Origin of the sequence: Streptomyces sp. G-G2, assembly GCF_030063135.1 — a bacterium.
In the GTDB taxonomy this organism is placed as follows: domain Bacteria; phylum Actinomycetota; class Actinomycetes; order Streptomycetales; family Streptomycetaceae; genus Streptomyces.
This window is the reverse complement of record NZ_JASISO010000030.1, coordinates 1-56,449: the sequence shown is the minus strand read 5'-3', so window position 1 is coordinate 56,449 and position 56,449 is coordinate 1. Positions and strand designations below refer to the sequence as shown.

49 protein-coding genes, 1 pseudogene and 1 riboswitch are annotated in these 56,449 nt (G+C 72.8%); of the genes and pseudogenes, 21 read left to right on the top strand and 29 right to left on the bottom strand.

What is annotated here, in order from left to right:
- Window positions 1–108: 108 nt before the first annotated feature.
- The 3 genes from QMF80_RS23290 to QMF80_RS23280 all read left to right on the top strand — a co-directional run bounded on the left by QMF80_RS23290 (window position 109) and on the right by QMF80_RS23280 (window position 1,951).
- Window positions 109–966, top strand: coding sequence for a class-II aminoacyl-tRNA synthetase family protein (locus QMF80_RS23290; protein WP_283456279.1), 858 nt, complete (start codon window positions 109–111; stop codon window positions 964–966).
- A gap of 105 nt (window positions 967–1,071) precedes the next feature.
- Window positions 1,072–1,302 (top strand): acyl carrier protein, encoded by a 231-nt coding sequence (locus QMF80_RS23285; RefSeq protein WP_283456277.1) that lies wholly within the window; start codon window positions 1,072–1,074, stop codon window positions 1,300–1,302.
- A 10-nt stretch (window positions 1,303–1,312) separates the two neighbouring features.
- Complete coding sequence (locus QMF80_RS23280) at window positions 1,313–1,951, top strand: 4'-phosphopantetheinyl transferase family protein (RefSeq protein WP_283456275.1); 639 nt, start codon at window positions 1,313–1,315, stop codon at window positions 1,949–1,951.
- 265 nt (window positions 1,952–2,216) lie between these two features.
- On the opposite strand, the gene QMF80_RS23275 is transcribed toward QMF80_RS23280, so the two are convergent.
- From QMF80_RS23275 to QMF80_RS23235, 9 genes are all read right to left on the bottom strand, one after another.
- Window positions 2,217–3,008: an inositol monophosphatase family protein gene (locus QMF80_RS23275; RefSeq protein WP_283456364.1), complete on the bottom strand. Its 792-nt coding sequence runs from the start codon at window positions 3,006–3,008 to the stop codon at window positions 2,217–2,219.
- A 57-nt stretch (window positions 3,009–3,065) separates the two neighbouring features.
- The gene (locus tag QMF80_RS23270) at window positions 3,066–3,785 is read right to left on the bottom strand and encodes a thioesterase II family protein (protein WP_283456272.1); all 720 of its coding nucleotides are present in this window, start codon (window positions 3,783–3,785) and stop codon (window positions 3,066–3,068) included.
- A 30-nt stretch (window positions 3,786–3,815) separates the two neighbouring features.
- Entirely contained in the window at window positions 3,816–4,268 is a 453-nt protein-coding gene (locus QMF80_RS23265) for a hypothetical protein (RefSeq protein ID WP_283456270.1), read from the bottom strand.
- Window positions 4,265–4,387 (bottom strand): hypothetical protein, encoded by a 123-nt coding sequence (locus QMF80_RS23260; protein WP_283456269.1) that lies wholly within the window; start codon window positions 4,385–4,387, stop codon window positions 4,265–4,267. The genes QMF80_RS23265 and QMF80_RS23260 overlap by 4 nt, the downstream gene beginning before the upstream one ends.
- Window positions 4,388–4,541: 154 nt before the next feature.
- The gene (locus tag QMF80_RS23255; RefSeq protein WP_283456267.1) at window positions 4,542–4,898 is read right to left on the bottom strand and encodes a hypothetical protein; all 357 of its coding nucleotides are present in this window, start codon (window positions 4,896–4,898) and stop codon (window positions 4,542–4,544) included.
- Complete coding sequence (locus QMF80_RS23250) at window positions 4,886–5,245, bottom strand: hypothetical protein (protein ID WP_283456265.1); 360 nt, start codon at window positions 5,243–5,245, stop codon at window positions 4,886–4,888. The genes QMF80_RS23255 and QMF80_RS23250 overlap by 13 nt, the downstream gene beginning before the upstream one ends.
- On the bottom strand, window positions 5,238–6,518 hold the full coding sequence (locus QMF80_RS23245) for a benzoate/H(+) symporter BenE family transporter (RefSeq protein ID WP_283456263.1): 1,281 nt from the start codon (window positions 6,516–6,518) through the stop codon (window positions 5,238–5,240). Before QMF80_RS23245 ends, QMF80_RS23250 begins: the two co-directional genes overlap by 8 nt.
- A gap of 13 nt (window positions 6,519–6,531) precedes the next feature.
- The gene (locus QMF80_RS23240; protein WP_283456261.1) at window positions 6,532–7,218 is read right to left on the bottom strand and encodes an O-methyltransferase; all 687 of its coding nucleotides are present in this window, start codon (window positions 7,216–7,218) and stop codon (window positions 6,532–6,534) included.
- Between the two features lie 294 nt (window positions 7,219–7,512).
- A complete protein-coding gene (locus QMF80_RS23235; protein ID WP_283456259.1) occupies window positions 7,513–7,695 on the bottom strand; it encodes a hypothetical protein in 183 nt (60 codons plus the stop codon).
- A gap of 187 nt (window positions 7,696–7,882) precedes the next feature.
- On the opposite strand from QMF80_RS23235, the gene QMF80_RS23230 reads away from it, so the two are divergent.
- Window positions 7,883–9,478 (top strand): ABC transporter ATP-binding protein, encoded by a 1,596-nt coding sequence (locus QMF80_RS23230; protein WP_283456257.1) that lies wholly within the window; start codon window positions 7,883–7,885, stop codon window positions 9,476–9,478.
- Window positions 9,479–9,506: 28 nt separating this feature from the next.
- On the opposite strand, the gene QMF80_RS23225 is transcribed toward QMF80_RS23230, so the two are convergent.
- A complete protein-coding gene (locus QMF80_RS23225) occupies window positions 9,507–10,583 on the bottom strand; it encodes a phosphatidylinositol-specific phospholipase C domain-containing protein (protein ID WP_283456363.1) in 1,077 nt (358 codons plus the stop codon).
- A gap of 303 nt (window positions 10,584–10,886) precedes the next feature.
- A complete protein-coding gene (locus tag QMF80_RS23220; RefSeq protein WP_283456254.1) occupies window positions 10,887–11,816 on the bottom strand; it encodes an oxidoreductase in 930 nt (309 codons plus the stop codon).
- A 200-nt stretch (window positions 11,817–12,016) separates the two neighbouring features.
- Between QMF80_RS23220 and cbiE the strand changes: the two genes are divergently transcribed.
- The 3 genes from cbiE to QMF80_RS23205 are packed head-to-tail and all read left to right on the top strand — an operon-like array spanning window position 12,017 to window position 14,875.
- Window positions 12,017–13,276: a precorrin-6y C5,15-methyltransferase (decarboxylating) subunit CbiE gene (gene cbiE, locus QMF80_RS23215; protein WP_283456252.1), complete on the top strand. Its 1,260-nt coding sequence runs from the start codon at window positions 12,017–12,019 to the stop codon at window positions 13,274–13,276.
- Window positions 13,273–14,022: a precorrin-4 C(11)-methyltransferase gene (gene cobM / locus QMF80_RS23210; protein WP_283456250.1), complete on the top strand. Its 750-nt coding sequence runs from the start codon at window positions 13,273–13,275 to the stop codon at window positions 14,020–14,022. Before cbiE ends, cobM begins: the two co-directional genes overlap by 4 nt.
- The gene (locus QMF80_RS23205) at window positions 14,012–14,875 is read left to right on the top strand and encodes a cobalt-precorrin-6A reductase (RefSeq protein WP_283456248.1); all 864 of its coding nucleotides are present in this window, start codon (window positions 14,012–14,014) and stop codon (window positions 14,873–14,875) included. Before cobM ends, QMF80_RS23205 begins: the two co-directional genes overlap by 11 nt.
- Before the next feature lie 3 nt (window positions 14,876–14,878).
- Here QMF80_RS23205 and QMF80_RS23200 read toward each other — a convergent pair whose 3' ends face one another.
- The 3 genes from QMF80_RS23200 to cobG are packed head-to-tail and all read right to left on the bottom strand — an operon-like array spanning window position 14,879 to window position 18,559.
- Window positions 14,879–16,447 (bottom strand): precorrin-2 C(20)-methyltransferase, encoded by a 1,569-nt coding sequence (locus tag QMF80_RS23200; RefSeq protein ID WP_283456246.1) that lies wholly within the window; start codon window positions 16,445–16,447, stop codon window positions 14,879–14,881.
- Window positions 16,444–17,091 (bottom strand): precorrin-8X methylmutase, encoded by a 648-nt coding sequence (locus QMF80_RS23195; protein ID WP_283456244.1) that lies wholly within the window; start codon window positions 17,089–17,091, stop codon window positions 16,444–16,446. The genes QMF80_RS23200 and QMF80_RS23195 overlap by 4 nt, the downstream gene beginning before the upstream one ends.
- Before the next feature lie 7 nt (window positions 17,092–17,098).
- Window positions 17,099–18,559 carry a precorrin-3B synthase gene (gene cobG, locus QMF80_RS23190; RefSeq protein WP_283456242.1) on the bottom strand — a complete coding sequence of 487 codons (1,461 nt, stop codon included), beginning with the start codon at window positions 18,557–18,559 and terminating at the stop codon, window positions 17,099–17,101.
- A 241-nt stretch (window positions 18,560–18,800) separates the two neighbouring features.
- A riboswitch (cobalamin riboswitch) is annotated at window positions 18,801–18,906 on the top strand.
- A gap of 53 nt (window positions 18,907–18,959) precedes the next feature.
- Here cobG and cobN point away from each other — a divergent pair.
- Both cobN and QMF80_RS23180 read left to right on the top strand, forming a co-directional pair.
- Window positions 18,960–22,589 carry a cobaltochelatase subunit CobN gene (cobN, locus tag QMF80_RS23185; protein ID WP_283456240.1) on the top strand — a complete coding sequence of 1,210 codons (3,630 nt, stop codon included), beginning with the start codon at window positions 18,960–18,962 and terminating at the stop codon, window positions 22,587–22,589.
- Window positions 22,590–22,617: 28 nt separating this feature from the next.
- Window positions 22,618–23,091: a hemerythrin domain-containing protein gene (locus tag QMF80_RS23180; protein WP_283456238.1), complete on the top strand. Its 474-nt coding sequence runs from the start codon at window positions 22,618–22,620 to the stop codon at window positions 23,089–23,091.
- A gap of 403 nt (window positions 23,092–23,494) precedes the next feature.
- On the opposite strand, the gene QMF80_RS23175 is transcribed toward QMF80_RS23180, so the two are convergent.
- Window positions 23,495–24,238 (bottom strand): polymorphic toxin-type HINT domain-containing protein, encoded by a 744-nt coding sequence (locus QMF80_RS23175; RefSeq protein ID WP_283456237.1) that lies wholly within the window; start codon window positions 24,236–24,238, stop codon window positions 23,495–23,497.
- 16 nt (window positions 24,239–24,254) lie between these two features.
- Between QMF80_RS23175 and QMF80_RS23170 the strand changes: the two genes are divergently transcribed.
- The 3 genes and pseudogenes from QMF80_RS23170 to QMF80_RS23160 all read left to right on the top strand — a co-directional run bounded on the left by QMF80_RS23170 (window position 24,255) and on the right by QMF80_RS23160 (window position 27,184).
- Complete coding sequence (locus QMF80_RS23170; protein ID WP_283456235.1) at window positions 24,255–24,461, top strand: hypothetical protein; 207 nt, start codon at window positions 24,255–24,257, stop codon at window positions 24,459–24,461.
- 91 nt (window positions 24,462–24,552) lie between these two features.
- Window positions 24,553–24,870 (top strand): annotated as a pseudogene (locus QMF80_RS23165) (LysR substrate-binding domain-containing protein); the annotation flags it as partial.
- 271 nt (window positions 24,871–25,141) lie between these two features.
- Window positions 25,142–27,184 (top strand): ABC transporter ATP-binding protein, encoded by a 2,043-nt coding sequence (locus QMF80_RS23160; RefSeq protein WP_283456233.1) that lies wholly within the window; start codon window positions 25,142–25,144, stop codon window positions 27,182–27,184.
- 99 nt (window positions 27,185–27,283) lie between these two features.
- Here the strand turns inward: QMF80_RS23160 and QMF80_RS23155 are convergent, their stop codons facing one another.
- Window positions 27,284–28,972, bottom strand: coding sequence for a trypsin-like serine peptidase (locus QMF80_RS23155; protein WP_283456230.1), 1,689 nt, complete (start codon window positions 28,970–28,972; stop codon window positions 27,284–27,286).
- Between QMF80_RS23155 and QMF80_RS23150 the strand changes: the two genes are divergently transcribed.
- Entirely contained in the window at window positions 28,971–29,351 is a 381-nt protein-coding gene (locus tag QMF80_RS23150) for a hypothetical protein (RefSeq protein WP_283456228.1), read from the top strand. The genes QMF80_RS23155 and QMF80_RS23150 overlap by 2 nt on opposite strands.
- A 60-nt stretch (window positions 29,352–29,411) precedes the next feature.
- Here QMF80_RS23150 and QMF80_RS23145 read toward each other — a convergent pair whose 3' ends face one another.
- On the bottom strand, window positions 29,412–30,389 hold the full coding sequence (locus QMF80_RS23145; RefSeq protein ID WP_283456226.1) for a hypothetical protein: 978 nt from the start codon (window positions 30,387–30,389) through the stop codon (window positions 29,412–29,414).
- Window positions 30,390–30,623: 234 nt separating this feature from the next.
- Between QMF80_RS23145 and QMF80_RS23140 the strand changes: the two genes are divergently transcribed.
- Window positions 30,624–32,906, top strand: coding sequence for a terpene synthase family protein (locus QMF80_RS23140; protein WP_283456224.1), 2,283 nt, complete (start codon window positions 30,624–30,626; stop codon window positions 32,904–32,906).
- 125 nt (window positions 32,907–33,031) lie between these two features.
- Here QMF80_RS23140 and QMF80_RS23135 read toward each other — a convergent pair whose 3' ends face one another.
- The 6 genes from QMF80_RS23135 to QMF80_RS23110 form a co-directional block, all read right to left on the bottom strand.
- A complete protein-coding gene (locus tag QMF80_RS23135; protein ID WP_283456222.1) occupies window positions 33,032–34,258 on the bottom strand; it encodes a glycoside hydrolase family 6 protein in 1,227 nt (408 codons plus the stop codon).
- A gap of 242 nt (window positions 34,259–34,500) precedes the next feature.
- Complete coding sequence (locus QMF80_RS23130) at window positions 34,501–35,652, bottom strand: XdhC family protein (protein WP_283456220.1); 1,152 nt, start codon at window positions 35,650–35,652, stop codon at window positions 34,501–34,503.
- Between the two features lie 78 nt (window positions 35,653–35,730).
- Window positions 35,731–37,194 carry an NCS2 family permease gene (locus QMF80_RS23125; RefSeq protein ID WP_283456218.1) on the bottom strand — a complete coding sequence of 488 codons (1,464 nt, stop codon included), beginning with the start codon at window positions 37,192–37,194 and terminating at the stop codon, window positions 35,731–35,733.
- A gap of 350 nt (window positions 37,195–37,544) precedes the next feature.
- Entirely contained in the window at window positions 37,545–39,947 is a 2,403-nt protein-coding gene (gene pucD, locus QMF80_RS23120; protein ID WP_283456216.1) for a xanthine dehydrogenase subunit D, read from the bottom strand.
- Window positions 39,948–39,949: 2 nt separating this feature from the next.
- Entirely contained in the window at window positions 39,950–40,558 is a 609-nt protein-coding gene (locus QMF80_RS23115; RefSeq protein WP_283456214.1) for a (2Fe-2S)-binding protein, read from the bottom strand.
- Between the two features lie 2 nt (window positions 40,559–40,560).
- A complete protein-coding gene (locus tag QMF80_RS23110; protein WP_283456212.1) occupies window positions 40,561–41,457 on the bottom strand; it encodes an FAD binding domain-containing protein in 897 nt (298 codons plus the stop codon).
- A 253-nt stretch (window positions 41,458–41,710) separates the two neighbouring features.
- Here QMF80_RS23110 and QMF80_RS23105 point away from each other — a divergent pair, with 253 nt between their 5' ends.
- Both QMF80_RS23105 and QMF80_RS23100 read left to right on the top strand, forming a co-directional pair.
- Entirely contained in the window at window positions 41,711–43,387 is a 1,677-nt protein-coding gene (locus QMF80_RS23105; RefSeq protein ID WP_283456210.1) for a PucR family transcriptional regulator, read from the top strand.
- 167 nt (window positions 43,388–43,554) lie between these two features.
- Window positions 43,555–44,322, top strand: a complete 768-nt coding sequence (locus QMF80_RS23100) for a hypothetical protein (protein WP_502962901.1) — start codon at window positions 43,555–43,557, stop codon at window positions 44,320–44,322.
- A gap of 151 nt (window positions 44,323–44,473) precedes the next feature.
- Here QMF80_RS23100 and QMF80_RS23095 read toward each other — a convergent pair whose 3' ends face one another.
- Complete coding sequence (locus tag QMF80_RS23095; protein ID WP_502962902.1) at window positions 44,474–45,187, bottom strand: GntR family transcriptional regulator; 714 nt, start codon at window positions 45,185–45,187, stop codon at window positions 44,474–44,476.
- Window positions 45,188–45,266: 79 nt separating this feature from the next.
- Here QMF80_RS23095 and QMF80_RS23090 point away from each other — a divergent pair, with 79 nt between their 5' ends.
- Window positions 45,267–46,106, top strand: a complete 840-nt coding sequence (locus tag QMF80_RS23090; RefSeq protein ID WP_283456208.1) for a (2Fe-2S)-binding protein — start codon at window positions 45,267–45,269, stop codon at window positions 46,104–46,106.
- A gap of 190 nt (window positions 46,107–46,296) precedes the next feature.
- Entirely contained in the window at window positions 46,297–47,382 is a 1,086-nt protein-coding gene (locus tag QMF80_RS23085; RefSeq protein WP_283456206.1) for a DUF2637 domain-containing protein, read from the top strand.
- A gap of 42 nt (window positions 47,383–47,424) precedes the next feature.
- Here QMF80_RS23085 and QMF80_RS23080 read toward each other — a convergent pair whose 3' ends face one another.
- From QMF80_RS23080 to QMF80_RS23065, 4 genes are all read right to left on the bottom strand, one after another.
- Complete coding sequence (locus QMF80_RS23080; protein WP_283456360.1) at window positions 47,425–47,868, bottom strand: ATP-binding protein; 444 nt, start codon at window positions 47,866–47,868, stop codon at window positions 47,425–47,427.
- 185 nt (window positions 47,869–48,053) lie between these two features.
- Entirely contained in the window at window positions 48,054–49,796 is a 1,743-nt protein-coding gene (locus QMF80_RS23075; RefSeq protein WP_283456204.1) for a pyruvate dehydrogenase, read from the bottom strand.
- A 66-nt stretch (window positions 49,797–49,862) separates the two neighbouring features.
- Complete coding sequence (locus tag QMF80_RS23070; RefSeq protein WP_283456202.1) at window positions 49,863–51,287, bottom strand: protein phosphatase 2C domain-containing protein; 1,425 nt, start codon at window positions 51,285–51,287, stop codon at window positions 49,863–49,865.
- A 105-nt stretch (window positions 51,288–51,392) separates the two neighbouring features.
- A complete protein-coding gene (locus tag QMF80_RS23065) occupies window positions 51,393–52,625 on the bottom strand; it encodes a hypothetical protein (protein WP_283456200.1) in 1,233 nt (410 codons plus the stop codon).
- A 142-nt stretch (window positions 52,626–52,767) separates the two neighbouring features.
- Between QMF80_RS23065 and QMF80_RS23060 the strand changes: the two genes are divergently transcribed.
- Both QMF80_RS23060 and QMF80_RS23055 read left to right on the top strand, forming a co-directional pair.
- A complete protein-coding gene (locus tag QMF80_RS23060; protein ID WP_283456359.1) occupies window positions 52,768–53,745 on the top strand; it encodes a helix-turn-helix domain-containing protein in 978 nt (325 codons plus the stop codon).
- 24 nt (window positions 53,746–53,769) lie between these two features.
- On the top strand, window positions 53,770–54,252 hold the full coding sequence (locus QMF80_RS23055; RefSeq protein ID WP_283456198.1) for a DUF456 domain-containing protein: 483 nt from the start codon (window positions 53,770–53,772) through the stop codon (window positions 54,250–54,252).
- A gap of 162 nt (window positions 54,253–54,414) precedes the next feature.
- Here QMF80_RS23055 and rsgA read toward each other — a convergent pair whose 3' ends face one another.
- The gene (rsgA, locus tag QMF80_RS23050; RefSeq protein ID WP_283456197.1) at window positions 54,415–55,521 is read right to left on the bottom strand and encodes a ribosome small subunit-dependent GTPase A; all 1,107 of its coding nucleotides are present in this window, start codon (window positions 55,519–55,521) and stop codon (window positions 54,415–54,417) included.
- Window positions 55,522–55,822: 301 nt separating this feature from the next.
- Between rsgA and QMF80_RS23045 the strand changes: the two genes are divergently transcribed.
- Window positions 55,823–56,218, top strand: coding sequence for a VOC family protein (locus tag QMF80_RS23045; protein WP_283456195.1), 396 nt, complete (start codon window positions 55,823–55,825; stop codon window positions 56,216–56,218).
- Window positions 56,219–56,449 lie beyond the last annotated feature (231 nt).

The following is a 56,449-nucleotide window of genomic DNA, read 5'->3' as shown; positions in this document are numbered from 1 at the left end:
CCCGTGGAAGCGCGCAGGCATCACCGCGACGACGCCGCGGTGAATTCGTCCCGCCCCCATCCGGCCGACACCTCTACTGTTCGCCCACGCCCAGAGGGAGCTGTTTCCATGAGCACACCCAGCACCGCGGTCCTGCCGGACGGCGGCCTGAAGAGCCCAGGTGCGGGCCTGATCACGCTGGACCCGGTCCGGACCGCCCTCCTGCACGGACTGGGCGAGCTGCTCACGGGGCTGGCCGTACGGCTCTCCGCACCCGAGGTCGTCGGACCGCCGCTGCTGTCCGCGGAGGGCTTGGCGCGGCTCGACTTCTTCCGGAACTTCCCCCACCTCGGTGTCGCCGCCGGCCGTTTCGCCCCGGACGCGCTCGACGGGCTCGCCGCCGGTGAGGCGCCGGGAGACCTGCCGCTGCGGCCGACCGGCTATCTACTGCCGTCCGCCACTTGTTACGGGCTGCTGCTCTCCCTGGAGGGCAGGGACGTCGGCGAGGAAGGCCTCCGCCTCTCCGCCGTCGGCCGTTGCTTCCGCAATGAGACCCACTACGACGGGCTGCGCCGCCTGTGGGGCTTCCACATGCGAGAGGTCCTCTACCTCGGCACCAAGCAGGGCTCCCTCGAACACCTCGACCGGGGAGCCGAGTTCATCCTGGAGGCCGCCGCGCGCCTCGGGCTGGAACTGAACAGGGTCGTGGCCGACGACCCGTTCTACGACAAGGGCGGTTCCCGGGCCCGGCTGATGGCCCTGGACCCGGTCAAGCACGAGTTCTGCGCCCCCGACGGCACGGCCATCGCCTCCGTCAACCGGCACCGCAACTTCTTCGGCGAGCGGCTGGACATCCGCGCGGGCTCGGCGGGTCCGGCGTACAGCGCCTGCGTCGCCTTCGGCCTCGAGCGCTGGGTCCACGCGATGATCCTCGCCCACGGCACCCCCGAACAGGCCCTGGACCGGCTCCGCGACGCGCGTCTCTGAGGGCGGACCCCCGGCGCCCCGCCCTCAGTTCACTCAACCACTCGCACGTCACTCGCGTGTCACTCGCACGTCACCCTCACCAGCAATAAGGAGCGACCCCTCCCCATGGAACGCATCGCCACGTGGCTGCACGAGAAGAACCCCGGCCTCGACGGCCCCATCGCCACCGACGAGGACCTCATCGAGGCGCGGCTCATCGACTCGATGGACTTCCTTGAGTTCATCGACCTCCTGGAGGAGCTGTCCGGCAGCACCATCGACCTCCAGGAAGTCACCATCGACGACTTCCGCACCCTCGGCCGGGTCCAGGAGCGTTTCCTGAGCGCCGTCCACTGAGCGTGCGCCGATGACCGACAGCCCGGTGCCTGGCCGGGACACGGCCATCGCGGTGGTGGCGACCACCCAGGAGGTCCTGGCCCACCCCGAGCTGCACGAGGGCCTGCTCGCGCCCTGGGAGCAGCGACGGCTGGCCGGGATACGGTTGCCCGGCCGCCGCGACGACGTGGTGGCGGCGCGGCTGCTCCTCCGGCTGTGCGTCGCCCGCCACACGGGTCTGACCCTGCCCGGTTCGGCCCCGGCGCAGCTCTGCCCCGGGTGCGGGCAGGCCGGCCACGGGCGCCCGTACCTACCCGGCCACCCCGGACTCGGGCTCAGCCTGAGTCACGCGGACGGTCTGGTCGCGGCGGCCGTCGGCCCGGGCGCCATCGGCATCGATGTCGAGCCCGCGACGCGCCGCCCGGGCCCCCTGCGGGTGCTGCGCCGTCTGCTGCCCGAAGCGGACCTCCGCGAGGCCACCGCCCTGGCTGATCCCGGCCCGGCACTGCTCCGGCTGTGGGTCCGCGGAGAAGCCGTGCTGAAAGCCGGCCAGGACGGCCTCGGCCTCCTTGAGTGGTCGGACCCCGAGCGCGCGGCCGTCGCGGCCGTGGCCAGCGCGGCCCCCACGCGACGGGCAGGGTACGGAAGAGACGGCCTGAGGAGTCTTTGAGCCGTGGCGTCGGGCGCCCGAAGGGCCTGTCCGCGGCGTCTGGCGCCGCGCCTCGTACGGCGTCAATCGGGTTCCGGTCATCGCCCAGCTCGTCCATGCCGACGAGGACACCGTGCCCCGACGTGATCCACCGGTTCAACGGGATCCTCCTGGCCTGCCTCGACTCTCAAGGGGCGGGAGGCTGCCCCACCGGCGCCAGCTGCTGGGCCGAGCAGGGCGGCCCGGACCGGGTTCCGGCGACCTACCGCCGGTCACAGCACTGGCTTCAGCCGTGGATCATCGACATCAGCAGCCCATGGGTCTCGGCGTCAGCGGCCACCACAAGCCCGCGGCCCGCCCGCCCGAGAGGAGCGCCGTCGATCCCGGTGACGACGCAGCCGGAGGCCCGGCACACCGCGATGCCGGCGGCGAAATGCACGCTCCCCGACAGGTCACCGCCATCGGTGACGTACGCGGCGCGCTTGCCGGCCGCGACCCAGGCCAACGCCAGCGTCGTGGACACGACCCGCGGCCGGAACCGTTCGACGAACTCGGGGTGGGCCAGCAGGGCCACGGCCCGGATTCCGGGCGCGCTCGGGAACGGCGGATCCAGGTTGACGTCCACCAGCTGGGTGGCGGGCGTGGGCGCCAGCCGCTCATCGACCCCGTCGTGCCGCACCCAGGCGGTCTCACCGTCGGTGAAGAAGACCTCGCTGCTGAACGGGTCGGCCACCGCCGCCGCTCCGTTGCGCAGCGCCACGTTGACGGCCACCAGCATGTTGCCGACGGCGTAGTTCAGCGTGCCGCACAAGGGATCCACCAACCACTGACGCACAGCGTCGGCCGCACCCCGCTGCCCGCCTTCCTCTCCGAGAACCGCGTCATCGGGCCGAGCGGCACGGATGACGCCGAGGATCGCCTTCTCGGCCTCCACATCGGCCGTGGTTGCGAAGTCCCCGGCGCCCTTGTCGATGCGGCTGAGCCGCCGGCCGTACATGGTGCGGACCACGTCCGCGCCGGCACGTGCCCCAGCTATCGCGACCTCAGCATCGTCCGGACCCGCGTCTGAGTTGATCACGCCGTGCAGGATATCGGGGCGAAGCCACCCACCCGGCGAACCCATGTGGTCACGGCACTAGAGGCCGGAGACCGCCAGGCGGGAGACGCGTTCCGCGTGGGCCGTCAGGTAGAAGTGGGCGCCTTCGAAGACCTCCGAGCTGAAGGGGCCCTTCGTGGCGGTGGCCCAGAGGGCCGCCCGGTCAGGGGTGATGCGGGGGTCCGCGTCGCCCGAGAGGGCGAGGACCTCCGCGCGCAGGAGCGGTGCGTCGGGGACGCGTTGGTAGTCGTCGATCAGGCGGTAGTCGTTGCGGATGATCGGGAGCAGGATCTCGCACAGGTCGGGGTCGTCCCAGACCTGCGCGTTGGGGCCGCCGAGGGCCTTGACCGAGGCGATCAGTTCGCTGTCGGTGATCTCGCTCGCGCCGACCGGCGGCGCGTCCAGGGCGCGGCCCGAGGCGCACAGCCGGGCGACGTGGGTGGCGCCCTCCGCCTCCAGCCGCAGGAGGGTCTCGTACGCGACCATCGCGCCCATGCTGTGCCCGAACAGGGCGGTGCGCACGGGGGGTTCGGCCAGGAGTTCCTTGCTCACCCCGTCCGCCAGCGGGGCCATCGTCGGGACCAGGGGTTCGGTGAAGCGGCTCTCGCGGCCCGGGTACTGGACGGCCAGTACCTCGACCGACGGGTCCAGGTGCCGGGACCAGCCCCGGAAGAAACTCGCGCCGCCGCCCGCGTGGGGGAAGCAGACCAGGCGCAGGGCGGGCGCGGCCGGGGAGTTGTAGCGGACCAGGTAGGGCATGGGGGCTCGATTCGTCAGCCGAGGATGGCCTCACCCAGCGGGGTGAGGGTGTGTACCGCTGATGTTGTAGACCAGGACGGGCGGGCCCTGCCGGCCCATGTGGGAGTCGATCAGGAAGGGCTGCGGGGCGAAGAGCGAGGGCGCGAGGGTGAGGCCGCGCCCGGCAAGGTCCGCCGTACGCGCCACCTGGAAGTTGGTGATGCGCGGCACGGGCGAGGTCCATCGGATGCTGTGGTGGAGGCTGTTGAGGACGTTCTCCATCCCGCCCGCCAGCATCACCCGTCCGCACACGTCGCGCTCCGGCTTGAGGGAGCGCGGGGTCCGGTCCCAGAAGGGTTCGACGGCGGTGGCGTGGAAGAAGTCCCCGTCGTGTGGCACGGGTACGGAGAGGGGGTCCAGCAGGGAGAGCGCGGGTTCCCTCTCCGTGTGCGGTGCGCTGATCCGGCGCAGCTCTGCCGGGTCGCGCGGCGCCATTCGGCTCATCCGTCGCGCCGCTGTTCCGGGAGGCGCCCCCACGCCAGATGGGTCTCGAAGGCGACACCGAGCGTACCGATGGCGCGAATGCGGGCCAAGTCCTGGACGTTGAGGCGCAGTTCCAGCACAGCGATCCTCCCCCGGATCGGTCTCCATGATCATAAACAAAACGGACGAGTCGGCGCCACTCCCCGGCCACCGCCCCGGCCTGGCCCGGCCCGGCCTGCCACACCCGCCACACCCGCTGCGCCCGCCACGCCCCGCCCCGCTACCCGCCTGCGCTCAGCGCCAGTCCATCGACACCGGCGGCCCGCTGGACCCCTGCACCAGGTTCGAGCGCATCCAGCGCAGCTCACCGCTCAGCCGGACGCCCTTCGCCTCGGCCGCCGGCTGCCGCAGCAGTTCGACGCGGGCCGGCGCGGCGCCCAGGCAGTGGTGCGGGCCGCTACCGAAGCCGGGGTGGCGGTTGGGGGTGCGCCCGGGCTGGGACGAGGCGTTGGCGGTGGGCGCGGCGAAGGCGATCGCGCCGAGCGCGATCCCGGGCGTGTAGCTGCCGGGCAGCAGCGCGATGCCCGCGGTGAGGACGGCGAACACCCACAGCAGCGCGAAGATGGTCCGGGAGCCGATCAGGACACGCATGAGCAGGGGCGCGGCGAGGGCGCCCAGCAGGCCGCCATGACGCCGATGAGACCGGTGTTCATGCCGTTGTTCTGCGCGGAGGCGATGACCATGAAGTAGATGGCGCCGAAGAAGAGGTCGGTGGCCGCGGCGTAGCCGGGGGCGAGCCGCAGGCACGGGTGGCGGCCGATCCAGCGGCCCCCGTCCGGGCCGCCGGAGCGAAGTCCAGCCCACCCCAGCCAACTCCAGCCCACCTGAGCGAAATCCAGCCTGCTCGCGCACCGCCAGCCACCGGGCAGGCTGACACCGGCTCGCGCACCGCCACCCGCCAGCCGCCAGGCGACCTCGGTACGGCCGCCGTCAGGCACCAGGCGGGCTGGGTTTCGGCGGAGCCGGAAGGCGCTCGGCGGGGGCCCGCGGAAGCGAGGGCGGCGGTGGCTCACGGCGAAGGCCCCGGGTCACCGCGAGGGTCAGGGCTCCGGCCAGGAGCCCCCAGAAGGCCGAGCCGATCCCCAGCAGGCTCACACCGGACGCCGTGGCCAGGAAGGTCACCACCGCCGCCTCGCGGAACCGCTCGTCGGACAGCGCGGAGCTGAGCGAGTTCGCGATGGTGCCGAGCAGCCCCAGCCCGGCGATGCCCAGGATCAGCGCCGTCGGCAGCGCGGTCAGCAGCGAACTGACGGTACCGCCGAACACCCCCACGCACAGGTAGAACAGCCCGGCCCAGACCCCGGCGAGGTAGCGTCGCTCCGGGTCCTCGTGCGCCTCGGGCCCGGTGCAGATCGCGGCGGTGATGGCGGCCAGGTTGAGGCCGAAGCAGCCGAAGGGCGCGAGCAGCAGATTGGTCGCCCCGGTCCAGGTGATCAGCGGCGACACCGGCACCCGCCCGTACCCGTCGCCGCGCAGCACCGCGACCCCCGGCAGGTTCTGCGAGGCCATCGTGACCACGAACAGCGGCAGCGCCACACTGACGAGCACCCGCCAGGAGAAGGCGGGCGCCGTGAACACCGGTTCCGCGAGGGCGAAGTGGATGAGCCCGGGCCGCAGCGAGCCCTGCCCGGCGGCGACCGCCACGCCCACGACGAGGGCCAGGATGATCGCGTACCGGGGCAGCAGCCTGCGGCCCACCAGGTAGGTCGCGAAGAGGGCGAACACCACGGCGAAGTGCCCGTCCATGCTGCGGAAGAGCCCCGTGCCGAACTGTACGAGCACCCCGGCCAGCAGTCCCGCCGCGAGCGGCACCGGGATCCGCCCCATGATCCGCTCGAACCAGCCGGTGACCCCGCTGAGCACGATCAGCAGCGCCGAGACGAGGAAGGCGCCGACGGCCTGCGCCATGGTGACCCCGTGGAGCCCGGACACCAGCAGGGCCGCGCCCGGCGTGGACCAGGCGGTGATCACCGGCGCGCGGTGGCGCAGCGAGAGCCCGATGCAGGTCACCCCCATGCCGACACCGAGGGCCAGCATCCAGGAGGTGAGTTCCCCCGGGCCCGCGCCCGCCGCCCGCGCGGCCGTGAACACGATCGCGGCGGAGCTGGTGACGCCCACCAGGACCGCGATCAGTCCCGCCGTGACGGCGGACGCGGGGGCCGCCGTACGTATCTTCGCGCCGAGGCCGTTCACCGGGCCGAAGCCGTTCATCGCACCGCCGCCGTCAGCGCTTGCGGGCGATGGTCAGGCCGTCTGCGATCGGGAGGAGGACCGACTCGACACGGTCGTCGGCCCGGACGTGCGCGTTGAACTCCCGGATCGCCAGTCCGCCGCCCGTGGCGTCCGCCCGTACCGCGTCGCCGCCGAACAGCACGTTGTCGGCGAGGATCAGGCCGCCCGGGCGCACGCGCGGGACCAGCTCGTCCCAGTAGGCGCGGTAGCCGCCCTTGTCCGCGTCGAGGAAGACCAGGTCGATCTCCGGCTCCGGCGGCAGCGCGGCGAGGGTCTCCAGGGCGGGGGCGATGCGCAGGTCGATGCGGTCCGCAACCCCGGCCTCCGCCCAGGCCGCCCGGGCGATCGAGGTCCACTCCTCGGAGATGTCGCAGGCCAGCACCCGTCCGCCGGGCTCCAGGCCCTGGGCGAGCGCGAGGGTGGAGTACCCGGTGAAGGTGCCGACCTCGACGATGCGGCGGGCGGCGGTGAGCCGGGCCAGCAGGGTGAGCAGGACGCCCTGCTCGTGCGGGACCTGCATCTGGGAGGGGCCGCCGAGGGCGCGGGTGCGGGCGATCAGGCGTTCCTGGACCGGGGTGGCCGGTTCGGCTTGGGCGACGATGTAGGCGTAGACCTCGGGGGTCACGTGGACGGTCTTGACGTCGTCGTCCTCGTGTCGTGCGACGGCGGGGTCGGTCATGGGGAGTGTGGGCCCTTCGTGGTCGTACGGGACGGGACGGGACAGCGTCAACGGCACGGGCGCGGGCGAGCAGGCGCGTAGGCGTGGGTGTGCGCGTGCCAGCCAAGATCGCACACCGGCCACCGCCCGGCCACGGGTTATCCGCCGCCACCGGTCAACGACCGTCCAGACGAGGGGAAACGCGGGCGCAGGCGGATGGGCGCGTCACGATGCAGCGGCGACAGTCGCGCGGCACGCCCTTGTCCGAGAGGGTGAACACATCCGCGAATGGCCGCCGTTCGGGTCCCAGCTCCATCACCACGACGCAGTCGCCGTCGGCGACGACACGGGGCTCTCGTGGGTCCCGGGGCCGACGTCCTCGTGCCGGGTGCGCTGGGCCCCGGCGTACGGGGTCCCGGCGTACGGGGTCCCGGCGTACGGGGTCCCGGCGTACGGGGTCCCGGCGTACGGGGTCCCGGCCTGCCGGGTCAGCCCCACGGGTCGGTGTCCTTGGTGGCGGTCGGCGAGGGGGTGACGGCCCAGGGCGAGGGTGCGGGCCCGGGACCGGACGGTTCAGGTGGTGCGGTCGCGGCGGTGCTGCCGGTCGGGGCGTCGGTTACGATCCCATCCGACCCCAACCCCGCACTCCACGGCCTTAGTTGGCCCGCACCAACGAGGAATCGCCGTGATCAGCTTCGAAAGCGTCAGTGTCCGGTACGACGACGCCCCCCGCTCGGTGCTGCGGAACGTGAACCTGACGGTCGAGCAGGGCGAGTTCTGCCTGGTCCTCGGGCACACGGGGGCCGGCAAGTCCACGCTGCTGGGCGCGGTGAGCGGCCTGGTCCCGCACTTCACGGGCGGCACGCTCTACGGGCGGGTGACGGTCGGCGGCCGGGACACCGCCGAGCACCCGCCGCGCGAACTCGTCGGCACAGTGGGCGTGGTGGGCCAGGATCCGCTCGACGGCTTCGTCACCGACACCGTCGAGGAGGAGCTGGCGTACGCGGTCGAGCAGCTCGGCCTGGAGCCCGGCGTGACCCGCGGGCGGGTGGCCCGGACGCTGGAGCTGCTGGACCTCACGGAACTGCGCCACCGGCAGTTGCACGAACTGTCCGGCGGGCAGCAGCAGCGGGTGGCCATCGGTTCGGTGCTGACGGCCCACCCCCGGGTGCTCGTGCTGGACGAGCCGACCTCCGCGCTGGACCCGACGGCGGCCGAGGAGGTGCTGGCGGCCGTGACCGGGCTGGTGCGCGAGCTGGGGCTGACGGTACTGCTCGCGGAACACCGTCTGGAGCGGGTCGCGGGATACGCGGACCGGGTGCTCCAGCTGCCCGGGGACGGGACCGTGGTCGCGGGGCACCCGGCCGAGGTGTTCCGTACGTCGCTGCTCGCGCCGCCCGTGGTGGAGCTGGGCCGGCTGGCGGGCTGGGCCGCGCTGCCGCTGTCGGTGCGGGGCGCCCGGGAGGCGGCCGCGCCGCTGCGGGCCCGGCTGGCCGGATGCGTGCCCGAGCCGGCGCGGCCCCCGGTTGCGGCGGACCGGCCCGAGGCCCTGCGGACGCGGGCACTGACCGTGATCCACCAGGGGGTCCCCGCCGTGCGGGAGGTGGACCTGACCTTCCGCGCGGGGCAGGTCACCGTGCTGATGGGCCCCAACGGCTGCGGCAAGTCAGCCCTGCTGCGGGCCCTCCAGGAGTGGGCTCCGCACGGGGCGGGACCGCACCTGTCGGGCACGGTGGAGACGGGCGGAGCGGGGGTCCAGATGGTCCCGCCGACGCCCACCGACCTGCTGAGCCTGGAGACCGTACGCCGCGAACTCGACCGCGCCGACGAGGAGTCGGCCGGGGAGGGCGCCCGGCCCGCGCGGGAGGTTCTGGACCGGCTGGTGCCCGGGATCGACGACGCCATGCACCCCCGGGACCTGTCGGAGGGGCAGAAGCTGGCGCTCGTACTCGCCCTGCGGCTGACGGCCGCCCCAGGGGTGCTGCTGCTCGACGAGCCGACCCGGGGCCTGGACTACCGGGCGAAGTCGCGGCTGATCCGCCTCGTGGACGAACTGGCGGCGCGGGGGCGCTCGGTGGTGATCGCCACGCACGACGTGGAGTTCGCGGCGCGGGCCGCCGACCGGGTGGTGCTGATGTCGGCGGGCGGGATCGTCGCCGACGGCCCGCCCGCCGATGTCATAGCGGGTTCCCCCGCGTTCGCCCCGCAGATCGCGCACGTCCTCGCTCCCGTGCCGTGTCTGACGCTCACTCAGGCCGCGGCGATGATGGCGAGGTTGTGAGCGGGGAGCCGGCCGAGGACCCGCGCGGTCAGCCGCGCGGGAGGACGCTCGCGAGGACCGCGGGCAGCGGGTGCCAGTCGGCGGAGACCACGGATGCGTGGTAGCGCCCGGCCAGCAGGGCCACCCGTTCGCGGGCCTGGGCTTCGGTGGGGCTGGTGCCGTCGATGGCGGGCGCGACGCTCTGGGCGTCGGTGGCGATCAGCAGGTAGTGGTTGCGGTCGTACCAGCCGGTGTCGACGTCCGGGGCGGTGTAGGCGTTCGCGTCGCCGCCGAAGACGACGAACCAGGGCCGCAGCGAGGCGTCGGCGTAGCGGGCCCGCGGGTCGCCGGCCTCGGCGCGGTGCACGGCCGGGAAGGCGGCGGCCTGGCCCAGCCCGCCCGCGGCGGCGAGGGCGCGCAGGTGGGTGGCGTACTCGCGGTCGGTCCACAGGCTGTCCGCGGGGTTGCCCTCCTCCACGGTGCCGGGGATCAGCTCGATCAGGAACCTCCCGGCGAGGGCGGAGCGGCTCGGCCAGGCCCCGGCGCGCGCGGCGCTGTCCAGGTCCGGGTGGCCCGAGGCGAGGTCGCCGGGGCGGTAGAGGGCGTCACCGAGGCGGGCGGTGAGCAGCGCGTCCAGGTCCGCCGGGCCGCGGCCCAGATGGGCGGCGAAGCCGTCCTTCAGCTCCATCTTGATGATCACCGGGCGGTGGCCGGGGTGCGCGTCGTGCCAGCTGCGCAGGTCGGCGAGGCAGCCCGCGAGGTTCTGGTTCCGGGACTTGGTGCGCAGCTGGGCGGGGGCGGTGGCGTTCTCGCAGTTGTTGTCGCTGCCGAGCGGATTGCTGTGGGAGACCCGCCAGGAACTGCCGAAGAAGTTGCTCCACACGTCGAGTTCGAGCATCGCGGCCCCGGAGTCGAGCGCGTCGGCGAAGTAGGGGTACTTGGCCTTCTCGTAGGCGTTGTGCACGCCGACCCCGGTGGACCCGGCGAAGGGCAGGCCCTCCCCCGGGGCCGCGGTGCGCGCCGGGGCGGCCCCGGCCGGGGCCGCCCCGCAGAGGGCGACGGCCAGGGCGAGGGCGACGGCTGTGGCCGTCCGTTCGCGGAATCCCCTACTCTTCTGCCCCTCCAGCTCCAACCGACGCCCGTGCGGCGGCAAGTGGCGAGGAGCGTAGGGCAGTTGGATGACGCACGGGAAGACCGCAGGGGGCGGGCCGGGGCGGGACGGTGGAGCCGCCATACGTGGCGCCCGAGCCGACCTGCTGGTGAAAGGACGGTTCCGGGTCGGTCCGGGCACCCTGGCTGGGGAAGGTGGACGGGTCCGGTCCGGAGCGCGCCCAGAGGGCGGTACGGGAGCCGTCGGGCCGAAGCCGGGCGACTTGTGCCGCGTCACCGTGACGTGACCGGGCGGCCAGCAAGCCGCCCCCAGGAACGGTCAGCGCGCGAGGGCTTCGTACGCGACGGAGGTGAACTTCTCCGAGGCGGCCCAGAGCGCTTCGCCGGACATGTCGTCCAGGGTCCACTTCGCCCGCCACGACGGGGCGGGAGCACCGCGCCAGCCGAACTTCGGGCCGATGAAGTCGTCCGGGCGGACGCCGGGCGCGGTGGCGGCGTACAGGGTGGGGAGCGCCCCCGACGCGGCGGGTTGCGCGAGGGCGGCGTTCCCCAGCGCCATCATCCGTTCGGTGAGCCTGCGGCCCTCCTGCTTCGCGGCGGCGGTCTGCAGGTTGGTGTCCGCGTAGCCGGGGTGGGCGGCGGCCGTGACGATGTCGGAGCCGGCGGCGGCGAGGCGCCGCGACAGCTCGTGGACGAAGAGCAGGTTGGCGGTCTTGGAGCGGCCGTAGGCAATCCAACGCCGGTACCCGCGCGCACTGTTGAGGTCGGCGAGGTCGATGTCTCCGAGCACGTGGAACCCGCTGGACAAGCTGATGATCCGGGCGCCGGGGGTGCGCGTGAGCTGCGGCAGGAGCAGCCCGGTGAGAGCGAAGTGGCCGAGGTGGTTCACCCCGAACTGGGTCTCGAAGCCATCGGCGGTCCGCCCGTACGGCAGGGCCATCACCCCGGCGTTGTTGACGAGCAGGTCCAGGCTGGCGTGCTCGCGGCCGTAGGCGGTGGCGAACTCCCTTACGGACCCGAGGTCCGCGAGGTCCAGTGGCCTGAACACGGCCTGCACGTCCGGTACTTCCCGCCGCAGCCGGTCCTCGGCCTCCCGGCCCCGGGCCTCGCTGCGGCAGGCCAGCACGACCCGCGCCCCGCGCCGGGCCAGCTCGCGCGCGGCGACGTAGCCGATGCCGCTGTTGGCTCCGGTCACCACGGCCGTGCGGCCGCTCTGGTCGGGAATGTCCGTCGTGGTCCAGCCCGGCATGTCCGCTCCCTCGTCCGCTCCCGCACGCCGTGGCCGCCACCCCGACTTACCAGCGGTAACCACCTCGCGTCCCAGCCTATCCCCGGAAGGAGCCCGCGCTGCGGCACGGGGGCCGTCCGCCGATATCACCCCTGGTCCGGAGGGGTCGGGCGGGGGCCAGTAGAGTGCGGTTCCACCCCCTTCCCCCGAGGTACCGCGCCATGAGCCCCACACCACCCCCCACGGCCACCGCCGGGCCGCCCGTCACGGTCGTCGGCATCGGCGCGGACGGCTGGCCCGGGCTCACCGGCGCCGCCCGCGCGGCGCTGAGCGCCGCCGACGTGCTCATCGGCGGCCCGCGCCAGTTGGTCCTGCTGCCCCTGGCGGAGTGCGCGGGCGAGCGGGTGTCCTGGCCGAGCCCGCTGCGCCCGGCCGTGCCCCGGCTGCTGGAGACGTACGCCGGACAGCGGATCGTGGTGCTGGCGAGCGGTGACCCCATGTTCTACGGAATCGGCCGCGCGCTGTCCGAGGAACTCGGTCCCGGCGCGCTGCTGGTCCACCCGCACCCCTCGTCCGTGTCCTACGCGTGTGCCCGCGCGGGCTGGCCCGTGGAGGACACCGAGGTGGTCACGGTCGTGGGCCGCCCGGTGGCCCGGCTCGCCGCCGCCCTGCACCAGGGGCGCCGGGTGCTGGTGCTCAGCGCGGGCGCGGGCAGCCCGGGCGAGATCGCCGCTCTGCTCCGCGAGCGGGGCTTCGGGCCCAGCCGGATGCGGGTCATGGAGCAGCTCGGATCCGCTGACGAACGTACGTACGAGGGCACGGCGGACGGCTGGGAGCACGCTCCCGGCGACCCCCTGAACGTGGTGGCCGTGGAGTGCCGCCGGGCCGAGGGCGCACGGCGCCTGGGCGCGGCCCCCGGACTGCCCGACTCCGCCTACGAGCACGACGGGCAGCTCACCAAGCGCCACGTGCGGGCCGCAACCCTGTGCGCGCTGGCCCCCGCGCCGGGCGAGCTTCTGTGGGACATCGGCGGCGGCTCCGGTTCCATCGGCATCGAATGGATGCGCACCCACCCGTCGTGCCGTGCGGTCACGGTCGAGCGGGATCCGGAGCGGGCGGCGCGGATCGCCCGTAACGCGAACGCCCTGGGCGTACCGGGCCTGCGCGTCGTCACGGGCGCGGCGCCGACGTCCCTCGTAGGACTGCCCGCACCCGACGCGGTGTTCATCGGCGGCGGGCTGACCGCGCCGGGGCTGCTGGACGCGGCGTGGGCGGCCCTGCCGGTCGGCGGGCGGCTGGTCGCGAACACGGTCACGCTGGAGTCGGAGGCACTGCTCGCGCAGTGGTACCGGCGGCACGGCGGCGACCTGGTCAAACTCGCTGTCGCACACGCGGTGGCGGTCGGGGGTTTCACGGGCTGGCGCCAGGCGATGGCGGTCACCCAGTGGTCGGTGACGAAGGAAGCAGAGGACCGGACATGACCGTGTACTTCATCGGAGCGGGCCCCGGGGCCGCCGACCTGATCACGGTGCGCGGCGCCCGGCGGCTCGCCGCCAGCCCGGTGTGCCTGTACGCGGGCAGCCTGGTCCCGCGCGAGCTGCTGGCCGAATGTCCGGCGGACGCACGCCTGGTGGACACCTCGCAGCTCAACCTGGACGAGATCCTGGGCGAGTTCACCGCCGCGCACGCGGCCGGGCTGGACGTGGCGCGGCTGCATTCCGGCGACCCGTCCGTCTTCAGCGCGGTCGCGGAGCAGATGCGGCGCCTGGACGCGGCCGGGATTCCGTACGAAGTCGTCCCGGGCGTACCGGCGTTCGCGGCGGCGGCGGCGGCGCTGAAGCGGGAGCTGACGGTCCCGACGGTCGGCCAGACGGTCATCCTGACCCGGATCGCCCAGCAGGCCACCCCGATGCCGGAGGGCGAGGACCTGGCCACCCTGGGCCACAGCGGCGCGCTCCTGGTCCTGCACCTGGCGACGCGGTACGTCGACCGGGTGGTCGCGGAACTCCTCCCGCACTACGGCGCGGAGTGCCCGGTGGCGGTGGTGGCGATGGCCAGCCGCCCTGACGAGCTGATCCTGCGCGGCACCCTGGCCGACATCGCGGACGCGGTGAAGTCGGCGGGCCTGGTCCGCACGTCGGTCATCATCGTGGGCCGCACCCTGGCCGCGTCCCAGTTCCCCGACAGCCACCTCTACTCCCCCGCCCGCGACCGCCATGCCTGCTGAGGCCACACCTCCAGCCCGTCCGGCGCTTGAGGACCCGCCGGAGGCAACAACGGCCCCCGCAACCCGCACCGGCACAGGCACAGCCGCACCGCCCCCCACCCCCCGCCACGTCCTCATCCTCGGCGGCACCACCGAGGCCCGCCGGCTCGCCGAGATCCTCGTGGCCCACGCCCCGGACCTCCGGGTGACCAACTCCCTCGCCGGCCGGGTGACGCGCCCCACCCTTCCTCCCGGCGCCAGCCGGATCGGCGGGTTCGGCGGCCCCGAAGGCCTCACCGCATGGCTGCGCGAGCACGACGTGGACGCGGTGGTCGACGCCACCCACCCCTTCGCGGAGCGGATCAGCTTCAACGCGGCCCGGGCCGCCGCCACGACCGGCATCCCCCTGCTGGCCCTGCGCCGCCCCACCTGGGACCCGGCCGCCGGCGACGACTGGCACCACGTGCCCACCCTGGCCGCGGCCGCCGGCGCCCTGGCCGCCCTGGGCCGCCGCGCCTTCCTGACCACGGGCCGCACCGGACTCGCCGCCTTCGCCCACCTCGACGCGACCTGGTTCCTGGTCCGCTCCGTGGACGCCCCCGTGGCTCCGATGCCCCGGCACTCCGAAATCCTGCTGGCCCGGGGCCCGTTCACGCTGCCCGAGGAGCGAGCCCTGATCCGCGAGCACCGTATCGACGTACTCGTGACCAAGGCGAGCGGCGGCTCCGCGACCGCCCCGAAGCTCGCCGCGGCCAGGGAAGCGGGCATCCCGGTGCTCGTGGTGGACCGCCCGCCGGTCCCGGAGGGCGTGCCGGTGGCCGCTTCCCCCGAAGCCGCGGCGGCCTGGCTGCGCGAGCGCGGCCAGGCCCCCTGACCCCTACTGCTCCGGGTACCGCCGCGGGGTCCACACGATCTGCCGCCCGTCCCCGCGCCGCACCACCCGGGTCTGCGACGACCCGATGAGCAGCAGCGTCCGCATGTCCACCTCCGCCGGATCCAGGTCGGCGAGCCGCGCGATCCGGATCGACTGCTCGGGCCCGCCCACATCGCGCGCGAGCACCACCGGAGTGTCCGGCGTGCGGTGCTCCAGGAGCAGCTCACGGGCCTTGCCGACCTGCCATGTACGGCTGCGCGAACCGGGGTTGTACAGCGCGAGCACCAGGTCGGCCCCGGCCGCGGCGTGCAGCCGCTCCGCGATGACCTCCCACGGCTTGAGCCGGTCGGAGAGCGAGATCGTGGCGTAGTCGTGGCCCAGCGGCGCACCCGCGGCGGCCGCGGCCGCGTTGGCGGCGGTCACCCCGGGCAGCACGCGCACCGGGATGTCGTGGTGCTCCTCCTGCGAGGCCGCCTCCAGGACGGCCGTGGCCATCGCGAAGACGCCCGGGTCGCCGCCCGAGACCACCGCGACGCGGTGCCCGCGCCGGGCCAGGTCCAGCGCGAACTCGGCCCGCTCGGACTCGACCTTGTTGTCGGAGCCGTGCCGGATCTGGCCGGGCCGTACGGGCACCCGGTTCAGGTACGTCGTGTAGCCGACCAGTACGTCCGCGTCGGACAGCGCCCGCCGGGTCTCGGGGGTCAGCCACAGCGGCCCGGCCGGGCCGGTGCCGACGACCACGACCTCGCCGGTGACGCCCGCCTCGGGGGCGGGCCGGGAGCCGGGGTTGCCGATGCGGCTCGGCAGGACGGCCACGGCGAAGTACGGCACCGAATCGGGGTCGGTGTCGGCGAGCATGCCGGTACGCTCGCCGGCCATCGTCGCGCGCTCGACGTAGCGCGCCTCGGGCAGCCGCCCGGACGCCTCCATCGCCCGCCGCACGGCGGGGAAGGTGCGGCCCAGTTTCATCACCACGGCGGAGTCCGTGGCGGCCAGACGGGCCGTCAGCTCTTCCTCGGGCAAGGTGCCGGGGAGGATCGTCAGTACCTCCTCGCCCTCCACGAGCGGGGTCTGCAACCGGGCGGCGGCGGCGCTCACGGAGGTCACCCCGGGGATCACCTCGGTCGCGTACCGGTCGGCGAGCCGCTTGTGCATGTGCATGTACGAGCCGTAGAAGAGCGGGTCGCCCTCCGCGAGGACGGCCACCGTCCGGCCCGCGTCGAGGTGCACGGCGAGCCGGGCCGCGGACTCCTCGTAGAACTCCTCCATCGCCCCCTGGTAGCCACCGGGGTGATCGGTGCTCTCGGTGGTGAGCGGGTAGACCAGCGGCTCCTCGACGTGGTCCGCGCGCAGGTGGGCGGCCGCGATGGAACGCGCGATGGAACGTCCGTGCCGGGCGCTGTGATAGGCGATGACGTCCGCCTCCGCGATCACCTGGACGGCCCGCAGGGTCATCAGGGAGGGATCGCCGGGCCCGAGCCCGACACCGTAGAGCCGCCCGGTGGCCGCCTCCGGGACAGGGGTGGTGCCCGGAGCGGGGGTGGTGCCCGGAACAGGGGTGGTGGTGCTCATTCTTCCTCGCTCGCGATCGCGTTGACGGCGGCGGCCGCGATGGCGCTGCCGCCTCGCCGCCCCCGGACGATCAAGTGGTCCAGCCCCGAGGGGTGTTCGGCGAGCGCGTCCTTGGACTCTGCCGCGCCGATGAATCCGACGGGCACGCCGATGACGGCGGCCGGGCGGGGCGCGCCCTCCTCGATCATCTCCAGCAGCCGGAAGAGGGCGGTCGGCGCGTTGCCGACGGCGATCACCGAACCCTCCAACAGGCCGCGGTCGCGCCAGAGTTCGAGGGCGGCGGCGCTGCGCGTGGTCCCCATCTTCGCGGCGAGATCGGGCACGGCCGGGTCCGAGAGGGTGCAGATCACCTCGTTGTCGGCGGGCAGCCGCTTGCGGGTGACCCCGCTGGCGACCATGCGCACGTCGCACAGAATGGGCGCCCCGGCGTTCAGCGCGGCGCGGGCGCGCAGCACGACGTCCGGCGTGTACCCGAGGTCCTTGGTGAGGTCGGTCATCCCGCACGCGTGGATCATGCGTACGGCGACCTGAGACACCGACGCGGGCAGCCCGGAGAGGTCCGCCTCGGCGCGGATCGTGGCAAAGGACTGGCGGTAGATCGCGGCGCCGTCCTTCTCGTACTCGAACACTGTGTACTCGCTCATCTCTTCACTACTGCGTCTGCTGCTGAGTCTGTCGGGAGGTCGGAGGGTCCGGGGTGCGGTGGGCCTCGGCGAGGGCGGCCGCCAGGTCGGCGGCGGTGGCCGGTACGCCCTCCCGCACGGCGCGCCCCACGGGTCCGGACCCGGTGGCCCCGGACCCCGCCCCGGCCGCCGCGGCCCCCGCCACCGCGAGCCCGTACCCCCCGGGCCCGGCGACCAGGTCCACCCAGGCGGCGGCGCGCGGATGCCCGCAGCGCCGCTCGCACCCGGACCAGTGCACGGGCAGCGCCGCACCCGCCGGACCGGCGGGACCCGCCGCGTCACCCGGAGCGGCCACCGCACGGTGCAGGGATACGACGGCCCGCGCGTCGGCCCGTACGTCGGCCAGCGCCTTCCCGCAGCCGGGCCGCCCGGTGCAGGCGGTCACGTGTTCCCAGGGGTCGCCGGGCCGGGTGACCAGCCCCGCCCCCGCGAGCCGGGCGAGCGCCTCCGGCGCGGTGGCCGCGTCGCACCCGGGGACGACGATCCCGCGCCAGGGGGTCAGCCGCAGCTCCCCGGATCCGGCGGACGCCGACGCGGCCAGCAGCCGCCACTGCGTGGTGGTCAGCCGTCCCAGCGGGGCCAGCGCCGAGAGTGCGACGCGTGTCCCGTCGGGCCCCGCGAGCACGCCGGGCCGCGGCCCGACCGTTCGGCGCGGGCGGACGAACCCGCCGCCGGCCTGATCGGCGCTCTCCGCCCGGATGCCCCGCTCGCGCAGGCGACGTAGCAACTCGTCCGATTCCAGCTGGTGTTCGGCGGGAAGTTCACTGACCCGCCACGCCTTGGTACCCGCCGAGCGCACCGCGTCGAGGAAGTACTCGGCCGCTACCAGGGCCGCCTCCGGGGCGTCTTGATGGCCGATCCTCACCGCCTCGGAGACATCTCGCGTCCACAGTGCGGCCGTTCCGGCGCCCAGTGCGAGAAGGCTCACATCGGGGGCGAGCGAGGTCACGTCCCCGCGCCCGTCGTCGAGGGCGAAGAGGAAGCGCCCGGAGAGTCCGGCCGCGGCCCCGCTCGCGCACAGCTGCCGGTCCAGCGCACCGACCCAGGGGGTCACATCCGCGTTCCCCTGCCCGTCGAGTCCGGACAGGGGCGAGGCGACGATGTTGCGGACGCGTTCGTGGGTGGCCGCGGCCGGGGGCAGGAGTCCGGCGGCCCCCAGCAGCTCCGCCAGTTCACCGCCGCAGCTCGCGCCGAGGCCGCGCAGTTGCACGTTGCCGCGCGAGGTGAGGTCGAGGTGCCCGTCGCCGAGCCGGTCCGCCGCACCGGCCAGGACGGCGGCCGCGCCGGAGGTGAGGAGTCCGCCCGGGATCCGGACCCGGGCGAGGTACCCGTCGTCCGCCGCGTGCAGGCGCAGCGCACCGGGGCAGGCGTCACCGCGGTCCCGTATGACGGGTTCGTCCCGGGGCGCGGCGGAGGAGGGCGGGGGCATGGCGGCGAGCATACCCACGATTGGGACCGCCCGACCTGTGTCCGTCGCCACCCCGGCCGGTGCCCCCGCCACCGCCTCCGCGGCGCCCCCGTCACGGCTTCCCCCGGCACCCCCGGCGCCCCCTCGCGCCCCTCCCGCGAACCGATCCGCCCGCTGTCGCGCCCCTCCACCCCCGCCCCCACCTGCCGTTCACTTGCCGCGGCACCTAGGATGACCCTTCGACGGGCCGTTCGGTCCGTCATCGCCGAGGACGGCGACATGGGAGGAAGCCCGGTGCGATTCCGGCGCGGTCCCGCCACTGTGAACCCGGCAGCTGCCAGCGCCGCCGCCGGGTGAGTCAGGAACTCCCGCCGTCCTCACTGCCCGGGGCGCGGAAACCCCGAGGAAGGCCCGCCGCCGCATGATCCTGCTGCTGTCGACGTCCGACACCGATCTGCTCAGTGCCCGTGCCTCGGACGACGGTCCGGTCCCGTACCGGTTCGCGAACCCTTCCCGGCTCCCTCTCGACGACCTCCCCGCCCTGCTCGACGGCGTGGACCTGGTCGTCGTACGCCTCCTCGGCGGCTTGCGCGCCTGGCAGGAGGGGCTCGACCTGCTCCTCGCCGCCGACCAGACCCGCCCCGTCGTCGTACTGACCGGTGAACAGGCCCCGGACGCCCAGCTGATGGAGGCGTCCACCGTCCCCATCGGCATCGCGGCCGAGGCGCACGCCTACCTCGCGCACGGCGGCCCCGGCAACCTGGAGCAGCTGGCCCGCTTCCTCTCGGACACCGTGCTGCTGACCGGCCACGGCTTCGAGCCGCCCGCGCCCGCCCCCACCTGGGGCCGGCTGGAGCGCCCGGAGCGGCCCGCCACCGAGGGCCCGCGGATCGGGGTGCTCTACTACCGCGCCCACCACATGAGCGGCAACACGGCCTTCGTGCACGTCCTCGCGGACGCCGTGGAGCACGCGGGCGGCGTCCCCGTCCCGCTGTACGTCTCCTCGCTGCGCACGCCCGAGCCGGAACTCCTCGCCGAACTGGGCACGGTCGACGCCCTCGTCACCACCGTGCTCGCGGCGGGCGGCACCCGTCCCGCCGAGGCCTCGGCGGGCGGCGACGACGAGTCGTGGGACGCCGGCGCGCTCGCCTCGCTCGACGTACCGATCCTGCAGGCGCTGTGCCTGACCGGTTCGCGCAGCACCTGGGAGGAGAGCGACGAGGGCCTGTCCCCGCTCGACTCCGCCAGCCAGGTCGCGGTGCCGGAGTTCGACGGCCGTCTGATCACCGTCCCGTTCTCCTTCAAGGAGATCGACGAGGACGGCCTTCCGGCGTACGTCGCCGATCCCGAGCGGGCCGCCCGGGTCGCCGGGATCGCCGTACGCCACGCCAAGCTGCGGCACACCCCGAACGCCGAGAAGCGGATCGCGCTCGTCCTCTCCGCGTACCCCACCAAGCACTCCCGCATCGGCAACGCGGTCGGCCTCGACACCCCGGCCAGCGCCGTCGCGCTGCTGCGCCGCCTGATCGCCGAGGGCTACGACTTCGGGCCGGCCGAGGAGATCCCCGGCCTGATCTCCGGTGACGGCGACGAGCTGATCCGCGCGCTGATCGCGGCGGGCGGCCACGACCAGGACTGGCTCACCGAGGAGCAGCTGGCCCGCAACCCGGTCCGGATCCCGGCCGCCGACTACCGCCGCTGGTACGCCGGTCTCCCCGGCGACCTGCGGGACGGGGTCGAGCAGCACTGGGGGCAGGCCCCCGGCACCATGTTCCTGGACCGCTCCCGCGCCGCGACGGGCGGCGACCCCGACGGTGACATCGTGCTCGCGGCCCTGCGCCGCGGGAACCTGCTCATCCTCATCCAGCCGCCGCGCGGCTTCGGCGAGAACCCGATCGCGATCTACCACGACCCCGATCTGGCGCCCTCGCACCACTACCTCGCCGCCTACCGCTGGATCCAGGCGGCGGCCGAGGACGGCGGATTCGGCGCCGACGCCATGATCCACCTGGGCAAGCACGGCAACCTGGAGTGGCTGCCCGGCAAGAACGCGGGCCTGTCCGCGTCCTGCGCGCCGGACGCCGCCCTCGGTGACCTGCCGCTGGTCTACCCGTTCCTGGTCAACGACCCGGGCGAGGGCACCCAGGCCAAGCGCCGCGTGCACGCGACCCTGGTCGACCACCTGGTGCCGCCGATGGCCCGCGCGGAGTCGTACGGCGACATCGCGCGGCTGGAGCAGCACCTGGACGAGTACGCGCAGATCTCCTCCATGGACCCGGCCAAGCTCCCGGCCATCCGCGCGCAGATCTGGACCCTGATCCAGGCGGCGAAGCTGGACCACGACCTCGGCCTCCAAGCCCGCCCGGACGACGACGGGTTCGACGACTTCCTGCTGCACGTCGACGGCTGGCTGTGCGAGGTCAAGGACGCCCAGATCCGCGACGGACTGCACGTGCTGGGCGGCGCCCCGGCCGGAACGGACCGGGTCAACCTGGTCCTGTCCATCCTGCGCGCCCGCCAGATCTGGGGCGGTACGACGGCGCTCCCCGGCCTGCGCGAGGCGCTCGGCCTGGACGAGGCCGCGCCCACCCGCACCTCGGCCGACGAGGTGGAGGCCGTGGCCCGCACCCTGGTCGAGGCCATGGAGGCGGCGGACTGGGCGCCCTCGGCCGTCGCCGCGGTGGCCGAGGGCCACCCGGAGGGCGTGGCCGCGATCCTCACCTTCGCGGCGACCGAGGTGGTCCCGCGCCTGGCGGCCACCACGGACGAGCTGACGAACGCGGTGCACGCGCTGTCGGGCGGCTTCGTCCCGGCGGGCCCGTCGGGTTCGCCGCTGCGCGGGCTGGTGAACGTGCTGCCGACCGGCCGCAACTTCTACTCCGTCGACCCGAAGGCCGTGCCCTCGCGCCTCGCGTGGGAGACCGGCCAGGCCCTCGCGGACTCGCTGCTGACCCGCTACCGCACGGACAACGGCGAATGGCCCGCCTCCGTCGGCCTGTCCCTGTGGGGGACGAGCGCCATGCGTACGGCGGGCGACGACGTGGCCGAGGCGCTGGCGCTGCTCGGCGTCCGCCCGGTGTGGGACGAGGCCTCGCGCCGGGTGACCGGGGTCGAGGCGATCCCGCTCGAAGAGCTGGACCGGCCGCGCATCGACGTCACGCTGCGCATCTCGGGCTTCTTCCGCGACGCCTTCCCGCACGTCATCGGCCTGCTGGACGACGCGGTGCGGCTGGCGGCCTCGCTGGACGAGCCCGCGGAGTCGAACTTCATCCGGGCGCACGCCCAGGCGGACCTGGCCGAGCACGGCGACGAGCGGCGCGCGACCACCCGTATCTTCGGCTCGCGCCCGGGCACGTACGGCGCGGGCATCCTCCAGCTGATCGACTCCCGCGACTGGCGTACGGACGCCGACCTCGCGGAGGTCTACACGGTGTGGGGCGGCTACGCCTACGGCCGTGGGCTCAACGGCCGCTCGGCGCGCACCGAGATGGAGACGGCGTACAAGCGCATCACGGTCGCCGCGAAGAACACCGACACCCGCGAGCACGACATCGCCGACTCGGACGACTACTTCCAGTACCACGGCGGCATGGTCGCGACCGTCCGCGCCCTGCGCGGCACGGCCCCCGAGGCGTACATCGGCGACTCGACCCGCCCGGAGACAATCCGCACCCGCACCCTGGTCGAGGAGACCTCCCGGGTCTTCCGCGCCCGCGTGGTGAACCCGAAGTGGATCGAGGCGATGCGCCGCCACGGCTACAAGGGCGCCTTCGAGCTGGCGGCCACGGTGGACTACCTCTTCGGCTACGACGCCACGACGGGCGTGATCGCGGACTGGATGTACGACAAGCTGACGCAGACGTACGTCCTGGACCCGGAGAACCGCGCCTTCCTGGAGGAGGCCAACCCCTGGGCCCTGCACGGCATCGCGGAGCGCCTGCTGGAAGCGGAATCCCGCGGCATGTGGGAGAAGCCGGACGCGGAAACCCTCGAAGCCCTGCGCCAGGTGTACCTGGACACGGAGGGCAACCTGGAAGCGGAAGCGGAGTAGAGGCGCGCGGCTGTCGCATCCTGGGGGCATGTGCCACTACAGCGGCTGCCGCGAGATCCCGCTGATCAAGGAGTTCATCGCCGAGCACGAGACGGTGACGAACACGGCGGGCGACGCGCTGCGCGCCCTGGACGCGGGCGGCCTCGCCGGGGCCCGCGCCCTGACCGGCTCCATGACGGCCGTCCTGCTCGCCCACTGGAAGGGCGAGGAGGACGGCTTTTTCGCGGTGATGTCGCGGGACCCGGAATACGCGTCGTACATCGCGGCCCTGGAGCGCGAACACCGCGACCTGTCGGCGTTCCTGTCGACCCTGGACCTGGCGTCGTCGGACCAGGTCTCCGCGTTCCGCGAGGCGGTGGCGGACCTCCACCACCACATCGCGAAGGAGGAGGGCGGCCTCTTCCCGGCGTCCCTCACGGCCCTCACGGGCGACGACTGGGACGCCTCGATCGCGGCCTGGCGCACGGCCCACCCGGAAGCGGACCTCCGCCCGCCGGGGTGACGGCAGCGCCCGGTTTATCTGCCGCTCACCACGATGAAATTGGTGAGCTAATCGGCTCCGAAGCGGGATCAGCCCTTAAGCTCAGATTTCGCGATTCCAATGGCCCACGCGATGAAATCGGCAGGAACGGGCTGCCCGAGTAGATCCACAACAAAGTCACTTCCTGAGCGATACCGAATATGCAGCAACTCACCCCCGCCACCTGGGGTAAGGTCCCAAAACTCGACTACCCACCCATCACTGCCATCCACTCCATCGCTCAGCACTACGGCTTCAATCAGAACATTGCCCCGATTATAGAACGCCACGGCGGGCCTTTCTCGAACGATATACTTTCACAAATGCACAGTGGCCCGACGACTAACGTCGGGCCACTGTGCATTCAGGACACAATCAACTCAGGTCAATTTTCCCTGAACGAATGGAACATCCAGTCGCCCGATCCACCCGCCTGCCTGAAATGGGCCCCGCGGTCCGGCAGATGGAACTCGATTATATTATCCCCAGCTCTATTGGTGAATTGCTGCACCGCAACCCTCGGGTCTCTCAATATCCCCTCAAGGGTTTCCTGGCCAAGGGCGCTCCAAGTCCAAGGGTTAGCCTTCCCAACAGGGAAGGGATAGCGCCCATTATTAGTCGCGCGATTGGCATGCTTCTGCAGTTCAAATCCAGCTCGCGTGAAATTGTTCTTGCCGGGCTTCTCCCCGAGTGCCGCCAGTTCATCCACTGTAGGACAGTTATGAACCAGGACCGGTGCGGCACCAGCCAGTACGTAGTACGTGTGAAGGTTGTTGACCGTGAGGTTGTGCGTGGTGACGGCGTACGGGTAGCTGCGGGTCCGCTGGACCGTGAGCAGGGAGCCGTCGGGCTGGCGGAGCTGTTCGCCCGCGGTGAGTTCACCGGCGTCGACCCACTGGTGGCGGGTCTCGCTCCAGTAGGGGTGGTGGTAGGTGGAGGTGATCTTCGCCGGCGGCCCGCGGGGGCTCGCCTCGTCGGTGAGGGTGAGGTCGGTGAAGTCCTTGTCGTCCGGGGTGGTGATGGTGGCAGTGACGGTCTCGGGCCGGGTCTCGCCGGTCTGCGGGTCGGTGGCCATGACCACGTCGCCGTCCTTGACCTCCTCGATGGCCTTGGCAGAGCCGTCGGCCATCAGGACCTGGACACCGGTGGGGAAACTGTTGCAGGTCACGCCAGGGGACGGGTCGGAGGAGCCGCCGCCCGATTCGCCGCTGCTGCGCGACTCGCCGCCGCTCGCCGACGACTCCGCGTCGGCGTGCTCCTTGCCGGCCTTGGATTCCGTGCCCGCGCTATCGCTGACGGATTCCTTCTCGGCCTTCCCGGCCGCTGATTTGGCAGCCTTCGCCTCGGCCTGACGCGCTTCCTTGACCGCCTTCTTCGCCGTACTGAAAGCCTCCGCGGCGCGGGCGGCTCCCTTTTCCGCCGAGTGGATGGCGTCGTAGGCCGAAGTTGCGCGCCGAGCTGCGGTGGTTGCCCGTCGCAGAGTGGTTGGCCGCGGTGCGCGCCGGGGAGCTCGACGCCGCGCTGGTGCGGGTTGTCCCCGCCGCGCGCGGGCTGGAGTCGCTCCCGGTGTGGAGCGATCCGCTCTACGCGGCCCTGCCCGCGGACCATCCGGCGGCCGCCCGTCCCGCACTCGGACTCGACGAGCTGTCCGGAATGCCGCCGCGGCCCGCCCCGTGGGAGCACGACGCGCGCTTCCACGACCTGGTCCTGCGGGCGCTGCGCGCAATCCCTCGAAAGGAGGCGCCCGCACCGTGCGGGTGATTCGAACGCCGGATCACGGGTCCGCGGGCCCGCGGGGCACGGGGTCCGGGGTCAATGTCGGACATCCGTACGGCCGTTAGCACTCGCGTGGCCGTTACGCCGCTCTGATCAGGGCAGTTCTTCCGGCGTCAGTTCGCAACCGCGTCACCTCGGGAGGGATCTTGCGATCCGTGCGCGTTCAGCGTGTTCATGTGGTGTTCGATCAAGACCGTCGGAAATCTCGCACAAACGGTCACCCGGCCGCTCACTCCGCGGCGGGAGGTGACCGCGGATGAGGCTTCTCAAGCGGCCGCCCGTGCCCGCGCAGCAGACCGCCTCCGCGAGTGAGCGGCAGCTGTTCGGCGGGCCCCTGCGGTACGACGCCGGGTGGGCCAACCACGAGTACGCCCAGCTCGAAAGCGGGCTGCTGAGCACCCTGCGGGCGATGCCCCGCATGGTCGGCGGGACGCTCCGGCTCGCCTGGGCCGCCGACCGGGCCGCCCTGCTCACCGTCGCGCTCGCCGAGGCCGGGCAGGGGCTCACCTCGGCCGTCGGGCTGCTGGTCGTCAACCAGGTCCTGCGGACCCTGTTCGGTGGCGGCAGCCCCGCCGACCGGCTGGACGCCGCCCTGCCCGCCCTGGCCGTCGGCGCGCTGGTCGCCGTACTGGGCGCCGTACTCGCCTCGCGCTCCACCGCGGCCGCCGGACGGCTGGAACCCAAGGTCGAACGGGCCGCCACAGAACGGTACTTGCACGCATCCATCACGGTGGAACTCGACGCCATCGAGGACGGCGAGTTCCGCAGGCTGCTCGACAGCGCCCAATGGGGACCCCCCTCCGCGCGGCGGACCATCGGCGCCTGCGTGGCCACCCTCAACGGGCTGATCTCGCTCGTCGCGGCGGCGGGCGTGCTCACCGCACTGCATCCGGTCCTGCTGCCCCTGCTCGTCCTCATCGCCGCCCCGCGCGGCTGGGGCGCGATGCGCGTGGCGCAGCGCCGCTACCTGTCGATGATCACCTGGGTGGAACACGTCCGCGCGGCCCGGCTCATCGGACAGCTGCTGATCAGCCGTACGTCCGCCCAGGAGGTACGCGTGCACGGAGTCGGCCGCTACCTCCTGGGCCACTACCGCAACATGGCCGAGCACGCCGAGACCGAGGCCACCCGGCTCTCGAAGGACAAGGCGGCCACCGAGCTGCTGGCCGCCGCGCTGTCCGGGGCGGCCGGCCTGGCGACGTACGCCGCGATGGGCGCGCTGATCGTCGGCGGCCGGATGGACCTCGCCGTCGCCGGCACCGCGGTGATCGCCGTACGTACGGGCTCCGCGGCCCTCGGCGCACTCGTCGCGACCACCAACACTCTGCACGAAGAGTCCCTGTACGTGCGGGACTTGGACCGCTTCGTCGCGGCGGCCGAGAGCCGCGCCATCCCGGCGGGCGGCCTCCCCCTGACCGAGCGGCTCGGTACGGTCCGGCTCAGCGGGGTCGGGTTCAGCTACCCGGACCGCTCCGAGCCCGCCCTGACCGACATCTCGCTGACCGTCGGGGCGGGCAGCGTGGTCGCGCTCGTGGGCGAGAACGGCTCCGGCAAGAGCACCCTGGTCAAACTCCTGGCCGGGCTGCACCTGCCCGACACCGGTTCGCTCACCTGGGACGGGGTCGAGGTCCGGGACGCCGACCGGGAGCAGGTCTTCGACCGGGTGGCGCTGCTCACCCAGGACTTCGAACGGTGGCCGGTGACCGCGCGGACCAACATCGCCATCGGCCGCCCGGAGAGCCACGCCGAGGCGGAGCGGGGGGTCGAACAGGCGGCCGCGGTGGTGGAGGCCGCCCGGTACGCCGGGGCCGACCGGGTCGTGGAGTCCTTGCCGCACGGGTACGAGACCCTGCTCGCCCGGATGTTCCGGGGCGCGTCGGAACTCTCCGGCGGGCAGTGGCAGACGTTCGGCCTGGCCCGTACCCACTACCGTGACGCCCGTGTCCTGATCGTGGACGAGCCCACCTCGGCGCTCGACCCGGAGGCGGAGATCGCGGCCTTCGACCGCATCCGGGGCCTGGCCGGGCCGCGGCGGGCGGTGGTGCTGGTCACGCACCGGATGTCGGGGGTGCGGTTCGCCGATGTGATCTACGTGCTGCACGAGGGACGCCTGGTCGAACAGGGCAGCCACGAGACCCTGTTGGCTCATGGCGGGCGCTATGCGGCGATGTTCCGGATGCAGGCCGAGCAGTACGGGCACGGGTCCGGCGGCGCCGGGAGCGGCACGCTCACGCTGCCGCGCCAGAGCACTGCCGCGGACCGCGACACCGACGGGGCCGACGGCGCCCCGGCGGCCTGACGGGCCCGGACCCCCGGCAGCGGGACGCGGCAGCCCCCGTGGCTGCCGCGTCCCCCGCCCGTGCCGGACGAGTCCTGCGGAACTCCGTTGCGCGTGCGCCTACTTCGGGGTGACCAGGGTGCGCTCGGCACCGAACGCCGCGCCCGTGTGCGCGTACATCGTCGTCTCGCCGTCGGACCAGCGGATGAGCAGGTCATCGGCCCAGCCGTTGGCGTCGTAACTGCCCGCCGTCATCACCACGTCATGCGTCCAGATGCTCTGCGGCGGGGCCATCTGGATCTCGTTGCCGATGCCGCCGGGGCCGGTCTCCTGGAACTGCGAGACCCGGCCGTCCGACCAGCGCACCAGCGTGTCCCAGTTCGCGGCGCCCGTGAAGTCGCCCGCGGTGACCAACGTCGCCTCCTTCCAGGCGTCGTTGGCCGCCAGCAGGCGGTGCTCGGTGCCGAAGCCGCGGTCACCGACCGCCGTGTAGTCGGTGAGTTCACCGTCGCTCCAGCGCACGAGCAGGTCGCTCACGTTGTTCGCCGTACCGAAACCGCCCGCCGCGATCTGGTCGGCGTGGCTCCAGATCGATCCGGAGTCGGCCAGTTTGATGCCGAGGCCCAAGCCGTTGGTGCCGACGTCGGGGAGGATCCGCACTTCTCCGGAGCCCCATACGGCCAGCAGGTCGTAGCCGCTGCCGCCGGAGAAGTCGCCGCCTGTCAGGGACTTGACGCCCTGCCACGCCGGGCCGGGCACGGCCAGCCTGCGCTCGCCCGCGAAGCCGCCCGCACCGTCACCCGTGTAGAGGGTGACCTCGCCGTCGGTCCACACCACGATGAGGTCGCCCTTGCCGTCCCCGGTGTACTCGCCGGAGGCCAGCAGCCGGGCGTGGGACCAGGTCTCGCCGCTGCCCATGGAGTAGGGCAGCGCGGGCTGCTGGTAGCCGCCGGTGCGGGTGACGTGCTGGTTCTTCTTGGCCTCGTCGTAGAGGCGGAAGAACCAGTCGCCATGCATGGGGCTGTAGGTGTTCTGGTTGTAGGCGGGGTCGCTGCTGCCGACGGCGGGGCCGCCGCCGTTGAAGCCCCCGACGTTGCCGATGATCTCGCCGACGCCGGAGGTCCAGTCGATCTTCGAGAACCAGGGCCCGCCGGAGACCCCGTCCCACATCCCGGCGCACTTGGCCTGGATCTGGTTGTAGTTCGGCAGCCACTGCGTGCGGACCGAACAGCGCACCGCGCGGTCCTCGGGATTGTGGCTGGAGGGGTAGCCCACCATCGTCACGTCATTGATGAACCCCGGCGTCCGCGCGAGGGTGTTGGCGCCCACCACGTCCTGGGCGTTCTTGCCGCCCGACGAGGGCTCCAGACGGCCGAACGCGAAGTCCAGGTCGGAGTCCGCGGACTTGCTGCCCCGCGCGTAGCGGTTGTCCCGGAAGAAGTCCCCGACCCGGAAGAAACCGTAGGACTGCTGGTCCAGGGTGTACTCGCTCCGGTACCACGGTACGAAGACCACCGCGCCGCCGAACGCGCAGTGCCCCGCGGTGAGGACCAGGTTGCGGCCCGGGCTGTCCACGACGCTGGCCGAACAGCTGTGCGCGCGCATCTCACCGGTGTCCGGGTCGGCGGAGTAACTGAACAGCACGCCGACGGACTTGGGGCCGATGACGTGCTCGGCGGTCGGCATGGCGGCCGCCGCGGACAGGCTGTTGCCCGGCTTCGGGAGTTTCGGCGCCTTGGGAGGCGCGGGGGCGGCGGTCCGGGCACTCACCGGCACCGGGGGCCGCGCCGGGTCGACAGCCGACGCCATGCGTTCGCGCGTCCAGAACCTGACGGCGTCCGCGTCGGTCCAGGTGACGGACGCCGCACTCGGCGACGAGGCCGGAGAGCCGCTCGGGGACGCGCCAGCCGGGGGTGCGGCGGAGCGCGACGCGGTCGCGGGCGCCGACGGCGTCGCCACCGCGGACCGGGGCAGGGACGGCGAGATTGAAGGTGAAAGTGAAGGTAAAGGCGACAACGATGGTGTGGCCACGGGTGTCACGGGCGGTGCGGCCTGGGCGACGGAGCCACCGCCCGCCACGAGCAGGACGGCGCCGACCGCCGAGGCGGCAAGACGGCGTATTCGACTGGATGACGTGTACAAGGCTCGCTTTCTGGTTCAAGAGGGAAGACGGAACGGACGCAGCTAGCGTCAGGTGCATGACAGGTCGGCGAACGCCGGACCGGAAGAGGAGTGGTACGAGGGGGAGCTACGCCGCCGGATCCGCGCCCTTCCCGCGACGGCGCGCGACCACCATCCGCAGGCCCGCTCCGAGCGCGAGCAGCACGGCGGCGCCGACACCGCCGATCAGCCAGGGCGAGCGGGAGGAGACGGGGTCACCGGCGACCGTGATCTGCCGGGTGAGGGTCAGCTGACCGTGGTGGCTGACGGCGGTCATCGGGTACGTTCCCGCCGCCGCGCCGCCACGCACCCGGACACGCCCCGTGTAGACGGTGCCGCCGTCGTCGCACTTGCAGTCCGGGTCCAGCCCGCTGTCGCGCCGCAGGGTCACCGGGCCACCGAACGCGGGCGACGTGACCTTCAGGCTGTCCTCGCCGTCGGCCGCCGAGTAGTCGGTCAGGACCACGAGGGCCGCACCCCCCGGGCGGACCGCGGCGGACTCGTCACCACCGGGGAAGGAGTCCTCGGGGCCGAAGACGAACCGGCTCACGTCCGCCGCGCCGCGCGCGACCACGGTGAGCTGCGCGGTGGCGACCGTACGGCCCCCACTGGTCACGGTGAGGGGGTAGGTGCCCGGCGCGATGTCGGCGCGGATCAGGTACTGGTGCGTGTCGTCGGCGACCCTGCCGGTCCCGGGCGAGCCCCCGGGCTCCGGAACGAACGGAACCGGTTCGGCCAGGGCGGGCGAGGAGACCTCGGCCCGCTGCCACCCCTCGGACATCCCCTCGAGGCCGACCCAGAGCTGGCCGCCCACCTCGATGTGGCCGAAGGGGCCGTCGAACGCCACCTGGGGCCCGCCCGAAGGCGCGGACGCCGAGGGCGAAGGCGCGGCCCCGGGCCCGGCACCGGGCGCCACCCCGGGCACGGGCGACACCGTCCGCGCTGCGGCGGCCACCGGCCCCGTCGGTCCCATCGGTCCCATCGGTCCCGCCGCGCCGAGCGCGCCGAACACGACGAGACCGGTCACGCCCACGGCCCTGACAGTCCTGCGCACCACGTGCTGCATGCGGTCTTCCCTTCCCCCGGACCGCCATCGTCTGATCATGGAAACACTTTGCCAAGCCCGGGGGCCGGTCTCCATCACATTCACCTCCGGCCGCGCCACCGAACGGCTCACAGTCACCTGAAGAAGTGAACTACCCCTTATCCCACCGGCATCAGGGGTAGGGCACTGCTGATCTCGTGCGGGGGGCTGGGGAACCTGTCCCCCCGCGCCCCTGGACGAAAGGCCGAGCCTCCCGTGACGCAGCCGTTCCAACTGCCGGATTTCTATGTGCCGTATCCGGCGCGCCTCAACCCCCACCTCGAATCGGCGAGGACCCACACCAAGCGGTGGGCCCGCGGTCTCGGGATGCTGGAAGGGTCCGGGGTCTGGGAGGAACACGACCTCGACTCGCACGACTACGCCCTGCTCTGCTCGTACACCCACCCCGACTGCGACGCGGAGGCCCTCTCCCTCGTCACCGACTGGTACGTGTGGGTCTTCTTCTTCGACGACCACTTCCTTGAGATGTTCAAGCGCTCCCAGGACCGGGACGGGGCCAAGTACTACCTGGACCGGCTCGCCTCCTTCATGCCCATGGACCTCGCCGACGGCTTCCCGGAGGCCACCAATCCGGTGGAAGCGGGCCTCGCCGATCTCTGGGCGCGGACCGTCCCCCACATGTCGATGGACTGGCGGGAACGGTTCTCCCTGAGTACGGAGAACCTGCTCAACGAATCGATGTGGGAACTCGCCAACATCAACATCGGGCGGATCGCGAACCCGCTCGAATACATCGAGATGCGCCGCAAGGTGGGCGGCGCCCCCTGGTCGGCGGGCCTGATCGAATACGTATCGGCCGAGGTTCCCGCCCGGATCGCGCACTCGCGCCCGCTCGGGGTGCTGCGCGATGCCTTCTCGGACGCCGTACACATCCGGAACGACATCTTCAGCTACCAGCGCGAGGTGGGTGACGAGGGCGAACTCTCCAACGCCATCCTGGTGCTGGAGACCTTCCTGGACTGCTCCACCCAGGAGGCCGCCGACGCCTCCAACGACCTGCTCACCTCGCGCCTCCAGCAGTTCGAGCACACCGCGCTCGTCGAACTCCCCCAGCTCTTCGCCGAGCACGCCATGGATCCGACGGAGATGGCGGCGGTCCTCGCCTACGCCAAGGGGCTCCAGGACTGGCAGTCCGGCGGCCACGAATGGCACATGGTCTCCAGCCGCTACATGAACAAGGAGGCACGGGCCACCGCCCCCCTGACCCTGCCCCACCAGCCCGCCGGGCTCGGCAGCGCCGCACTCGACATCCGTTCGGTGTTCGCCCTGCCCGCGATGGAACTGCGCGCGCGGAGCTTCACCCACGTCCCCTTCGAGCGCACCGGGCCGTCCGTGATCCCGGACATCTACATGCCCTTCACCCTCGACGTCAGCCCCCATCACGCCCACGCGCTGGAGCAGTCGGTCGCCTGGTGCCGCCGGATGGGCATGCTCGAACCGCAGCCCGGTGATCCCGGTTCCGTCATCTGGAACGAGGAGAAGCTCCGGGGCTACGACTTCGCCCTCTGCTCCGCCGCGATCGACCCCGACGCCACGCCGGAAGCCCTCTCGCTCAACGCGTGCTGGCTGAGCTGGGGAACGTACGGGGACGACTACTACCCCCTCGTCTTCGGGCAGACCAAGAACCTGGCCGCCGCCAAGGCGGTCACCGCCCGGCTGATCGGCATGATCCCGGTGGACCCCGCCGAGGCGCTGGTGCCGGTGACGGCGATGGAGCGCGGACTGGCCGACCTCTGGCTGCGCACGGCGGCCGACATGAGCGACACCGTGCGCGGTGAGTTCCGGGCCACGCTGATCGACATGATGGAGAGCTGGGTGTGGGAGGTGGAGAACCAGATCCTGAACCGGATCCCGGACCCCGTCGACTACGCCGAGATGCGCCGCGCCACCTTCGGCAGCAATCTGACGATGTACCTGTGCAGGCTCGGCCAGGCCGGGCGCGGCATCCCCGACGAGATCTACCGGTCCGGGATCATCCGCTCCCTGGAGAACGCGGCCGCCGACGCCGGATGCCTGATCAATGACATCTTCTCGTACCAGAAGGAGATCGAGGTCGAGGGCGAGGTGCACAACTACGTGCTCGTCACCCGGAACTTCTTCGACATCGGCTACGAGAAGGCGCTGCACATCTGCCACTCGCTCCAGACCCGGCGCACCGAGGAGTTCGAGCACATCGCGCGGACCCAGCTCCCCGTCCTCTACGACGACTGGAAGCTCGGCACCGAGGCCCGGGCCGGGCTCGACGCGTACGTCCGCGAGCTGGAGGACTGGCTCGCGGGCATCCTCAACTGGCACCGGAAGACGCACCGTTACCGCGAGGAGGACCTCCACCCGCTGCCGGGCGGCCTGCCGGACGCGCAGCCGGAGGGCCTGCCGCCCGCCACCGGGCCCGCGCCGTGGGGACCCGACTTCGGCATGTCGGCGATCCGGGCGATCGACGGCCTGAGGACCCTGCTGGCCGCCGACCGGACGGTGTAGGGATAGCCCCACGGGCCGGCACGCGACGGCTGCGCTCCGTTCCGCGCTGCCGCGTGCCCGCGTGCCCGCGTGCCCGCGTGCCCGCCATGATCGTGACGCTCGTCGCCCAGTGCGGACCGGTCACCTCACCGGGCTGGATTCGCCAGCCCGACGAGTTCCAGGGCCTGTTGCGGGAACCAGTCCCCCGCCCCCGGGTCGGCGCTCCCCCGCTCGGGATCGACGGGACCCGCGGTGCCGCGCAGACAGGCGCCGTCCGATTCGCCCGGGGTCTTGATCCAGAGCCGGGCGTCCTGGAGCGGGGCGCCGGTGGCGGTGGTGGGGCGGGCGCCGAGGCCCCGGCCGGGCGGGTTGCACCAGTCCTGCGGGTCGCGGTACTTCCCGGCGGGGGCGGTCCAGGCGCCCCGGCCGTTGCGGCTGGTGTCGGTGACGTAGTGCTTCATCCGGGCCCGGGCGGCGGCGTCGAGGTGGGTGGCGAGCCAGGCGCCGGCCTCGGCGCGCGGGCGCCACTGGTCGGGGCAGTCGGCGGCGCGGCCCCCGGCCTCGGTGTGGGCGAGGCAGGCCGAGACGAGGATGGCGAACCAGCCGCTGTCCTCGTCGGTCCGGTAGTTGGAGACGTTGACCGCGAAGCCCGTGGCGCCCCCGATCCCCGCCCGGCGCAGCCGGGGCACGATGCTGTTCACCGTGTGCCAGTCGGCGTGCCCGGAGTCGAGGTACACCTCGGTGGCGGGCCCGGCCGCCAGCGCGCGGACGGCGTAACCGATCTGCGCGTACCGGGCCTCGGTCCGGGCCGGCTCCTCGGCGTGCCGCGCGCCGCCGCCCCCGCCCGGCGCCGGGCACTCCCGGGGCAGCAGGGCCAGCGAGTCGGGTTCGAGGATCACCACGGCACGGCGGCCGTCGATGCCGCGGACCACCGCGTCGACCCAGGCCCGGTAGGCCTCGGTGCCCGCGGCGCCGCCCGCGGAGTACTGGGAGCAGTCCCGTCCGGGCACGTTGTAGAGCACCAGCACGGGCAGGGCGCCCTGCCGGGCCGCGTCGGCGGTGGTGGTCCGCGCCTCGGCCTCGGCCCGGTCGGGGCTCTGGTCGCCGAGCCAGACGGCGTGCGGGGTGGTGGCCATGGCGGTGATCCCGGCGGCTTCCCCGGTGTGCCCGGCGGCGGCCAGTTCGGCGGCCTGGCGGACGGCCCCGGGGTTGGCGGCGGGTGCGTAGAGCGCCCGGCCGGAATCGGGGGCGGGAGCCGGAACGGGGACAGCGGCACCCGGGGTGACGGCAAGGGGTGTCGCGGACGCGGGGGCGCTGAGCGCGGCGAGTACGGCGACGAGCAGGCCCGTACGGGCGAGGTGTCGGTGGCGCATGCCCCGCGACGCTCGCGCAGCCGCGGCGCCCGGGTCAAGCAGCGCTACCCGGGCGGCCGAAGGGAACAACCCGTGCGGGGAGTACGGCGGCAGGGCGCGACCCCCGCGGGTCACGCCCTGCCGCCGACATCGTTCGAGCGCAGTGGTGCGCGCTGTCGTGCGCACGGTCATGCGTGCTGTCGTGCGCGTTTTCGTGCGCGCGACGCGTCACGCGTGCGTCGTCATGCGCGCGGTTCAGCCCTTCAAGCGACGACGCCTATCCGGCCGACCGCGGTCTCCGAACCGTCGTGGTGGATCGGGGTGTGCGCGCCGGTGAGGGCGCGGCCGGTGCCGCCCCGGCGGTTGGCGACGATCTCGGCCGCGATGGACAGCGCGGTCTCCTCCGGGGAACGGGCGCCCAGGTCCAGCCCTATGGGCGAACGCAGCCGGGCCAGCTCCATCTCCGTGACACCGACCTCGCGCAGCCGCGCGTTGCGGTCCTCGTGCGTACGCCGCGAGCCCATCGCGCCCACATAGGCGACGGGCAGCTTCAGCGCCAGCTCCAACAGCGGTACGTCGAACTTCGCGTCGTGCGTCAGCACGCACAGCACCGTACGGCCGTCCACCCGCGTGGACTCCAGGTACCGGTGCGGCCAGTCCACGACGACCTCATCGGCCTCCGGAAAACGATTCCGCGTGGCGAACACGGGCCGCGCGTCGCACACCGTGACCCGGTAGCCCAGGAACGCGCCGATCCGCACCAGGGCGGCCGCGAAGTCGATGGCACCGAACACGATCATCCGCGGCGGCGGCACACTCGACTCGACGAGGACGGTGATCGGACGGCCGCAGAGGCGTCCGTCGGCGCCCATCTCCAGGGTTCCGGTCCGGCCCGCGTCCAGCATCGCGCGGGCCTCTTCGGCGACGGTGCGGTCCAGCTCGGGATGTCCGCCGAGGCTGCCCTCGTAGGGGCCCTCGGGGCGGACCAGGATGGCGCGGCCCATCAGTTCGGCGGGGCCCTCGGCGATCCGGGCGACCGCGGCGGCCTCACCTCGGACGGCGGCCGCCAGCGCGGCCTCGAAGACCGCCCGGGCCGGGGAGTCCACCGGCAGCGGGGTGACCAGGATGTCGATGATTCCGCCGCAGGTCAGACCTACGGCGAAAGCGTCGTCGTCGCTGTAGCCGAAGCGCTCCTGCACGGTCTCGCCGTCCTCCAGCGCCTGCTGGCACAGCTCGTACACCGCGCCTTCCACACACCCACCGGAGACCGAACCGATCGCGGTGCCCTCGCTGTCGACGGCGAGGGCCGCTCCGGGCTGCCGGGGCGCGCTCCCGCCGACCGCCACGACCGTGGCGACGGCGAAGTCTCGTCCCTGCTCGACCCACCGGTTGAGTTCTTCGGCGATGTCCAGCATGGGGGCCTCCTCGGAAGTTCGGATTCCATTGGTGAGTGCGTGGAAGGTCAGGCGTCAGGCATCACGGGCTCCGGCGGCTCAGCCGACGCCCATCCAACCCTCGATCGGGTGGAGCGCGTAGAAGATCACGAAGATCACCGTGAGCGCCCACATGAAGCCACCGATCTCGCGGGCCTTGCCCTGGGCGACCTTGATGGCGACGTACGAGATGACACCGGCGGCGACACCAGCGGTGATCGAGTACGTGAAGGGCATGAGCACGACGGTCAGGAAGACCGGGATGGCGGTGGCGGTGTCGGCCCAGTCCACGTGGCGGGCGTTCTGCATCATCATCGCGCCGATGACGACCAGCGCCGCGGAGGCGACCTCACCCGGGACGATCTGCGTGATCGGGGTGAAGAAGAGGCAGGCGGCGAAGAGCAGGCCCGAGATGACGGACGCGAAGCCGGTACGGGCACCCTCGCCGACGCCGGTGGCGGACTCGACGAACACGGTCTGGCCGGAGCCGCCCGCGATACCACCGATGGCGCCGCCGGCACCGTCGATGAACAGCGCCTTGGACAGGCCCGGCATGCGGCCCTTGTCGTCGGCGAGCTTGGCCTCGGTACCGACGCCGATGATGGTGGCCATCGCGTCGAAGAAGCCGGCCAGCACCAGGGTGAAGACGATCATGCCGACCGTCATCACACCGACGTCGCCCCAGCCGCCGAACTCGACCTTGCCGAAGAGCGAGAAGTCGGGCATGGAGACCGCGGAACCGGACAGCTCCGGCGGACCGCCCTTCCACGCCTTCGGGTCGATATCGGCCGCGTAGTTCAGGATGACGGCGAGGACGGTACCGGAGACGATGCCGATCAGGATCGCGCCGGGAACCTTGCGTGCCTGCAGCATGAAGATGGTGAGCAGGGTCACGGCGAAGATCAGGACGGGCCAGCCGGACAGTTCGCCGATGGTGCCCAGGCTCACGGGCGGACCGTTGGGCGAGCCGTGGCCCACGAATCCGGCCTTCACGAGGCCGATGAGGGCGACGAACATGCCGATGCCCATGGTGATGGCGTGCTTGAGCGCGAGGGGGATCGCGTTCATGATCATCTCGCGCAGGCCGGTGACGACCAGGAGCATGATCACCACGCCGTACATGACGCACATGCCCATGGCCTGCGGCCAGGTCATCTGCGGCACGACCTGCGAGGAGAGCACACCGGAGACGGAGAGGCCGGCGGCGAGGGCCAGGGGCACCTTGCCCACGAAGCCCATCAGCAGGGTGGTCAGGGCCGCGGCGAAGGCCGTGGCCGTGATCAGCGCCTTCTGACTGAGGACGTCACCCGCGACGTCCTTGCCGGAGAGGATCAGAGGGTTCAGCAAGAGGATGTACGCCATCGCCATGAAGGTGGTGACGCCGCCGCGCACTTCTCGCGAGACGGTGGATCCTCTGTGCGTTATGTGAAAGTACCGGTCGAGCCAAGACCGTCCGGCGGGGGTGAGAGAGCCGTCGCCAGCTTCTTCCGCGCTGGTCTTGGGCTCCACAGACGACTGGGTCATGGTGCCTAACTCCCAAGGTTCAAAGGGGCACCCGCAGAAAAGATTGGAGACGCGGGATTTGGGATGGTGCGTTTGGCTGCACGACCCGGGGGACGGCCCGAGACGAAGCAAGTGAGCTGCTTGTACTGCTGCTACTTCGTTACCGCTGGTACTGCCTGGTGGTGCTGGTGGTGCTGGTGGTGCTCAGTGGCGCTGGTGGTGCTCAGTGGTGGTGCGAGGGTGAAGAGGACCGCGAGCGGTGCGGTACTTCGTGCTCCGGGCGGTGCAGCTGGAAGTGTGACGTTCCCGTGTCACACCGCCCGGAGAGTTTGGGGGGTCCGGGGGCCTCGCGGCCCCCGGACCGGACCGTCCTAGAGGGTGCCGGTGAGGGCTTCCGGACGGATCGGGGTCTTGTTGATCTCCAGACCGGTCGCCGCCCGGATCGCCGCGATGACGGCCGGGGTGGACGAGAGGGTCGGAGCCTCGCCCATCCCGCGCAGGCCGTAGGGGGCCTTCGGGTCGGCGAGCTCCAGGACGTCGACCGGGATGGTCGGGGTGTCGAGGATGGTGGGGATCAGGTAGTCCGTGAAGGAGGGGTTGCGCACCTTCGCGGTCTTCGGGTCCACGATGATCTCTTCCATGATCGCGACGCCCAGGCCCTGGGTGGTGCCACCCTGGATCTGGCCGACCACGGAGAGCATGTTCAGCGCCTTGCCGACGTCCTGGGCGGTCGCCAGTTCGACGACCTTGACCAGGCCCAGCTCGGTGTCCACCTCGACGACCGCGCGGTGCGCGGCGAAGGTGTACTGGACGTGGCCGTTGCCCTGGCCGGTGACCAGGTCGAACGGGACCGTCGGGTGGTGGCGGTACTCGAGTTCGAGGTCGATGGCCTCGTCCTCGAGGATCTCGGCGATGTCCGCGAGGACCTCGCCGCCGTCGGTGACGATCTTGCCGCCTTCGAGCAGCAGCTCGGCGGTGGCCCACGCCGGGTGGTACGAGCCGTTCTTGCGGCGGCCGATCTCCAGGAGCGCCTCGCGGACGGCCTCACAGGTGTTCTTCACCGCGCCACCGGTCATGTACGTCTGCCGGGAGGCGGACGTGGAACCGGCGGAGCCGACCTGGGTGTCGGCCGGGTGGATGGTCACCTGCGTGACGCCCAGCTCGGTACGGGCGATCTGCGCGTGGACGGTGATACCGCCCTGGCCGACCTCCGCCATGGCCGTGTGGACCATCGCGACGGCCTCGCCGTTGATGACCTCCAGGCGCACGCGGGCGGTGGAGTAGTCGTCGAAGCCCTCGGAGAAGCCGACGTTCTTGATGCCGACCGCGTAGCCGACGCCGCGGACGACGCCTTCACCGTGGGTGGTGTTCGACAGGCCGCCGGGCAGCGCGCGGACGTCCGCGTTCTCGCCGGCGGTCTCCCACTGGCGCTCGGGCGGCAGCGGGCGGGCCTTGACCCGGCGCAGCAGCTCGGCGACGGGCGCCGGGGCGTCCACGACCTGGCCGGTCGGCATGACCGTGCCCATCTCCATGGCGTTCAGCTGGCGGAACTCGACCGGGTCCATGCCCAGCTTCGCCGCGAGCTTGTCCATCTGGGCCTCGTAGGCGAAGCAGGCCTGGACGGCGCCGAAGCCGCGCATCGCGCCACAGGGCGGGTTGTTCGTGTAGAGCGCGATCGCCTCGATGTCCACGTCCTCCAGGACGTACGGACCGACCGAGAGCGAGGAGGCGTTGCCCACGACCGCCGGGGAAGCGGACGCGTACGCGCCGCCGTCCAGGACGATCTTGCACTTCATGTGCGTGAGCTTGCCGTCCTTGGTGGCGCCGTGCTCGTAGTAGAGCTTCGCCGGGTGGCGGTGCACGTGACCGAAGAAGGACTCGAACCGGTTGTAGACGATCTTGACCGGCTTGTTCGTGGCCAGGGCCAGGAGGCAGGCGTGGATCTGCATCGAGATGTCCTCGCGGCCACCGAAGGCACCGCCGACGCCCGAGAGCGTCATACGGACCTTCTCCGGCGGCAGACCCAGGACCGGGGCGATCTGCCCGAGGTCCGAGTGCAGCCACTGGGTGGCGACGTACAGTTCGACGCCGCCGTCCTCGGAGGGGACGGCCAGACCGGACTCCGGGCCGAGGAAGGCCTGGTCCTGCATGCCGAAGGTGTACTCGCCCTTGACGATGACGTCGGCGCGCTTGCGGGCCTCTTCCACGTTGCCGCGGATGATCGGCTGGCGGTGGACGATGTTCGGGTGCGGGACGTGACCGATGTGGTGGTCGTCGCGGCCCTCGTGGATCAGCGGCGCGCCGGGAGCGAGGGCCGAGGCCTCGTCCGTGACGAGCGGCAGCTCCCTGTAGTCGATCTTGATCTTGGCGGCCGCGCGGCGGGCGGTCTCCGGGTGGTCGGCGGCCACGAGGGCGACCGGCTCACCGTGGTGGCGTACCCGGCCGTTGGCGAGAACCGGCGTGTCCTGGATCTCCAGGCCGTAGTTCTTCATCTCGGCGGGCAGGTCGTCGTACGTCAGCACCGAGTAGACACCCGGCATCGCCAGGGCTTCGGAGATGTCGATCGAGACGATCTCGGCGTGGGCCACGGTGCTGCGGAGGGTCTGGCCCCACAGCATGTCCTCGTGCCACATGTCCGAGGAGTACGCGAACTCACCGGTCACCTTGAGGGTGCCGTCGGGGCGCAGCGTGGACTCGCCGATGCCGCCCTTGGTGTGCTTCTGCGTGACGTTGGTCGGCGTACCCGCCGGAACCGTGCGCGTGTTCTGAGCCATGGTCAGACCGCCTCTCCCTGACGGGCGGCCGCGAGGCGGACCGCGTCGAGGATCTTCTCGTAGCCCGTGCAGCGGCAGAGGTTGCCGGACAGGGCCTCACGGATGTCCTGGTCGGACGGGGAGGAGTTCTCCTCCAGCAGCGCGTCGGCCTGGACCAGCAGACCGGGGGTGCAGAAACCGCACTGCACGGCGCCCGCGTCGATGAACGCCTGCTGGATGTTGGAGAGCTCGACGCCCTCGCCGGTCTGCGAGTCGCCCGGCTTGGCCTGCCACTGCTTGGCCGCGTCCAGGGTGACGCCGCCCTTGCCGCCGCAGCCGCCGCCGGTGCCGCAGGCACCGCCGTGGCCGTGCTCCTCGCGCTGCTTGGCGAACTCCGCCAGGCCCTCGACGGTCACGACGTCGCGGCCCTCGACCTGACCGGCCGCGACCAGACAGGAACAGACCGGCACGCCGTCGAGACGGACGGTGCAGGAACCGCACTCACCCTGCTCGCAGGCGTTCTTCGAACCCGGCAGACCCATGCGCTCGCGCAGGACGTAGAGGAGGGACTCGCCCTCCCACACGTCGTCGGCTTCCTGCTGACGGCCGTTGACCGTGAAATTGACGCGCATGATTACGCAGCTCCTTCGAGCGAGCGGCCGTTGTTCGAACCGCGGTACTGCTCCCACGTCCAGACGAGCTGGCGGCGAGCCATGATGCCGACCGCGTGACGGCGGTACTTCGCCGTGCCGCGGACGTCGTCGATCGGGTTGGCCGCGCCGGAGGCGAGGTCACCGAACTGCTTGGCGATCGACGGGGTGATGACCTTGCCGGACTCCCAGAAGCCGCCCTCTTCGAGCGCGGCGTTCAAGAACTCCTCGGCGGCCTTCGCCCGGATGGGGGTCGGCGCGGCCGAACCGATACCGGTGCGGACCGTGCGGGTCTCGGGGTGCAGCGCCAGACCGAACGCGCACACCGCGATGACCATCGCGTTGCGGGAGCCGACCTTGGAGTACTGCTGGGGGCCGTCCGCCTTGTCGATGTGGACGCTCTTGATCAGCTCGTCCGCGGCCAGCGCGTTGCGCTTGACGCCGGTGTAGAACTCGTCGATCGGGATGAGGCGGGAGCCGCGTACGGACTCCACCTCGACCTGGGCGCCCGCCGCGAGGAGCGCGGGGTGCGAGTCACCGGCGGGCGAGGCGCAGCCGAGGTTGCCGCCGACGCCGCCGCGGTTACGGATCTGCGGCGACGCGACCGTGTGCGAGGCGAGCGCGAGACCGGGCAGCTCCGTGCGGAGGTTTTCCATGATCTGCGTGTACGGGACGGAAGCGCCGAGCCGGACAACATCCTCGCCGACCTCCCACTCCCGCAGCAGACCGATGCGGTTCAGGTCCAGGAGGTACTCCGGCCGACGGTGGTCGAAGTTGATCTCGACCATGACGTCGGTGCCACCCGCAATCGGCACAGCTGTGGGGAACTCGGCCTTAGCGGCGAGCGCCTCCTCCCAGCTGGCGGGGCGAAGGAAGTCCATGTGCGGCTCTCTTCTTCTTAATCGGGTCGTTCACTTCAAGCCAGGAGGCCCAAAGGCCCTCGACTGGTCGTTCACGTGCTGTTAATGCGGTGTGCAGTCAGTACACAAGCCGCGCGTCCCCCCAGTGCAGTCACCGAAACCATGAAGGAGTTGGCTGACGGCCTCCCTCGTCTTGTAGATTCGTATGAAAGGCAGGATGCACGGACCTGCCCGATTTCCAACGGCAACATCGAGACAGATCGGCGGCGACATCATGCGGCTTCGCGCACTGCTGGAAACCGAGGCGCTGGGGCTGCGGCTGCTGGGCGGCCAGGAGGAGCTGGACCGTACCGTCCGCGGCGTCATGACAACGGACTTGAGGGATCCCAGCCGATACCTGTCCGGTGGCGAGCTGGTCCTCACCGGCCTGGCCTGGAGGCGAAATTCGGACGACTCCGAGCCGTTCGTACGAATCCTCGCGAGCGCGGGGGTCGCCGGGCTGGCGGCGGGCGAGGCCGAGCTGGGAGACATCCCGGACGATCTGGTATCAGCCTGTCGGCGCAACCGACTGCCCTTGTTCGCCGTGAACGAAGACATTGCATTCGCCACGATCACCGAGTACGTCGTCCGGCAGGTCTCGGGCGAGCGCGCCGGGGACCTGGCGGCCGTCGTGGACCGCCACCGCCGCCTGATGACCTCGGGCCCCGCGGGGGGTGGACCTGATGTGGTGCTCGATCTGCTCACCACGGACCTCGATCTGCGCGCCTGGGTGCTGTCCCCCACGGGCAGGCAGATCGCCGGGGCCGGTGAACCACTGGCGCCCGGCATCTGTGCGGCGCTGGCCAGCGAGCACCTGGCGGCGGTCCGGACCGGCCGCAGGGGCCCGCATCGGATCTCCATCCAGGGTATTACCTACTCGCTGTTCCCGATCAGGGGACACGGGCGCGGCCCCGGCCCCGCCTCCCGTGACGTGCGCGAGAGCGTGCTGTCGGACTGGCTGCTGGCCGTCGAGGCGGACGCGGGCGACTGGCCCGCCGAGCGGCTCGACCTGCTCCAGGGCGTCACCCAGCTGATCGCGGTCGAGCGGGAGCGGCGCGACGCCGCCCGTTCGGTCCGGCGCAGACTGGCCCAGGAGGTGCTGGAGCTGGTCCAGACGGGTGCGGCGCCCGCGGAGATCGCCGCCAGGCTGCGGGTCGCGGCCCCGGTGCTGCTGCCCGGGCTGGGCGGCGCCCCGCACTGGCAGGTCGTGGTGGCGCGGGTGGACTGGGACGGCGGGGACATCCCCGGCGGCCCGGTGGCCCAGTCGCTGCTGGAGGAGATCCTGGTCGACCCGTCCGTGTCGGGTCCCGAGCCCTCGGACCGGATCGCCGTGGCGCACGCGGGCGACGAGGCGATCGCGCTCGTACCGCTGCCCGCCCTCTCCGGGGAGGCGGGGGAGGACAAGGGCCCCGACACCGCCCTGCACGCCGACGAGCTCCTCGCGGCCGTACGGGAACCCCTGGCGGCCGGTCTGGCCGACGACGGGCGGCTCACCCTGGGCGTCAGCGCGGCGGTGCACTCCGCCGAGGGGCTGCGCGGGGCGCTGGAGGAGGCCCGGCACGCCCGCCGGGTCGCCGCCGCCCGGCCGGGCCGGGTCTGCGCCGCCGGTCACCACGAGCTGGCCTCGCACGTCCTGCTGCTGCCGTTCGTCCCGGACGACGTGCGCCGTGCCTTCACCGCGCGGCTGCTCGACCCCCTGCGGGACTACGACCGGCGCCACCGGGCGGAGCTGATCCCGACCCTGGAGGCCTTCCTGGACTGCGACGGGTCCTGGACCCGCTGCGCGACCCGGCTGCACCTGCACGTCAACACGCTGCGCTACCGCGTCGGGCGGATCGAGCAGCTGACGGCGCGCGATCTTTCTCGCCTGGAGGACAAGCTGGACTTCTTCCTGGCGCTGCGGATGAGCTGATCAGCGGGCCGGCCGGGGGCCGGGGCGGTACTCGCGGGTCACTGACGAGGTGTCCGGACTTTGTGAAAAGGTTCACCCGACCCCTTGGCCGATCATGTGCATCCGTGCTCTCATGTCGCCCCAGGGCGTGGGCGGCGCGCCGCTTTGGTTGCTTTGGGGAGGGCAATGTGGCGGACACCGCCATGTCGGGTGCCGGAATGACCGGAGGGGACGACCCCCTCCAGCGGGCGATATGGCGGCTTCGCTCGCGGGGCTGCTGGACGGATGCGGCGGCGCTGCTGGAACCGCACGCGGGCGCCGGACCCGCGGTGCAGCGGACCGCGCTGCTGGTCGAGCGCTGCCTGTTCACCGGGCAGGGCTGGGCCGAGGCGGAGGACGCGCTGCGGACCGCCGAGGCGGTGGCCCGGGACGACGACGAGCGGGGAGCCGCGGCCTGCGAGCGCGGTCAGCTGGCCTACGCCGCCACCGTGCTGGGGGTACGTGACCGGGCCGACGAGGCGCGTTCCGCGCTGGGCCGGGCCGCGGCCCTGCTCGCGCCGGGGTCGCCGACGCGGCCGCTGCTGGACTTCCGGCGGGGGCTGGTGGCGGAGCACCTGTCCGACTCCCCGCAGGCGGCGAAGCCCGCGTACCGGCGCGCCCACGCCGGGGCCACGGCGCACGGGGACACCCTGCTGCTGTCCTTCACCTGGCGCCACCTGGCCGGGCTGGCGCTGCGGGACGGGGAACTGGCGGAGGCGCGGCACGGGTTCGCGGAGTCGCTGCGGATCCGGGAGGAGCTGGGGTTCCTGGTGGGTACGGCGCCGGCGCTGGCCGCGCTGGCGGAGGCCGAGCCGGAGCCGGAGGCCGCGCGGCTGCGGGCGGAGGCCCTGCGCCTGTTCCGCCTCCTGGGCGGCATCCCCACCTGGCTGGCCGCCCACCTCACCCCGGCGGCCTGACCGACCCCCCGCCCGGCACCTCCAGCCCGCCCGGCGTTTGAGGGCCCGCCGGAGGCCGACCGGGCACCGGGACGCACCCCCGCGCCGCACCACAGGGCCCCGCCCGGACCCGCGCCGCACCCGCCGATGAGGCCGGTCGGCGGGGGCAGGGTCAGTGCGGCGGCCAGGCGAAGTGGGCGCGGATCAGGGCTTCGGCGGTGGCCGTCTCCGATGCGATCAGGGCGTCCAGCAGGGCGACGTGCTGGCCCGCGTCGGTCCGCAGGACCGCCCGCCGACCACGGGCCCCCTGCGCCCGCCGGTGCGCCTCGTCCGCCACCCGGGTCAGCTGGCCGTTGCCCGCCAGGCCCAGCACCGCCCGGTGGAAGGCCCGGTCCGCCTCCGCGTACCCCGGCAGGTCACCCGCCTCCGCCGCCGCCACGGTCGCCTCCGCCGCGGGCCGCAGAGCGGTCCAGGCCCCGGGGGCGACCGTACGGGCCAGCCCCAGCATCACCGGAACCTCCAGCAGCGCGCGCACCTCGGCCAGCTCCGCCAGCTCCCCGGGGGTCCGTACGAGCACGCGGAAGCCCCGGTTCGGGAGGCACTCCACGGCCCCCTCCATCGCCAGCTGCTGCATCGCCTCGCGCACCGGCGTCGCCGACACCCCGAAGCGCTCCCCGAGCGCGGGCCCGGAGTAGATCTCCCCGGGGACGAGGTCTCCGTCGATCAGCGCCGCGCGCAGCGCGTCGAGGACCTGCCCGCGCACCGAATGGCGCAGCACTCCCCGGGTCTGCCCGGGCACCGGGAGGTGGGCCGCGTCCCGCGCTCGGTCCTGCACTCGGTACCCCCTCCGGTCTCGGCTTTCGTCCGAGAATAGGGGACGGGGCAGCGGCCCGGACGTTATGGATCACCCTTGATCGGGTAAGGTAAGGCTAACCTGTTAACGATCGTGCGATTCGGTGGTCCCCATGGCCGTCATGGCAGCCCAGTCCCCCGTGGCGGACGTCTACGCCCGCCTCGCCGAGGCCTTCCCCGGACTGCGGGTCACGGTTCGCGGCGCGCACGACCCCTCCCCCAGCGGTGCGGGGTGGGTCGGCGCGGACGAGCTGGCGCTGGGCGGTGCGGCCCTGGACGCCTACCTCGCGTGGGACCACTCCCAGGTCATGCGGGACCACGGCCGGCAGGCCCGGCCGGACGTGGTCGCCGGCTTCGGCCTGCACCGCTACGCGTGGCCCGCCTGCCTGCTGGTCACCGTCCCGTGGCTGCTGGAGCGCCGCGTGCCCCACCTGCCCGCGGACCAGGTGGCCTTCCACCGGACCGCGGGCCGGATGAGCGTGCGCGTCGCGGAGTTCGCGTGCCTGCCGGGCGATCCGGCCGCCGCGCTCCCCGGGGCCCGCGTCGTCCCCGACGAGGACGCGCTGCGCGCGGAGGTGCGGGCCGCGGTGGCCGGGCACCTCACCCCGGTGCTGGAGGGCTTCGCCCCCCGGATGCGGCGCGGCCGGCGCGCCCTGTGGGGCATGGTCACGGACGAGATCGTCGAAAGCCTCTGGTACGTCGGGCAGTTGCTCGGCGAGGAGGCCCGCACGAGGGCCGAGCTGGACCTGCTGCTGCCGGGCTCGACCGCCCCGTACACCGGGGGCAGCGGGTTCCGTACGCTCACCGGCCCGGCCGGGGAGGAACTGCCCACCCGGGACCGGGCGGGCTGCTGCCTCTTCTACACGGTCCGCCCGCAGGACACGTGCACCACCTGCCCCCGGACCTGCGACGCCGACCGCGTCACCCGGCTGACGGAGCCCGCCGCCGCGTGAACTCACCCGTTCGGGTGGGTTTAATCGAACTCAATCAAGCCTGAACGAGCGGTAGTTCGACCCACAACGCCCTATCCGGCGGGCCGCGCCCCCCAAAGGCGTCCACTTGCCCCGAAACCCGCGTGCGGCCCTTGCGTGATCCGCCACTATGGCGCCCGGAAAGCCGCATACGCGAGGCAAGGGACACCGCATGAGACTGACCGACATATCGCTGGACTGGCTGCTGCCCGGCAGCCTGCTGATCCTGGGCGTACTTGCGGCAGTGGCGGTGCTGGCCAAGAGCAAGCGCGAGGGCGAGAAGGCCGCGTCCGAGGACAGCTGGGAACGCAGCGAGGACCGCCGCCGCCGCAAGGAGGCCGTCTACGGAACCGCCTCGTACGTCCTGCTCTTCTGCTGCGCCGCCGTCGCGGCGGCGCTCTCCTTCCACGGGCTGGTCGGCTTCGGCCGGCAGAACCTCAACCTCTCCGGAGGCTGGGAGTACTTGGTGCCGTTCGGCCTCGACGGGGCCGCGATGTTCTGTTCGGTGCTCGCCGTCCGCGAGGCCAGTCACGGCGACGCGGCCCTGGGCTCCCGGATACTGGTGTGGCTGTTCGCGGGCGCCGCGGCCTGGTTCAACTGGGTCCACGCGCCACGGGGGTTCGGCCACGACGGCGCCCCGCAGTTCTTCTCCGGGATGTCGCTCTCCGCGGCGGTCCTCTTCGACCGGGCCCTCAAGCAGACCCGCCGGGCGGCGCTGCGCGAACAGGGCCTCGTACCGAGGCCGTTGCCGCAGATCCGGATCGTGCGCTGGCTGCGAGCACCCCGGGAGACCTTCGGCGCGTGGTCGCTGATGCTGCTGGAGGGCGTACGGACCCTCGACGAGGCCGTCGACGAGGTGCGCGAGGACAAGCGCGAGAAGGCCCAGGACCGCCATCGCCGCCGGGGCCAGAACCGGCTGGACCGGGCCCGCATCAAGGCTCTGGGCCGTCAGAGCCGGGCCTTCGGCCGGTCGCGGGGCCGCCGGATGGACGAGGCGGACATCGCGGAGCGGGAGATCCCCGCCGCTTCCGGCGCCGCCTCGGGCGCCGCGCCCGCGCTCGGCGCGGATCCGGCCATATCCGAGGCGGGCAGGCTGCCGCTGCGGCGTCGGCCCTCGCTCCAGGCCGTGTCCGGGTCCGACCCGGCCGAGCCGGTGTCCCGGACGGTGGACCTCACCGCCGAGGACGACACCCAGACCATCCCCCGGCTCGACTCACTGGAGCGCAAACTGAAGGACCTGGAGCAGCAGTTCGGCTGACCGGCCGCCGTGGCGGCGGGGGCCGGTCAGGGCGCGCAGCCCTCAGACCGCTCCCGCACCGCGCACCGCGTCGAACGCCTCGTGGAGTTCGAACCAGACGATCTTGCCCGTGACGCCGCCCAGCGCGTCGAGGGCGTTCACCCCCCAGGCGTCGGCGAGGGACTGCACCAGCACCAGTCCCCGCCCGTGCGTACCGTCGTCGGCGGTCGGTACGTACGGCCTGGGGTGGCGGCCGGTGTAGTCCCGCACTTCCACACGGAGCCGGGTGGCGGTGAGGCTGGCGGACAGCTCGGCCCCCTGCTCGGTGTGGACGAGCGCGTTGGTGACGAGTTCGGTGGCGAGCAGTTCCGCCACGTCGGCGGTATCGGCCCGACAGCGGTGCCGTAACAACTCCCTCAAGGAACGCCGCACTTCGCCGACGGCCTTGAGATCCGCCCGGCGCACGCTGCGGATGATCCACAGCGTGTCGGCCGCGCCCCCGTCCATGACGGACGACGGCTCGCGCGGCACAGGGCCGCCCTTTCTCCACAGTTTCCCGGTATTCGCCCCCACCCGCACGGCGCTTTCCCTCCCGGATCCCTCTTCGGCTCCCCGTCGCCCCTGGAGGGGCTTGGTCGAACAGGTCTACGGGATGGCTTCTTCCCACCGTGGCAATCCGCACTCCTCCGGGCTCAAGGACGGGGCACGTTGCGCAGGTTGGATCGAGCCATCTGGATCATCCGGCCGACCCCTCCGTCGAGCACGATCTTGCTGGCCGAAAGTGCGAAACCGGTGACCATTTCGGCACTGATCCTCGGTGGAATCGACAGGGCGTTGGGGTCGGTCACCACGTCCACCAAAGCGGGTCCCTTGTGCCGGAACGCGTCCTTGAGAGCCGCTGTGAGCTGCTTGGGCTTCTCCACGCGCACCCCGTAGGCGCCCGCCGCGCGGGCGATCGCGGCGAAGTCGGGGTTGTGGTTCGTGGTTCCGTACGACGGCAGGCCGGAAACCAGCATCTCCAACTCCACCATGCCCAAAGCTGAGTTGTTGAAGAGGACCACTTTGACGGGGAGGTCGTACTGCACCAGGGTGAGGAAATCTCCCATCAGCATCGAGAAACCGCCGTCGCCCGACATCGAGACCACTTGACGGCTCCGGTCGGTGAATTGTGCGCCGATGGCCTGGGGAAGGGCATTGGCCATGGAGCCGTGGCTGAAGGAGCCGATGATGCGCCGCTTGCCGTTCGGGGAAAGATAGCGCGCGGCCCACACATTGCACATGCCTGTATCCACGGTGAACACCGCGTCTTCGTCGGCGAGTTCGTCGAGGACGGCGGCCACGTACTCGGGGTGGATCGGGGTGTGCTTCTCCACCTTGCGCGTATAGGCCTTGACCACTCCTTCCAGTGCGTCCGCGTGCTTCTTCAGCATCCGGTCCAGGAACCGGCGGTCCGTCTTGGCCTTGACCCGGGTGTTCAGGCAGCGAAGCGTCTCGCGTACGTCGCCCCAGACCGCGAGGTCCAGCTTGGAGCGGCGGCCCAGGTGCTCGGGGCGCACGTCCACCTGGACGATCTTCACGTCGTCCGGGAGGAAGGCGTTGTAGGGGAAGTCGGTGCCCAGCAGGATCAGCAGGTCGCACTCGTGGGTGGCCTCGTAGGCGGCGCCGTAGCCGAGCAGACCGCTCATGCCCACGTCGAAGGGATTGTCGTACTGAATCCACTCCTTTCCGCGCAGAGCGTGCCCGATCGGTGACTTGATCCGCCCGGCGAACTCCATCACCTCGGCGTGCGCACCGGCCGTGCCGCTGCCGCAGAACAGGGTGACCTTGTCCGCCTCGTCGATCATCCGGACGAGCGAGTCGAGCTCGACGTCACCGGGCCGCACCGTCGGCCGCGTGGTCACCAGGGCGTGTTCCGTGGCCCGTTCGGGTGCGGGCAGGGAGGCGACGTCGCCGGGCAGGGTGACCACGCTGACCCCGCCCCGGCCGATGGCGTGCTGCACGGCGGTCTGCAGCAGCCGGGGCATCTGCTTCGGGTTGGAGATCATTTCGCTGTAGTGGCTGCACTCGCGGAAGAGCTGGTCGGGGTGGGTCTCCTGGAAGTAGCCGAGCCCGATCTCGCTGGAGGGAATGTGCGAGGCGAGGGCCAGTACCGGGGCCATCGAGCGGTGGGCGTCGTAGAGGCCGTTGATCAGGTGCAGGTTCCCGGGGCCGCAGGAGCCCGCGCAGGCCGCGAGCCGACCGGTGAGCTGGGCCTCGGCGCCCGCCGCGAAGGCGGCCGTCTCCTCGTGGCGGACCTGGATCCACTCGATGTCCCCGGTCCGGCGGATGGCGTCCACCACGGGGTTGAGACTGTCCCCGACGACTCCGTACATCCGGCGTACGCCCGCGCGCACGAGGATGTCGACGAACTGCTCCGCCACGTTCTGCTTGGCCATGGAGGGGGCGCCCTTTCCGGTCCGGCTATGCGGTGTGCGCCTCCCATCCACGCACGGCCGGGCCGGTTACGCCTCCCAGACCGCGGCGGCGGTCCGGTCGTCCGCGTACCCCTTGAGGCGGAGCTGGGTGTCCGCGAGGAAGGCCGCGAGGCCCGGCGGGTCCGCCCCGGCCCAGCGCGCGGCCAGCTCGGCGGGCAGGGACGCCTCCTCCCGCATCGGCTCGGCGAGCCCGCTGGAACAGAGCAGCAGGGTGTCCCCCGGCCGGGCCACGGTGGCCCGGAACCGGAATCCCAGCGCGGCGGGCTCCCCCGGTGCGGGCGCCGGCCCGGGCACCAGCCCCGGCAGCGGCCCGGACAGCGGGCCCGGCAGGCCCGACAGGGGTGCGCGGTCGGCCGCCTCGGGCTCCAGGTCCGCCCACTGCCCCGCCCGCAGCCGGAACAGCCCGCCGGTCCCGGCGCCGAAGCACACCCGGGTCCGGCACGCGGGGTCCACCGGAAGCAGCAGGGCCCGCAGCCCGGCCGTGTACCCGTCCTCGGGCAGCCCCAGCTCGGCGGCCCGGGCCCGCAGCCGCCCGTAACCCCGGTCGGTGAGCCGCTGGAGTCCCGAGCGCAGCGCGTCACGCCTGCCCGCCCGGATGTCGTCGCCGAGGCGGCCCTGGCTGCGCCCGACGGCCGCCGCGACCCAGCGGCACACCTCGGCGGCGGCGTCCTGGGCGCCGGGGGCGGCCCGGTCGCCGCCCGCTAGGGCGACGAGCAGCAGCGCGTCGTCCCCGTTGCCGAAGCGGGCGGTGAGCAGGACGTCGCGCCGGGTCTCGCCGCGGAAGCGGGCGGAGTCCCCGCGTACGGAGGCGGCGCGCAGGGCGTACGTCCCGTACCGGGCGCCCTCCAGAACGGTGTCCGGGACCAGCCGGTCGAGCGCGGCCGGGTCGGCCGGGGGCAGGGCCCCCGGCTCGGCGGCGTACGTCGGGGCCCGGTCGCCCAGATGGCGTACCTCGGGGCGGGGCGGCGGCCGCAGCTCGGGCGCCCGCGGGTCGGCGGGTTCCGGTTCGGCCCGGCGCGGCTCCGGCACGACGGCCGCCGACGGGACCGGGGGGAACGGCGGCAGCGCGGGCACCACCATGACCGGCAGCGGCGGGGGCGGTGGTGGCAGCGGCGGCGGCGCGGGCGGCACCGCCACGTCGCCCAGCGCGTACCCGGTCGCCGCCGCCCCGGGCGCCACCTCCGTCCGGGTCCGCGGCTCCGTCCGGGTCCGCGGCTCCGTCCGGGTCCGCGGCTCGGGCCCGGCCCCGGGCCCGGAGGCGGACTCCGTGGCGGGCCCGGGCTCCCGCACCAGCACCGACGCCGAGCTGAACCTGCTGTCCAGCGTGTCGGCGGGGTCGGCGGGATCCCCCGGGTCGGCCGCGCCGGAGGGGCCGTCGGGCCACGCCCGCGGGCCCGCCGGGTCCTCGTACAGCTTCTGCCACCAGTTGTCCGCGTCCCCCTGCTGACTCATGCCCCTAGTCTCGGCCGCCCGGGGCGGCGGAAAACGCCGAACGCGCGGAAAGGGGCCCGCCGGGCTACTGCCCGGCGGGCGCCTCGCCCTCAGGAGCCGAACGGATTACCGGATGTCGTAGGCGCGTCCGACCATCTGGGTGACGGTGGCCCCGTTCACATCGGTCAGCTCGACCTTCAGCGAGACCGGCTTGCCGGCCGCCCCGGTGTGGTCGACGACCGCGCTCCACCGGTCGCCCTGCCGGGCGACCGGCGCCTGGGTCCAGTGCTCGTTGTCGTACGAGTACGAGAGCGCGGCGCTCTTGAGGGCGCCCGGCGCGTAGCCCGCGTGCCCGGTGAGACCGAGCCCGATGCGCTGTCCGGCCCGGGCCGAGACGGCCTTCAGGCCGTCCTCGGGGAGGGTCAGCGCCGGGAAGACGATCGGCAGGGGGGTCGAGTACGCCGAGGCGTCGAGCCCGGAGCGGAAGGTCCAGGTGGTCCGTACGCCCTGCGAGCGCTGCCAGTCCCGCGCCGGGGCGCCGAACTTCTCCAGGGTCCGGGTGAGTTCGTACGTCCCCGGCTCGGCCGGGACGTCGAAGACCCCGGCGTTCGGGTACCAGCCGCTGCCGATCTCCGCGCCGTCGCGCTTGAGCACCAGCTCGCCGACGTCACCGAAGGAGCCCGGCATCGCGTAGTGGCCGCTGTCGCCCCACATCGCGGAGAAGAAGCCGGTCTGGTTGCCCTGCCGCTCGGCGGCCAGCGTCGCCGTGCCCGCCGCGTCGCGCGCGGCGACCGGGCCGACGACCCCGTCGTACCAACTCTCGGCGCGCTGGGACCCCTTGGCGTAGGCGCGCTGCAGATCGGTCATCAGCTCGCCCCAGGGGAAGCTGCTGGAGACCGTGTGGTCCCAGGCGGTGTCCCCGCCGGAGTAGTACTCGGTGCGCTCGCCGGGGACCGCGACGGTGTCCAGGGAGCCGAAGTACACGGCGTTGCCCAGCGGCCGGTAGGCGCCGGTCATGTCGATGTAGTCGGCGGCCGCGCCCATCGCGCGGTAGGTGGCGCGGACGGCGCCGAGGTCGCGGTCGCGGACCCGGTAGGTGTGGTCGCCGCGCAGCGGGCCCTGCTCGGTCTGGGCGAGGTTGTAGAGGTAGGGGCTGTGCCGCGCGCGGCGGCGGCCTCGCTTCCGGTCAGCGGTCTCTTCGGCGGCGCGCCGTCGCTCGGCTGCGCCGCCGAGGCCACGGCGGCTGTGACGGCCAGGGCGGCCGCGGTGGCCGCTCCCAGTACCGTGCGCGATATCGGGCGCATCGCACTCCCCAGGTGAATTCCGGCCAACGGTCGCATTGCATGGCAAAGTCGCCAAGCAAATGGCTTCTGGCCAGCGGATGTTGGTGCTGCGGTGGCGTCACCTTGGCAGAGAGGCCGGGGGTGCGGTGATGATGTCCAAGGCGGGTTTGCGCCGTGGCCGTTTCCCGCCAGGAACCGGGTGAGAGTGGGTGGACGGGTTGCTGAGTGCGATAGGCCTGGACGAGGGCCAGGAGTCGGCGTACCGCGCGCTGGTGGCGCTGGGGGCGGCGGAGGTGCCGGATCTGGCGCACCGGCTGACCCTGCCGGTGCCGCAGACCGAACGGGCGCTGCGGCACCTGGAGCGGCACGGTCTGGCGGCGCAGTCCTCGGCCCGGCCGGGCCGGTGGGTGGCGGCGCCGCCCGGGGTGGCGCTGGGGGCGCTGCTGACCCAGCAGCGGCACGAGCTGGAGCAGGCGGAGCTGGCGGCGGTGCTGCTGGCGGAGGAGTACCGGGCGGAGGCGGCGGAGCCCGACGTGCACGACCTGGTCGAGGTGGTGACGGGGGCGAGCGCCGTCGCGCACCGGTTCCTCCAGCTCCAGCTGGGCGCGGTGGAGGAGGTGTGCGCGCTGGTGAGCGGGCGGCCACAGGTGATGAACGGTTCGGAGAACGAGGCGGAGGAACGGGCCGCCGGGCGCGGGGTGGAGTACCGCGTGGTGATCGAGCGCGAGGTGCTCAGCCTGCCGAGCGGGCTGCGGGAGGCGTCGACGGCGCTGGGCCGGGGCGAACGGATCCGGGTGACGGAGCAGGTCCCGGCGAAGCTGGTGATCGCGGACCGGAGCTTGGCGATGGTGCCGCTGACCGCGCGGACGGCGGAGCCCGCGGCGCTCGTCGTGCACGCGTCGGGGCTGCTGGAATCCCTGATGGGCCTGTTCGAGGCGGTGTGGCGGGAGGCGCTGCCGCTGCGGCTGGGGGCGGACGGGATGCTCGACGCGGAGGGCGGCGGTCCGGACGCCACCGATCTGGAGATCCTGTCGCTGCTCCTCGTGGGGATGACCGACGCGAGCGTGGCGAAGCACCTGGAGCTGGGGCTGCGGACCGTGCAGCGGCGGGTGAAGGGGCTGATGGAGACCGCCGGGGTGACGACCAGGATGCAGCTGGGCTGGCACGCGTACGAGCGGGGCTGGGTGGCCCGATAGCGCCCGGTCGGTCACGCTGATCAGATGGATCTGCCGCAGCTGCTCCTGGTGGGCCTGGTGATGCTGCTCGGGCTGCTCGGAGTACTGGTGCCGGGGGTCCCCGGCACCCTGCTGGTGTGGGCGGGGCTGCTGTGGTGGGCGATGCACGAGCGGACATCCCTGGCCTGGTCGCTGCTGGTCGCGGCGACGGCGCTGCTGCTGGTGGTGCAGGTGGTGAAGTGGCTGTTGCCGCCGCGCAGGCTGCGGGGCGTGGGCGTGACCCGCCGGATGGCCGTGTACGCCGGTACGGGCGCCCTCCTCGGCTTCTGCCTGGTCCCGGTGGTGGGCGCGGTGCCGGGGTTCATGGGCGGGATCTACCTCTGCGAGCGCCACCGCCTGGGCACGCACGGCGAGGCGGTGACCTCGCTGCGGACGGTGATGCGGGCGGTGGGCACGAGCGTGCTGGTGGAGCTGTTCGCGTGCCTGCTGGTGGCGGGGGCGTGGGTGGGGGCGGTGGTGGGGGCGTAGACCGCGGAGCCGGCACACCCAGCCCGCCCGGCGTCTGAGGGCCCGACGGAGGCAGGGTCGGGCGGCCCCGCCCGCCCCTCCCGGGCCCCTCCCGGGGCGCCTCACACGCCGGCGAGGCCGGAACGGGGTGGGGCAGGGCCCGGCACATCCAGCCCGGCCGCGTCAGATGGCGCCACGCTTGGCCGCATGGTTCGCGCGGCCCTCCGCCGACTTCATGCGCCAGTCCCGGCGGATCTCCGACCGGAGCCTCGCGTCCGTCTTCGCCACGATCCGCTGGTTCTCCCGGAGCAGCTTCCGGTAGCTCTCCAGCCGCCGCTCCGGCAGCGCGCCGTCCGCCACCGCCCGCAGCACCGCGCACCTCGGCTCCGCCTCGTGCGCGCAGTCGTGGAAGCGGCACTGGGCGGCGTACTCCTCGATCTCGGAGAACGTCTGCCCGACGCCCGCCCCGGCGTCGTACAGGCCGACCCCGCGCAGGCCGGGGGTGTCGATCAGGACCCCGCCGCCCGGGAGGGCGAGCAGGTTGCGCGTGGTGGTCGTGTGCCGGCCCTTGCCGTCGACGTCACGCGCGGCCTGGACCTCCATGACCTCGGCGCCGAGCAGCGCGTTGGCCAGGGTGGACTTGCCCGCGCCGGAGATCCCCAGCAGCACGCTGGTGCCGGACCCGACGATCGCGGTGAGGACGTCCGTACCCTCCCCGGTCAGCGAGGAGACGGTGAGTACGCCGACGCCCGGGGCCGCCGTCTCGACGTCCTGGACGAGGTGGGCCAGGGTGACCGGGTCCGGGACCAGGTCCGCCTTGGTCAGGACGACCATCGGCCGCGCGCCGGACTCCCACGCGAGGGCGAGGAAGCGTTCGATGCGCCCGAGGTCCAGCTCGACGGCGAGCGAGACGGCGATGATCGCGTGGTCGACGTTCGCGGCGAGGATCTGCCCCTCGGAGCGCTGCGAGGAGGTGGACCGTACGAAGGCGGTCCGGCGCGGCAGGTACGCCTTGACGTAGCGGGGGCTCCCGGCCGCCTCGACGGCGGCCCAGTCACCGGTGCAGATGACCCGCATCGGGTCGTGGGGGGTGACGAAAGCGGTGTCGGCGCGGACGGGTCCGGCCTCGGTCATGACGTCGCACTGGCCGCGGTCCACCCGGACGACGCGGCCGGGCACGAGGCCCTGCTCCGCGTACGGGGCGAACTCGGCGGCCCACGCCTCGTCCCAGCCGAAGGGGCTGAGGGCGTGCGGGAGCGAAGTGGACTGCGGGAAAGCGGAGGAAGACAAGGGGAACCCTTCACAGGGTGGCCCCGGCAACGCGCGCCCGGCGCGCGGAGGAAGAGTGAAGGTCAGCCGGAGACCACAGGAGCGAGATTGATGAACTTCGGGGTGCGGGCAGCAGTGCCCTGCGCGACGACAGTCATCAATGGACTCACCTCCTGTGTCATACGGATCCGCGCGCGGCGGTTCCGGTCCACTCGGCGTGAACGGCTTCACGGTATCCCGGCCTCCGCGCGGGGCGCCAACTCTTTTTCCACAGTGGGTCGAAGGCGCCGGGAGCGGCCGGTCGGGTCCTACGCTGGGGGCCATGACGCCACGACTCGACATGATCGGCCTGGTCGTTTCCGACATGGCCGCCTCGCTCGCCTTCTACCGCCGGCTCGGGCTCGACGTACCGGCCGAGGCGGACCGGGAACCGCACGTCGAGGCCACCCTCCCCGGTGGTCTGCGGATCGGCTGGGACACGGTGGAGGTCATCCGCTCCTTCGACCCGGAGTGGACCCGGCCCGAGCCGGGCGCGGACCGGGTGGGGCTGGCCTTCCGGTGTGACTCCCCCGCCGAGGTCGACGCGCTGTTCGCGGAGTTGACCGCCACGGGCGGCGCCCGGGCCCACCTCAAGCCCTGGGACGCCTTCTGGGGGCAGCGCTACGCGATCCTGCTGGACCCGGACGGCAGCGCGGTCTCCCTCTTCGCCGACGCGTAGGCAGGATCCGGAAGGGTCGGTCCGGGCCGTCTCCTCCGGCTCTTGGCGGGCCGGGCAGGATCCGGACGCCGCCCCTCAAGGGGCACACATCGCCTGACGCGGCTCTAGATGATTGATTCCAAGGGGTAGCGGCACGGACGCGAGGGTGTCCACCCTCGATGTGTGACGACCGATATGGACACCCTCGCAACTGCACTGTACGTGCGGGTCGATGACCTTTTGAAGGCCTCG

Bases quoted from the DNA above. Each gene is read 5' to 3' on its own strand.
- QMF80_RS23175 (WP_283456237.1), bottom strand. From the start codon at position 24,238: ATGGCCGACGGCTCTGCCAAGGCCATCGAGGAGGTCAAGGACGGCGAC.
- cobM (WP_283456250.1), top strand. From the start codon at position 13,273: ATGACCGTGTACTTCATCGGAGCGGGCCCCGGGGCCGCCGACCTGATC.
- cbiE (WP_283456252.1), top strand. From the start codon at position 12,017: ATGAGCCCCACACCACCCCCCACGGCCACCGCCGGGCCGCCCGTCACG.
- QMF80_RS23045 (WP_283456195.1), top strand. From the start codon at position 55,823: ATGACGCCACGACTCGACATGATCGGCCTGGTCGTTTCCGACATGGCC.
- QMF80_RS23130 (WP_283456220.1), bottom strand. From the start codon at position 35,652: ATGCTGGACATCGCCGAAGAACTCAACCGGTGGGTCGAGCAGGGACGA.
- cobN (WP_283456240.1), top strand. From the start codon at position 18,960: ATGATCCTGCTGCTGTCGACGTCCGACACCGATCTGCTCAGTGCCCGT.
- QMF80_RS23285 (WP_283456277.1), top strand. From the start codon at position 1,072: ATGGAACGCATCGCCACGTGGCTGCACGAGAAGAACCCCGGCCTCGAC.
- QMF80_RS23070 (WP_283456202.1), bottom strand. From the start codon at position 51,287: ATGAGTCAGCAGGGGGACGCGGACAACTGGTGGCAGAAGCTGTACGAG.
- QMF80_RS23085 (WP_283456206.1), top strand. From the start codon at position 46,297: ATGAGACTGACCGACATATCGCTGGACTGGCTGCTGCCCGGCAGCCTG.
- QMF80_RS23220 (WP_283456254.1), bottom strand. From the start codon at position 11,816: ATGCCGGGCTGGACCACGACGGACATTCCCGACCAGAGCGGCCGCACG.
- QMF80_RS23080 (WP_283456360.1), bottom strand. From the start codon at position 47,868: ATGGACGGGGGCGCGGCCGACACGCTGTGGATCATCCGCAGCGTGCGC.
- QMF80_RS23255 (WP_283456267.1), bottom strand. From the start codon at position 4,898: ATGCGTGTCCTGATCGGCTCCCGGACCATCTTCGCGCTGCTGTGGGTG.
- cobG (WP_283456242.1), bottom strand. From the start codon at position 18,559: ATGCCCCCGCCCTCCTCCGCCGCGCCCCGGGACGAACCCGTCATACGG.
- QMF80_RS23205 (WP_283456248.1), top strand. From the start codon at position 14,012: ATGCCTGCTGAGGCCACACCTCCAGCCCGTCCGGCGCTTGAGGACCCG.
- QMF80_RS23105 (WP_283456210.1), top strand. From the start codon at position 41,711: ATGCGGCTTCGCGCACTGCTGGAAACCGAGGCGCTGGGGCTGCGGCTG.
- QMF80_RS23240 (WP_283456261.1), bottom strand. From the start codon at position 7,218: ATGACCGACCCCGCCGTCGCACGACACGAGGACGACGACGTCAAGACC.
- QMF80_RS23150 (WP_283456228.1), top strand. From the start codon at position 28,971: ATGCGTTCGCGCGTCCAGAACCTGACGGCGTCCGCGTCGGTCCAGGTG.
- QMF80_RS23115 (WP_283456214.1), bottom strand. From the start codon at position 40,558: ATGCGCGTCAATTTCACGGTCAACGGCCGTCAGCAGGAAGCCGACGAC.
- QMF80_RS23280 (WP_283456275.1), top strand. From the start codon at position 1,313: ATGACCGACAGCCCGGTGCCTGGCCGGGACACGGCCATCGCGGTGGTG.
- QMF80_RS23155 (WP_283456230.1), bottom strand. From the start codon at position 28,972: ATGGCGTCGGCTGTCGACCCGGCGCGGCCCCCGGTGCCGGTGAGTGCC.
- QMF80_RS23135 (WP_283456222.1), bottom strand. From the start codon at position 34,258: ATGCGCCACCGACACCTCGCCCGTACGGGCCTGCTCGTCGCCGTACTC.
- QMF80_RS23265 (WP_283456270.1), bottom strand. From the start codon at position 4,268: ATGAGCCGAATGGCGCCGCGCGACCCGGCAGAGCTGCGCCGGATCAGC.
- QMF80_RS23160 (WP_283456233.1), top strand. From the start codon at position 25,142: ATGAGGCTTCTCAAGCGGCCGCCCGTGCCCGCGCAGCAGACCGCCTCC.
- QMF80_RS23195 (WP_283456244.1), bottom strand. From the start codon at position 17,091: ATGAGCGAGTACACAGTGTTCGAGTACGAGAAGGACGGCGCCGCGATC.
- QMF80_RS23110 (WP_283456212.1), bottom strand. From the start codon at position 41,457: ATGGACTTCCTTCGCCCCGCCAGCTGGGAGGAGGCGCTCGCCGCTAAG.
- QMF80_RS23270 (WP_283456272.1), bottom strand. From the start codon at position 3,785: ATGCCCTACCTGGTCCGCTACAACTCCCCGGCCGCGCCCGCCCTGCGC.
- QMF80_RS23075 (WP_283456204.1), bottom strand. From the start codon at position 49,796: ATGGCCAAGCAGAACGTGGCGGAGCAGTTCGTCGACATCCTCGTGCGC.
- QMF80_RS23200 (WP_283456246.1), bottom strand. From the start codon at position 16,447: ATGAGCACCACCACCCCTGTTCCGGGCACCACCCCCGCTCCGGGCACC.
- QMF80_RS23290 (WP_283456279.1), top strand. From the start codon at position 109: ATGAGCACACCCAGCACCGCGGTCCTGCCGGACGGCGGCCTGAAGAGC.
- QMF80_RS23145 (WP_283456226.1), bottom strand. From the start codon at position 30,389: ATGCAGCACGTGGTGCGCAGGACTGTCAGGGCCGTGGGCGTGACCGGT.
- QMF80_RS23090 (WP_283456208.1), top strand. From the start codon at position 45,267: ATGGCCGTCATGGCAGCCCAGTCCCCCGTGGCGGACGTCTACGCCCGC.
- pucD (WP_283456216.1), bottom strand. From the start codon at position 39,947: ATGGCTCAGAACACGCGCACGGTTCCGGCGGGTACGCCGACCAACGTC.
- QMF80_RS23055 (WP_283456198.1), top strand. From the start codon at position 53,770: ATGGATCTGCCGCAGCTGCTCCTGGTGGGCCTGGTGATGCTGCTCGGG.
- QMF80_RS23125 (WP_283456218.1), bottom strand. From the start codon at position 37,194: ATGACCCAGTCGTCTGTGGAGCCCAAGACCAGCGCGGAAGAAGCTGGC.
- QMF80_RS23245 (WP_283456263.1), bottom strand. From the start codon at position 6,518: ATGAACGGCTTCGGCCCGGTGAACGGCCTCGGCGCGAAGATACGTACG.
- QMF80_RS23180 (WP_283456238.1), top strand. From the start codon at position 22,618: ATGTGCCACTACAGCGGCTGCCGCGAGATCCCGCTGATCAAGGAGTTC.